Annotated in this window: 49 protein-coding genes and 1 pseudogene (2 of these 50 running past the window's edge); 22 read left to right on the forward strand and 28 right to left on the reverse strand. The window is 58.1% G+C overall.

The window, feature by feature from the left end; all coding sequences use genetic code 11:
* From KIK84_RS07450 to KIK84_RS07465, 4 genes are all read right to left on the reverse strand, one after another.
* Positions 1 to 226 carry the start of a methyl-accepting chemotaxis protein gene (locus tag KIK84_RS07450; protein ID WP_214122441.1) on the reverse strand. It extends 1,526 nt beyond the left edge of the window, so only the first 226 of its 1,752 coding nucleotides appear in the window; its start codon is at positions 224 to 226; its stop codon lies beyond the left edge, outside the window.
* Between the two features lie 110 nt (positions 227 to 336).
* Positions 337 to 2,289: a methyl-accepting chemotaxis protein gene (locus tag KIK84_RS16805; RefSeq protein ID WP_284150477.1), complete on the reverse strand. Its 1,953-nt coding sequence runs from the start codon at positions 2,287 to 2,289 to the stop codon at positions 337 to 339.
* 176 nt (positions 2,290 to 2,465) lie between these two features.
* The gene (locus tag KIK84_RS16575) at positions 2,466 to 5,273 is read right to left on the reverse strand and encodes a ribonucleoside-diphosphate reductase subunit alpha (RefSeq protein ID WP_250207846.1); all 2,808 of its coding nucleotides are present in this window, start codon (positions 5,271 to 5,273) and stop codon (positions 2,466 to 2,468) included.
* Between the two features lie 5 nt (positions 5,274 to 5,278).
* A complete protein-coding gene (locus KIK84_RS07465; protein WP_214122442.1) occupies positions 5,279 to 5,512 on the reverse strand; it encodes a hypothetical protein in 234 nt (77 codons plus the stop codon).
* Between the two features lie 157 nt (positions 5,513 to 5,669).
* Between KIK84_RS07465 and KIK84_RS07470 the strand changes: the two genes are divergently transcribed.
* Both KIK84_RS07470 and KIK84_RS07475 read left to right on the forward strand, forming a co-directional pair.
* Positions 5,670 to 7,688, forward strand: coding sequence for a putative bifunctional diguanylate cyclase/phosphodiesterase (locus tag KIK84_RS07470; RefSeq protein ID WP_214122443.1), 2,019 nt, complete (start codon positions 5,670 to 5,672; stop codon positions 7,686 to 7,688).
* A gap of 100 nt (positions 7,689 to 7,788) precedes the next feature.
* Positions 7,789 to 10,719, forward strand: coding sequence for a methyl-accepting chemotaxis protein (locus tag KIK84_RS07475; protein WP_214122444.1), 2,931 nt, complete (start codon positions 7,789 to 7,791; stop codon positions 10,717 to 10,719).
* Here the strand turns inward: KIK84_RS07475 and KIK84_RS07480 are convergent.
* The 8 genes from KIK84_RS07480 to KIK84_RS07515 all read right to left on the reverse strand — a co-directional run bounded on the left by KIK84_RS07480 (position 10,716) and on the right by KIK84_RS07515 (position 21,082).
* Positions 10,716 to 13,808: an efflux RND transporter permease subunit gene (locus KIK84_RS07480; protein WP_214122872.1), complete on the reverse strand. Its 3,093-nt coding sequence runs from the start codon at positions 13,806 to 13,808 to the stop codon at positions 10,716 to 10,718. The genes KIK84_RS07475 and KIK84_RS07480 overlap by 4 nt on opposite strands.
* Complete coding sequence (locus KIK84_RS07485) at positions 13,808 to 14,968, reverse strand: efflux RND transporter periplasmic adaptor subunit (RefSeq protein WP_214122445.1); 1,161 nt, start codon at positions 14,966 to 14,968, stop codon at positions 13,808 to 13,810. The genes KIK84_RS07480 and KIK84_RS07485 overlap by 1 nt, the downstream gene beginning before the upstream one ends.
* 167 nt (positions 14,969 to 15,135) lie before the next feature.
* Positions 15,136 to 15,471, reverse strand: coding sequence for a metal-sensing transcriptional repressor (locus KIK84_RS07490; protein WP_250207847.1), 336 nt, complete (start codon positions 15,469 to 15,471; stop codon positions 15,136 to 15,138).
* 40 nt (positions 15,472 to 15,511) lie between these two features.
* Positions 15,512 to 15,853 carry a rhodanese-like domain-containing protein gene (locus KIK84_RS07495; RefSeq protein WP_214122446.1) on the reverse strand — a complete coding sequence of 114 codons (342 nt, stop codon included), beginning with the start codon at positions 15,851 to 15,853 and terminating at the stop codon, positions 15,512 to 15,514.
* Between the two features lie 14 nt (positions 15,854 to 15,867).
* The gene (locus tag KIK84_RS07500) at positions 15,868 to 16,086 is read right to left on the reverse strand and encodes a YgaP family membrane protein (RefSeq protein WP_214122447.1); all 219 of its coding nucleotides are present in this window, start codon (positions 16,084 to 16,086) and stop codon (positions 15,868 to 15,870) included.
* Positions 16,087 to 16,089: 3 nt separating this feature from the next.
* The gene (locus KIK84_RS07505) at positions 16,090 to 19,374 is read right to left on the reverse strand and encodes an efflux RND transporter permease subunit (protein WP_349815913.1); all 3,285 of its coding nucleotides are present in this window, start codon (positions 19,372 to 19,374) and stop codon (positions 16,090 to 16,092) included.
* Between the two features lie 10 nt (positions 19,375 to 19,384).
* Positions 19,385 to 20,482, reverse strand: a complete 1,098-nt coding sequence (locus tag KIK84_RS07510) for an efflux RND transporter periplasmic adaptor subunit (protein ID WP_214122449.1) — start codon at positions 20,480 to 20,482, stop codon at positions 19,385 to 19,387.
* Between the two features lie 81 nt (positions 20,483 to 20,563).
* Positions 20,564 to 21,082: an RrF2 family transcriptional regulator gene (locus tag KIK84_RS07515; RefSeq protein ID WP_214122450.1), complete on the reverse strand. Its 519-nt coding sequence runs from the start codon at positions 21,080 to 21,082 to the stop codon at positions 20,564 to 20,566.
* Between the two features lie 115 nt (positions 21,083 to 21,197).
* Here KIK84_RS07515 and nhaR point away from each other — a divergent pair, with 115 nt between their 5' ends.
* Entirely contained in the window at positions 21,198 to 22,106 is a 909-nt protein-coding gene (gene nhaR, locus KIK84_RS07520; protein ID WP_214122451.1) for a transcriptional activator NhaR, read from the forward strand.
* Here the strand turns inward: nhaR and KIK84_RS07525 are convergent.
* Complete coding sequence (locus KIK84_RS07525) at positions 22,084 to 23,760, reverse strand: acetolactate synthase large subunit (protein WP_214122452.1); 1,677 nt, start codon at positions 23,758 to 23,760, stop codon at positions 22,084 to 22,086. The two genes, nhaR and KIK84_RS07525, sit on opposite strands and share 23 nt — an antisense overlap.
* A 33-nt stretch (positions 23,761 to 23,793) precedes the next feature.
* Positions 23,794 to 25,398 (reverse strand): FAD-dependent oxidoreductase, encoded by a 1,605-nt coding sequence (locus KIK84_RS07530; protein ID WP_214122453.1) that lies wholly within the window; start codon positions 25,396 to 25,398, stop codon positions 23,794 to 23,796.
* Positions 25,399 to 25,482: 84 nt separating this feature from the next.
* On the opposite strand from KIK84_RS07530, the gene KIK84_RS07535 reads away from it, so the two are divergent.
* On the forward strand, positions 25,483 to 26,562 hold the full coding sequence (locus KIK84_RS07535; protein WP_214122454.1) for an AraC family transcriptional regulator: 1,080 nt from the start codon (positions 25,483 to 25,485) through the stop codon (positions 26,560 to 26,562).
* Here the strand turns inward: KIK84_RS07535 and KIK84_RS07540 are convergent.
* Positions 26,559 to 27,284, reverse strand: a complete 726-nt coding sequence (locus KIK84_RS07540) for a FadR/GntR family transcriptional regulator (RefSeq protein WP_250207848.1) — start codon at positions 27,282 to 27,284, stop codon at positions 26,559 to 26,561. The two genes, KIK84_RS07535 and KIK84_RS07540, sit on opposite strands and share 4 nt — an antisense overlap.
* Positions 27,285 to 27,451: 167 nt before the next feature.
* Between KIK84_RS07540 and KIK84_RS07545 the strand changes: the two genes are divergently transcribed.
* From KIK84_RS07545 to KIK84_RS07610, 14 genes are all read left to right on the forward strand, one after another.
* On the forward strand, positions 27,452 to 28,606 hold the full coding sequence (locus tag KIK84_RS07545; RefSeq protein WP_214122456.1) for a mandelate racemase family protein: 1,155 nt from the start codon (positions 27,452 to 27,454) through the stop codon (positions 28,604 to 28,606).
* 35 nt (positions 28,607 to 28,641) lie between these two features.
* Entirely contained in the window at positions 28,642 to 29,526 is an 885-nt protein-coding gene (locus tag KIK84_RS07550) for a carbohydrate ABC transporter permease (protein ID WP_214122457.1), read from the forward strand.
* Positions 29,526 to 30,425, forward strand: a complete 900-nt coding sequence (locus KIK84_RS07555) for a carbohydrate ABC transporter permease (RefSeq protein ID WP_214122458.1) — start codon at positions 29,526 to 29,528, stop codon at positions 30,423 to 30,425. The genes KIK84_RS07550 and KIK84_RS07555 overlap by 1 nt, the downstream gene beginning before the upstream one ends.
* Positions 30,426 to 30,440: 15 nt before the next feature.
* On the forward strand, positions 30,441 to 31,559 hold the full coding sequence (locus KIK84_RS07560) for an ABC transporter ATP-binding protein (RefSeq protein ID WP_214122459.1): 1,119 nt from the start codon (positions 30,441 to 30,443) through the stop codon (positions 31,557 to 31,559).
* 35 nt (positions 31,560 to 31,594) lie between these two features.
* Complete coding sequence (locus KIK84_RS07565) at positions 31,595 to 32,890, forward strand: ABC transporter substrate-binding protein (RefSeq protein ID WP_214122460.1); 1,296 nt, start codon at positions 31,595 to 31,597, stop codon at positions 32,888 to 32,890.
* Positions 32,891 to 32,917: 27 nt separating this feature from the next.
* Entirely contained in the window at positions 32,918 to 34,036 is a 1,119-nt protein-coding gene (locus KIK84_RS07570; protein WP_214122461.1) for an oligogalacturonate lyase family protein, read from the forward strand.
* Positions 34,037 to 34,240: 204 nt separating this feature from the next.
* Positions 34,241 to 35,293 carry a sulfate ABC transporter substrate-binding protein gene (locus KIK84_RS07575; RefSeq protein WP_214122462.1) on the forward strand — a complete coding sequence of 351 codons (1,053 nt, stop codon included), beginning with the start codon at positions 34,241 to 34,243 and terminating at the stop codon, positions 35,291 to 35,293.
* 19 nt (positions 35,294 to 35,312) lie between these two features.
* On the forward strand, positions 35,313 to 35,900 hold the full coding sequence (gene ssuE / locus KIK84_RS07580; RefSeq protein WP_214122463.1) for an NADPH-dependent FMN reductase: 588 nt from the start codon (positions 35,313 to 35,315) through the stop codon (positions 35,898 to 35,900).
* Positions 35,901 to 35,993: 93 nt separating this feature from the next.
* The gene (locus KIK84_RS07585; RefSeq protein WP_214122464.1) at positions 35,994 to 36,929 is read left to right on the forward strand and encodes a sulfonate ABC transporter substrate-binding protein; all 936 of its coding nucleotides are present in this window, start codon (positions 35,994 to 35,996) and stop codon (positions 36,927 to 36,929) included.
* Positions 36,930 to 36,943: 14 nt separating this feature from the next.
* The gene (gene ssuD / locus KIK84_RS07590) at positions 36,944 to 38,134 is read left to right on the forward strand and encodes an FMNH2-dependent alkanesulfonate monooxygenase (RefSeq protein WP_214122465.1); all 1,191 of its coding nucleotides are present in this window, start codon (positions 36,944 to 36,946) and stop codon (positions 38,132 to 38,134) included.
* A 12-nt stretch (positions 38,135 to 38,146) separates the two neighbouring features.
* A complete protein-coding gene (gene ssuC, locus KIK84_RS07595) occupies positions 38,147 to 38,950 on the forward strand; it encodes an aliphatic sulfonate ABC transporter permease SsuC (RefSeq protein ID WP_214122466.1) in 804 nt (267 codons plus the stop codon).
* Positions 38,951 to 39,011: 61 nt separating this feature from the next.
* Positions 39,012 to 39,866: an ATP-binding cassette domain-containing protein gene (locus KIK84_RS07600; protein ID WP_214122467.1), complete on the forward strand. Its 855-nt coding sequence runs from the start codon at positions 39,012 to 39,014 to the stop codon at positions 39,864 to 39,866.
* An 11-nt stretch (positions 39,867 to 39,877) separates the two neighbouring features.
* Positions 39,878 to 40,093 carry a TOBE domain-containing protein gene (locus KIK84_RS07605; RefSeq protein WP_214122468.1) on the forward strand — a complete coding sequence of 72 codons (216 nt, stop codon included), beginning with the start codon at positions 39,878 to 39,880 and terminating at the stop codon, positions 40,091 to 40,093.
* 386 nt (positions 40,094 to 40,479) lie between these two features.
* Entirely contained in the window at positions 40,480 to 41,562 is a 1,083-nt protein-coding gene (locus KIK84_RS07610) for an acyltransferase family protein (RefSeq protein ID WP_214122469.1), read from the forward strand.
* A 195-nt stretch (positions 41,563 to 41,757) separates the two neighbouring features.
* Here the strand turns inward: KIK84_RS07610 and KIK84_RS16985 are convergent.
* Together KIK84_RS16985 and KIK84_RS07615 are read right to left on the reverse strand one after the other, a co-directional pair.
* Positions 41,758 to 41,916 (reverse strand): annotated as a pseudogene (locus KIK84_RS16985) (IS5/IS1182 family transposase); the annotation flags it as partial.
* A gap of 147 nt (positions 41,917 to 42,063) precedes the next feature.
* Positions 42,064 to 42,645: a TMEM175 family protein gene (locus tag KIK84_RS07615; RefSeq protein ID WP_214122470.1), complete on the reverse strand. Its 582-nt coding sequence runs from the start codon at positions 42,643 to 42,645 to the stop codon at positions 42,064 to 42,066.
* A 148-nt stretch (positions 42,646 to 42,793) separates the two neighbouring features.
* Here KIK84_RS07615 and KIK84_RS07620 point away from each other — a divergent pair, with 148 nt between their 5' ends.
* Positions 42,794 to 43,189, forward strand: coding sequence for a type II toxin-antitoxin system VapC family toxin (locus KIK84_RS07620; protein ID WP_214122471.1), 396 nt, complete (start codon positions 42,794 to 42,796; stop codon positions 43,187 to 43,189).
* Between the two features lie 20 nt (positions 43,190 to 43,209).
* Here KIK84_RS07620 and KIK84_RS07625 read toward each other — a convergent pair whose 3' ends face one another.
* The 8 genes from KIK84_RS07625 to KIK84_RS07660 are packed head-to-tail and all read right to left on the reverse strand — an operon-like array spanning position 43,210 to position 53,025.
* A complete protein-coding gene (locus tag KIK84_RS07625; RefSeq protein WP_214122472.1) occupies positions 43,210 to 44,574 on the reverse strand; it encodes an FGGY-family carbohydrate kinase in 1,365 nt (454 codons plus the stop codon).
* Between the two features lie 5 nt (positions 44,575 to 44,579).
* Positions 44,580 to 44,900, reverse strand: a complete 321-nt coding sequence (gene rhaM / locus KIK84_RS07630) for an L-rhamnose mutarotase (RefSeq protein WP_214122473.1) — start codon at positions 44,898 to 44,900, stop codon at positions 44,580 to 44,582.
* Positions 44,901 to 44,911: 11 nt separating this feature from the next.
* Positions 44,912 to 45,907 (reverse strand): ABC transporter permease, encoded by a 996-nt coding sequence (locus KIK84_RS07635; protein WP_214122474.1) that lies wholly within the window; start codon positions 45,905 to 45,907, stop codon positions 44,912 to 44,914.
* Positions 45,904 to 46,941 (reverse strand): ABC transporter permease, encoded by a 1,038-nt coding sequence (locus KIK84_RS07640; RefSeq protein WP_214122475.1) that lies wholly within the window; start codon positions 46,939 to 46,941, stop codon positions 45,904 to 45,906. The genes KIK84_RS07635 and KIK84_RS07640 overlap by 4 nt, the downstream gene beginning before the upstream one ends.
* Before the next feature lie 26 nt (positions 46,942 to 46,967).
* Positions 46,968 to 48,500, reverse strand: coding sequence for a sugar ABC transporter ATP-binding protein (locus KIK84_RS07645; protein WP_214122476.1), 1,533 nt, complete (start codon positions 48,498 to 48,500; stop codon positions 46,968 to 46,970).
* A 21-nt stretch (positions 48,501 to 48,521) separates the two neighbouring features.
* Positions 48,522 to 49,541 (reverse strand): rhamnose ABC transporter substrate-binding protein, encoded by a 1,020-nt coding sequence (gene rhaS / locus KIK84_RS07650; protein WP_214122477.1) that lies wholly within the window; start codon positions 49,539 to 49,541, stop codon positions 48,522 to 48,524.
* Positions 49,542 to 49,597: 56 nt separating this feature from the next.
* Entirely contained in the window at positions 49,598 to 50,887 is a 1,290-nt protein-coding gene (gene rhaI, locus KIK84_RS07655; RefSeq protein ID WP_214122478.1) for an L-rhamnose catabolism isomerase, read from the reverse strand.
* Positions 50,888 to 50,919: 32 nt separating this feature from the next.
* Positions 50,920 to 53,025 (reverse strand): bifunctional rhamnulose-1-phosphate aldolase/short-chain dehydrogenase, encoded by a 2,106-nt coding sequence (locus tag KIK84_RS07660; protein WP_214122479.1) that lies wholly within the window; start codon positions 53,023 to 53,025, stop codon positions 50,920 to 50,922.
* Positions 53,026 to 53,184: 159 nt separating this feature from the next.
* On the opposite strand from KIK84_RS07660, the gene KIK84_RS07665 reads away from it, so the two are divergent.
* Positions 53,185 to 54,162, forward strand: coding sequence for a LysR family transcriptional regulator (locus KIK84_RS07665; RefSeq protein ID WP_214122480.1), 978 nt, complete (start codon positions 53,185 to 53,187; stop codon positions 54,160 to 54,162).
* On the opposite strand, the gene KIK84_RS07670 is transcribed toward KIK84_RS07665, so the two are convergent.
* From KIK84_RS07670 to KIK84_RS07680, 3 genes are all read right to left on the reverse strand, one after another.
* Entirely contained in the window at positions 54,146 to 54,490 is a 345-nt protein-coding gene (locus KIK84_RS07670; protein WP_214122481.1) for a DUF7709 family protein, read from the reverse strand. The genes KIK84_RS07665 and KIK84_RS07670 overlap by 17 nt on opposite strands.
* 53 nt (positions 54,491 to 54,543) lie before the next feature.
* On the reverse strand, positions 54,544 to 54,780 hold the full coding sequence (locus tag KIK84_RS07675; RefSeq protein ID WP_214122482.1) for a type II toxin-antitoxin system TacA family antitoxin: 237 nt from the start codon (positions 54,778 to 54,780) through the stop codon (positions 54,544 to 54,546).
* 292 nt (positions 54,781 to 55,072) lie between these two features.
* A complete protein-coding gene (locus KIK84_RS07680) occupies positions 55,073 to 55,528 on the reverse strand; it encodes a hypothetical protein (protein ID WP_214122483.1) in 456 nt (151 codons plus the stop codon).
* Positions 55,529 to 55,695: 167 nt separating this feature from the next.
* On the opposite strand from KIK84_RS07680, the gene KIK84_RS07685 reads away from it, so the two are divergent.
* Both KIK84_RS07685 and KIK84_RS07690 read left to right on the forward strand, forming a co-directional pair.
* A complete protein-coding gene (locus tag KIK84_RS07685) occupies positions 55,696 to 56,997 on the forward strand; it encodes an O-acetylhomoserine aminocarboxypropyltransferase/cysteine synthase family protein (protein WP_214122484.1) in 1,302 nt (433 codons plus the stop codon).
* 15 nt (positions 56,998 to 57,012) lie between these two features.
* Positions 57,013 to 57,671, forward strand: the 5' portion of a protein-coding gene (locus KIK84_RS07690; protein WP_214122485.1) for a CysB family HTH-type transcriptional regulator. It continues 331 nt past the right edge of the window; the window shows 659 of its 990 coding nt (coding positions 1-659); it begins with the start codon at positions 57,013 to 57,015; its stop codon lies beyond the right edge, outside the window.

A 57,671-nucleotide genomic window follows, 5' to 3' on the forward strand; every position in this document is an offset into this window, starting at 1 on the left:
TGCGGGTAACGGCGATGGCACGGGTCACACTGGCTTGCACATGGCGATACCAGTCGCTGATGATGCGCTCCGTCCTGATGGGGTTTTGCATCATCTCCTGCGTGGCATCTGCCACCGCATTGAGGCGCGACATACTCAAGCCGATGATGAAAACCGATAACAGCAACAGTGCTGAAAAACCCAACGCCAATCTTTTCGATACGGATAAATTTGATAACTGGCGCATCGCCACACTCCTCGTACAAACTGATTGGCCATGCTAGTCAATATCAGCACCATGCGCATCGTTCAAGGTGCCCTGTTGGCTAACGCAAGCTATTTTTTGCGGTTTTTTACTCAGTGTTGCAAGCGGAACACCCCCACCGCCTGCACCAACTCATTGGCCTGACTCTTGAGGCTGGCCGCCGCCGCTGCCATCTCCTCGACCAAGGCCGCGTTTTGCTGCGTCGTCTGGTCTATGCTGCCTATGGCCTCTCCCACTTGGCTCACCCCTGCGCTTTGCTCTGCGCTGGCGGCGCTGATCTCGCCCACGATGTCGGTCACTCTGCGGATGCTGCTGACCACCTCTTGCATGATCTGGCCTGCTTGGTCTACTTGGGTGGAGCCTTGTTCTACCTTTTCTACGCTGGTGCTGATCAATGTTTTGATTTCTTTGGCCGCTTCGGCGCTGCGCCCTGCCAAGGCGCGCACTTCACTGGCTACCACGGCAAAGCCTCTGCCTTGTTCGCCTGCGCGGGCCGCTTCTACGGCAGCGTTCAGGGCCAGGATGTTGGTTTGGAAGGCGATGCCGTCGATGACGCCGATGATGTCGGCAATCTTTTGGCTGCTGGTGTGGATGTCGCGCATGGTCTGGACCACTTGGGAGACCACTTGCCCGCCTTGGGTGGCGACGTTGCTGGCGTTTTGGGCCAGTTGGTTGGCTTGGCTGGAGCTGTCGGCGTTTTGCCGTACGGTGGAGCCTAGCTCTTCCATGCTGGCTGCTGTCTCTTCTAGGGCGCTGGCTTGGCTTTCGGTGCGGGAAGAGAGGTCTTGGTTGCCGCCTGCGATCTCTGCACTGGCGGTGTGGACGGACTCCGCCCCTTGGCGTACTTGGCGAATCACCCCTTCAATGCGGCCCACAAATTGGTTAAAGCCTTGGGCTATGTGGGCCAATTCGTCGTCGCCATCTTCATCGAGTCGCACTCCCAGATCGGCCTCGCGGCCTGCCAAGTTGTCCATGGTTTTGGCCAACACACCCAGGCGATTCAGCAAGCGGCGCAGCACAGGCACCAGCACCATACCCGTAATGAACAAGAACACCGCACCGATGGTGACCGTGCCCACGAAGGCTTTCCATGCCTTGGCTTTGGCCGGCGCCATGGGGTAGCTGATGACGATGGCCCATGGGGCTATGTCGGGATGGATGCGTACTGGACGCACCAGCATGTAGTGCTGACTGTTGGTATCCAAGTACTGGTAACGCTGTCCGGCCTCAATGGCGACCAGCGCTTCGGGTGCTAGGCTTTCGGCCTTTTTGCCCAGTGCTTCTGCGCTGCTGTGGGTCACATACAAGCCGGTATGCGAGATAAGCTGCATGGCGGCCTGCTCTGGCAGGCTGATATCGCGCAGCAGTTGGCTCAGGCGCAGCAGGCCAAAGTCGGCGCTGGCTGTGCCCACAAACTGCTGGTTGACTTGGATGGGCACCACCAGCGAAGCCATTAAGACGTTCTTGCCTTCAATGGGGTATTGGTACGGTTCTGTGAAGTGGATCTTGCCGCTTTTCTTGGGGATGTCGTACCAGTCGTTGGCCCCCGGTGTGGGGTCGTTGAAGACAATGGGGTCTACATGAAATCCACCGTCAGGGGTGCGTGTCCAATAAGGAGCAAACCGACCCGTGTCGTCGTACAGGGGGGCCTGATTGGCAAAGGCACTGTCTTGCCCGTCCAGCGCATTAGGCTCCCATGTCACGGCTCCACCGATAAAGTCGGAATGCCGCAGCAGCATGCCCTTGGTCAATTCGTTGATCTGATCACGGGACAAAGGCTTGCCACTGCTTTTGGTGGCTGTCATAGCGGCCTCCAAACCGATCACACCCGTTAAGTTGGTCTGAATGCGGTTTTGCACGGAGGCTACGGCCTCTTGGGCTTTGCTTTCATAGAACAGCTCTTCTTGGGCTTGTACGGTCTGTCCCCCTTGGTAGCCCACCACCATGGCCAAACCGAGGAGGGAAAGCGCTGACATGAACAGCATGGAGGCCAGCAACTTGCGTTGCAATGATTGCCCTAAGAAATGCAGGAGTCTTTTGATCATGTGCCTTCGCCTGTCTGCGCATCTGGCGTTGTTGATGCGTGACAGATGGTAACAATATGTTCATTAAAGAACAGTGAAACCAGTATCAAAAATCGGCAAACATGTTTAATTAGTGTTAATTAACATAGAAGGCCATCCCCACTGCTATCGATTCACGTGCAACAGCACACAGTGATTTATGCTGCAGCGCACTCATCCTTGGCAGCAGCCCACACCCGTGCCCAGCTACCTGTCAGGGCGGCTTTGGCGTACTCGGTGGGACGGGTCTCGAAAAAGTTGGCGTGCTCTGGAGCGGCTGCCAAGTAGTCCACAAAGGGCAGTGGGTTGTGTGGCACGCCCCAGCGGGGTTGCAGCATGAGCCCCTCCAAGCGCCTATCGGCAATGAAGCGGATGTACTCCTTGGTTTGGGCGGGCGTGAGCCCGTCTATGCCACCTTGTTCAAAGCACAAGTCGATGAATGCGTCCTCTAGTTCCACCATCTTCTGGGCAATAGCCACTATCTCTTGCTGCAAATCGGGCGTCCACAGGTGAGGGCGCTCCAAAATAAAGGTGCGAAACAGCCGCAACATGTAGTGCACATGCAAGGACTCATCGCGGATGGACCAGCTAACGATCTGGGCCATGCCTTTCATGCGGGCACCACGCGGCAGCTCCGCACGCGCAAAGTTGAGCAAGATGGCAAAGCTGCTAAAGAGCTGCAGCCCCTCGGTAAAGGCAGAGTAGACCGCCAAGTTGCGCGCTATGTCGCGCTCGTTGTCCATGGCGAAATGCTCCAAAAAGTCGTGCTTGTCGACCATGGCTTGGTATTGGCGGAAGGCTTGGTACTCGGCCTCGGGCATGCCTACGGTGTCCAGCAGCAGCGCATAGGCATCGGCGTGCACAGCCTCCATGGCCATGAAAGAAGCCAGCATCATGCGTACTTCCTCATTTTGGAAGATGGGCAAAAACCGCGTGGCATAAGCAGCCCCTACATCGACGTCGCCGGTAGTGAAGAAACGAAATAGCTGCGTTAGCAGGTGGCGCTCGCTGTCGGTCATGCGGTAGCGCCAGTCGGCTATGTCTTCGTGCAGCGGGGCCTCTTCGGGGGACCAATGCATTTGCTGTTGCGCTTTGTAGGCTTGAAAGGCCCATGGATAGTGAAACGGTTTGTAGTAGCCCTTGGCCTGCAACACGTTGTGGGAGACATGCGTGGCATCGACTACTTGGTCAGCATCCTTGGACAGGGCTTCAGCAGGCCGAGCCGCCTCTGAGCGCATGTAGTAGCGCGACTTCACCCCTTCTCGCCATGCTTGCATGTGCACCAAGTGGAGTTGGGCGACGCTGGCGTTGGCATGGAAGAAGAGGTTGAGTGACTGGCTCTGGCAAATGTGTCGCTGGCGCTGCCCTGCCAAGCGCACCAATACGTGTTGGTCTATTTCGATAGCGGTACGGAAGACTTTTTTGTCTTGCACACTGAGCCAAGGCAAGTGCTGTACCGACCCTTTGTGGGCCGATATATTGAGCCACACATCCTCCTTGTCTTGCCCCAATGCCTGCAGACGCTGTTGCAGCAATGGATTGCGCACCACAAAAGAACCGGAAAGGGTTTTGTGGGTGAACACGTTGGCACGGTATGGCTCAATGCCGGGTGATACGCCACCTGCGATGATGGAGGAAGTGCCATTCGGTGCCACGGCCAGCAGGTGCATGTTGCGGCGCAAAAGGCCTGCGGCATCGGAGCATGCGCCTCGCTCGCGAGCCAGCTGGGCACTGGCGACAACGGCGGCGTCTTTGAGGTGCGAAAACACGGCTTCGTTGAGTGCTTCAGCAGCGGAATCATCCATGGACAAGCCGTATTGCTGCAGCAGCGTATGAAAGCCCATCGCCCCCAAGCCCAAGGCACGCTGCGCTTTGGCATCGGCTACGGCTTTGTGCAGGGCACTGGGTGCATTGTGGATAAAGAGCTCAATGCTGTTATCGAGCATGCGCACCAAGTCTTCAACAAAGCGTGGATCGCTTTGCCATTCATGCCATTTGGCCAAATTCACCGAGCACAAGGTGGCTATGGCCGTGCGGTCTTGGCTTGTGGGGAGCACAATTTCATTGCATAAATTGCTTTGCACTATGCGCATGCCAGCGGCTTTTTGCGCAGCTGGTAAAGCGCGATTGGCCGTATCGGTCCACAGCAAAAAAGGCTCGCCCGTTTGCATGGATACCTCCAGCAACCGCTCCCACAGCTCTTTGGCTGACACTACATCCACCACGTGTTGTGTGCCAGGCTCAATGAGTGGCCAACTGTCGTCCACCTGTGCATCGTGCTCACAGCGCTCTAGCAACTGCATAAAAGCATCTGGAATGCATACGCCGTGGTGCAAGTAGAGCGCCTTGCGATTGGCATCACCGCCCGTAGCCTTGCGCATTTCTAGAAATTCCAAAATGCTGGGATGGCCTATATCCAAATAGGCCGCGTAAGCACCTGCTCGTACTTCCCCTTGTGGCACAGCTTGGGTCAGTGCATCGAGCACGCGCAGGTGGGGGATTACTTCATCGCGATGCCCGCCATGTCGCCCTCCAGCCCCCGAGGAGGCTGCGCCCCAATACCCACCAATACCCCCTCCTACTGCACAAATTTGCGCCGATTCGGACTCATGCTGGGTGAGCTTGTCAAAGCCTGCTCCGGCATGGCCGAGATAACACGATATGGGCAGGGTGGGCACTGCCGCAAAGCAACGGGCTTGGTAGTTATCCGACCACCGTTTAGTAAAGTGCAAGCGCACAGGTGCATTGGCCAGCATGGGGGTGACCGGCACAAACCACTGGTGGCTCATGTAGTCATAGAGACGCTGGGCATGCGCTGGATTGTCTGCATACGCCAGTGCAGCTCTGGCAAATGCTTGCTGGGGGCTCGTTTCGTCCGGCAACAAATAACGATCTTGCAGCGTAATGCGTGCAAAGGCACTCAGTGCAGCATCGCGCTGCGACTCCGTTTGGACTTCGGGGTACATAGGGCTTAACGAGCTACACGAGCAAAGCGCCCGTCGAACATTTCATCAATACCACGCACCCACACCAACCCGGTTTCTTGGTGCTGGTAGACGCAGCAGATCGTCAAATCCGCCTCCAAACGGGCGAATGCGACTATGGTGTAAAGACCACCGCTTTTGAGATGCTGAACTTGGTCATTAACGGCAAACGGGAAATTGCTTGCGTCGATTGGCAATTCTGATAATGATTTACCTGTCATGCTGCGCTCCTCATGTCCACTGACGTGGTTCTTTATGCTGCCTAGCAATCACTCATTAACGAACTCTGTACCAGATTATCATCAGAATGTTTCACTTTGTTTATTTGTAATCGGCTAACTTATGCCAAGCAAGTCACCAGCCACCAAACCACGCACTATGGACGTTGACGATGAAGCCACCAGTGCAAATGGGTTGGCCATGCATACCACTGGATTGGGGCTGGTTGCTGCGCCTGTGTGGATTTTTGATATCGATGCGTCGCGCATTGAATGGGCCAATGCGGCCGCACTGCAGGTGTGGCGCGCAGACTCTCTGGCTGAACTGCGCAGTCGCGACATGGGTGCCAATATGTCCACCACAGTGGCCAAGCGGCTCAAGCAATACCAACTCGATTTTCAGCAACACAACGCTGTATTTCATGAGTTATGGACGGTCTATCCAGAAGAAGTGCCTGTCCACCTGAACGTGCGCTTTAGCGGCTACACCTTCCCAGATGGCAGGGTTGGCATGCTGTGTGAGGTGCAAGGGGGTAACGAGCATTCGCCAGAGTCCTTGCGCTCGGTAGAGGCTTTGCTGCATACCAGTGCCATGATCAGTTTGTACGGCATGGACTTGCGTCCGCTCTACCACAACCCTGCAGCGCGCAGCATGGTGACAGCACTGAAAGCATCGCTGGACTCGCAAATTGTCGACAAGCAACAGTTCACCCTTTTCATGGCCGATTTGAAGGACAACGGTTCTTGCACGCGCACGCTGGAGGTGCGTACAGCACTGGGTAACCGGTGGCATGAAATGAATGCTCGCCTATGCCGCGATGCAGTCACCGGCAACGATGCGATTTTGGTCAGCGAAGTGGACATCACACCGGTTAAGTTGGCCGAAGCCAAGGCCCAATTCATTGCGCTGCACGACACACTGACGGGCTTGCCCAATCGCAGCCACATGATGAGCCGCTTTGAGCAGTGGGAGAAGCAAGCCACGGCCACAGGCATGCAAGCGGCATTGCTGTTCATCGACCTTGATCGCTTCAAAGACATCAACGACACCCTAGGCCACGCTGCGGGTGATGAAGTGCTGGTCATCATGGCCGAGCGCTTGCGCCGTGCATCGGGTGCGGACACTATGGTGGCGCGCCTTGGTGGCGACGAGTTTTTGATTCTGCTCACCAGTGATGACATCCACAACGCGTTGAGCATGGTGGAAGACCGCATCCTGAGTGTCGCTGCCAAACCCATGCAAATAGGCAATCACAGCGTGATGTTGACCCCCAGCATGGGGGTAGCGCTGTACCCCATGGATGGCAACGATATATCCACCCTCATGCGCAATGCCGATTTGGCGCTCTATAACGCAAAGGAGCGCGGGCGAAATCGGGCCGTTCATTTCAATATGCAGATGGCGCAAGCGGTAATGGGGCGCACCACGCTGGAAAACGATCTGCGCAAAGCCTTGGAGTTAGAGCAATTTTTGCTTCACTACCAACCCAAAGTAGATGCCCACAGCGGAAAGATAGTGGGAGCAGAAGCACTGCTGCGTTGGCTGCACCCACGGCGTGGCTTGATCGCACCCGACCAATTCATCCCAGTGTGCGAAAGCATTGGGCTCATACGCACCTTGGGCAACTGGGTGCTGCAAGAAGCTTGTTTCCAGCAAGTTCGCTGGAGTCAGCAAGGACATGCACTGCAAGTGTCGGTCAACTTGTCTGCCCATCAGCTACAGCACTCCATGCTGTTGCATGACATCCAAACTGCACTGCAAACAACGGGTTGCGATCCACAAAAGCTGGAACTTGAACTGACTGAATCCATGCTGGTCAGCAAAGACAAGGCATTGGCTCCCCTGTTTGAGCAAATCCGCTCCATCGGTGTGCAACTGGCACTGGACGATTTTGGAACGGGTTACTCCAACTTGGGCTATTTGCAGCGCATCCCACTGCAGACCCTCAAGGTAGACAAGAGCTTTGTACAGTGTGCAATTAGCGACAGGCCACTCACCGGCATCATTGCCAACCTCTGCCAAGTAATGGGGTTTAGGGCCGTAGCCGAAGGGGTGGAAACAGAAGAGCAGCTCAACTGGCTGCGCAGTTTGGGTATTGAGCAATACCAAGGTTTTTTGTTTTCAAAACCGCTGCCCGTTTCACAATTTGACGCGCTTTTACAGAGCCATCATCGCTAAAACATACGCTCTGTCACCATTGCTTGCAGAGCTTTCATGAATCCCCTTCTATTCTGTCCCGATAAACGGTTATCCGGCTATCACACAGGGAGGATGGGCAATGAACGTTCTGCTAACGCGCATGCTGTTGTGGCAAAAGTTATTGGTGGTACTCGCATTGGGGGTGGTCATGGTGGCCGTTCCGCTGGGCATGCTGTCGCAAACTTTGCGCAACGATGCACAGCTTGCTATCAGGGAGCAAAGTGGCATTGTGCCCATCAACCAAGTCGGGGGTTTGCTCAAAGCCATACAGCTGCACAGAAGCCTCTCTAGGCAAATGCTCAACGGCGATAGCAGCGCTGAATCCAGACGACAAACACAAGCTACCGAAGTTGACAAACTGTTGGAACAGGCCAGTGCTGGCGTATTAGCCGTCGAACATATTCGCCCCCAGTGGGGAGACTTGCAGGCGGGATGGCGAAAACTCAAACAAGAAGTGGCCAGCAAGTCGATTGCAAGCAATGCATCGTATGCACAGCACAAAGTGCTAATGGCCATTTGCTTGGACACAATTGGGGATTTGGCCGATGCACACGGCATGTCGCTTGACCCTGAGGAGCACAGCTACTACCTGCAACAGGTGTGGACCTTCATCCTGCCCCATATTGTGGACAACGTCTCTGACATCCGTGCCAGCATCAACCTGTTCTTCACAGCCAGCACACCACTGGAAGCTGCGGTTCAGCGCGGTTACCTAGAAAGCATGGTGAACCAACTCGAAAAAAGCCGAGACTTGCTGGAAAAGAGCATGAGCAAAGTCACCGCACACCATCCAGAGTTGCAGGGTGAGGTGAACGCACCGAGCAATAAGGTCAATGATGGGCTGCTCAATATCATCCAGACACTCAACTCCAAGTTACTGGAGTCGACAAAACCGGAAATCACGAGCACCGAATTGGCCAGTTTGGTCAACAGCGCCATTGATGCCCAATATGCCTTGGGCGATCAGATAGAAAAAACGCTCAATGCGATCTTGGTTGAGCGTGTGCAATCAGCCCAGTCACATTTGCGCACTGTCGTGGTCGGCTGCGCTGCTTTGTTGCTGGCCATTGTGGCATTGGGCTGGATCATCAGCCGCTCTATTACCCAACCACTCAATGAAGCCGTGCAAGCCACGCAAATGGTTGCGCGTGGCGAATTGAACTTCTCAGTCCAAGTGCAGGGTAGTAACGAGACTGCGCAATTGCTCCAATCCGTCGCTCGCATGCAAAACACACTGCAAGGCTTTGTGACCGAACAACAAGCCATGGCCAAAGCCCACGAAGCGGGCGCACTGGACGCCATAATTTCCACAGCAGACCTCCCTGGCATATACAGCGAATTGGCACGCTCCATTAACGATTTGGTACGGGCGCATATCGATGTCAAGATGCGAGTTGTGGAACTGATTGGTGACTATGCACAAGGCAAACTGGATGCACAGATGCCTCGTCTTCCAGGCCAAAAAGCACGCATCAGCGCAGCCATGGATCAGGTTCAGGCTGCCATGCGCGATGCACAAGAGGCGGCTATTTCCAACGCCCGCATCGTGCAAGCGCTCAACAAAGCCACCACCAACATCATGCTGGCCGATACCAATGGCATCATCGTCTTTGTGAATGAAACGGCGCAACGCCTGATGGAACGCAGCGAAGCGGAAATTCGTAAAGTATTGCCGCACTTTGATGCCCGCAAAATCAGCGGCGCGAACATCGACATCTTCCATAAAAATCCGTCGCACCAGCGATCCATGTTGAGCCAATTACAAGGGGCACACCGAACCCAAATTCAAATGGGCAATATGTATTTCGGGCTGATAGCCAGTCCCATAGTTGATGCCCAAGGCACACGTTTGGGCACAGTGGTGGAGTGGATTGACCGCACCACCGAAGTAACCATAGAAAAAGAAGTGGAAACTGTGGTGCAAGCAGCCGCACAAGGCGAGTTCAGCATGCGCCTTGATCCAGAAGGCAAGACAGGGTTCTTTGCCGGCTTGTCCACCAACATGAACACCCTGCTGGACACCAGCGAGCAAGGTCTCAAAGACATTGCCACGCTGATGAAGGCTTTGGCTGATGGCAATCTGACCCAGCGCATTGAGCGCGACTACGCGGGACTCTTTGGTGAAGTGAAAGACGCTGCCAACGCCACGGTAGACAACCTAACCCGCGTACTGGGCGAAGTCAGCAGTGCAGCCGAATCACTCAATGGTGCAGCCGGACAAGTGAGTGCCACTGCACAAAGTCTGAGCCAAGCGGCCAGCGAGCAAGCCGCCAGCGTGGAGGAAACCACGGCGCAAATCGACACCATGAGCGCCTCCATCAGCCAAAACAGCGACAACGCCCGCGTGACCGATGGCATGGCGACCAAAACCAGCAAAGAAGCGGTGGAAGGCGGTCAAGCCGTGCTGCATACGGTAGATGCAATGAAGAAAATTGCCAGCAAGATCGCCATCGTGGACGACATTGCCTACCAAACCAATTTGCTAGCACTGAACGCAGCCATTGAGGCAGCACGCGCTGGCGAACATGGCAAGGGCTTTGCCGTGGTGGCTGCAGAAGTGCGCAAACTGGCCGAACGCAGCCAAGAAGCCGCCAAAGAGATTGGTGATTTGGCCAGTTCCTCTGTATCCACGGCAGAGCACGCGGGCAAGCTGCTGAGCGAAATCGTGCCCAGCATCCAAAAAACCAGCGAGTTGGTGCAAGAAATTGCCGCCGCCAGCAGTGAGCAAAGCGAAAGCGTGACACAAATTGGCGGGGCCATGGGACAACTCTCCCGCGCTACCCAGCAAAACGCCAGCGCCAGTGAGGAGTTGGCAGCCACCAGCGAAGAACTGTCAGGCCAAGCGTCCAACCTGCTATCGAGCGTGGCGTTTTTCAAGACTGGTACCACGACACTTACCGCTCAGCACTTGCCCCATGGCATAGAGCGCCGTCGCATCGGCACCATAGAAACAGCCACTGTGCAACGCCTTCCCAATAGTGGTGCCAGTGGCAATTTCAAACCGTACTAAGCAGCAGCGGTGTGGGGGTTCTCGGGCGTGGTAATGGGCCCCCTGCCGCTAAAACGCTCCAGCAAGAGGTAGAGCACAGGTGTGATGAACAGTGTGATGGCTTGTGAAAAAACCAAACCACCACACACCGCCAAGCCCAAGGGCTGGCGCAGTTCTGCGCCCGCACCAAGACCCAAAGCGATTGGCAAAGCCCCCATGAGCGCTGCCAATGTTGTCATCATGATGGGGCGGAAACGCAACACACAGGCTTCGCGTATGGCCTGCGCTGGTGTCATGCCTTGGTGACGCTGCGCATCAAGCGCAAAGTCAATCATCATGATGGCGTTCTTCTTCACGATACCGATGAGCAAAACCAAACCGATGGTGGCAATCAAGGTCAGGTCTTGCCCAAAGAGCATGAGCGTAGCCAGAGCACCCACCGCCGCCGACGGTAAACCCGCTAGGATGGTGATGGGGTGGATGTAACTCTCGTACAGCACACCCAGCAGCACGTAAATGACCAACAGCGCGGCCACGACCAAGACAGCTTGGCTGCCTTGCGAGCTTTTGAATACCGCAGCATCGCCACCATAGCTGGTAATGATGGAATCGGGCATCTTGATCTCTTCGCGCAAGGCATCTATCTTGGCCGTGGCTTCGCCTAAAGCGACACCGGGGGACAAGTTGAACGACACCGTCACTGCCTGCAACTGTCCTACGTGGTTGATGGCCGTTGGCCCCACCGTGCGCTCGACGGTTGTAAAGGCACTCAGCGGTACCAATGTGCCACCGCTGGAGCGGACATACAGGTTATTGAGCGCCTGCTCGTCTTGCTTGGCTTCCGGAGCCACTTCCATGATCACTTGGTAGGTGTCGGTCGGCAGGTAAATGGTGGAGACTTGGCGCTCCCCAAAAGCGCTGTACAGCGCACTGCGCACCGCATCCATGGAAACACCCAAGGTGTTGGCGCGGTCGCGGTCTATTTTGAGCTGGGCCTGCAACCCCCGGAATTGGGCATCGCTGGTCACGTCCTTAAAGGCCGAATCGGCGCGCATTTTTTCCTGCAGTTGGCGCGCCCAGTTGCCAATCTCATCAGGGCGCACACTTTGCAAAATGTATTGGTACTGGGCCTTGCTCTGGCGTCCACCCAGCTGCAAGTTTTGCACAGCACGCATGAAGACGTTGATGCCTGCCACACCACGCAGCTTCTTGCGCAAACCCTCTATGACCTCTTTGGCTGGAGGGCGTTGGTCGCGGGGTTTCAAGGTGACAAACATGCGGCCTTGGTTTTGCGAACCATTGCCGCCATTGAACGAACTCACGGCGGCAACGCTGTCATCTTTGCGGATGATGGCTGCCACACGCTCTTGCAGCTTCACCATGGCCTCAAACGAGACATCTTCCGATGCCTCAGTGGTGACCTGAATTTGCCCAATATCTTCTTCGGGGAAGAACCCTTTGGGGATGATGATCATGAGCCACACAGTGGCAACAAAAGTGGCAGCAGCCACCAGCAAAATCACCAAACGATGTGCTAAAGCCCAATCCAGCATGCGCGTGTACACACGCAGTACCGCATCAAAACCACGCTCAAACTGGCGCACCAACCAACCTGGTTGTTTTTTGTGCTCTTCATCGGTCAAAAACTTGGCGGCCAACATAGGCACCAAGGTCAGTGACACAAAGGCCGAAACGATGATGGACAAGCCCACGACCACCGCAAACTCGTGGAACAACAGACCAATCACCCCTGGCATAAAAAAAATGGGGATGAACACCGCAATGAGCGAGGTGGAAATGGAAATGATGGTGAAGCCCACCTCCCGTGCGCCACGCAACGCGGCCTGGAACGGCGGCATGCCATCCTCCACATGGCGAATGATGTTCTCCAGCACCACAATGGCATCGTCCACCACCAAACCCACCGCCAAGGTAAGGCCCAGCAAGGAAATATTGTCCAAGCTGTAATGCAAGCCCCACAGCAAAGCAATGGCCCCCATCAAGGACACAGGCAGAGACAACGATGGAATGACGGTGGCAACAAAGCGGCGCAAGAACAAAAAGATCACCAACACCACCAACACAATCGTGCCCAGCAAGGTCAAGCTGACATCATGCAAGGCTTCTCGTATCGACAGAGAACGGTCGTTCACCGGTGTCATGCTGACCGATTGCGGCATTTGAGCCTGCAAACCGGGCAAGGCTGCGCGAATCGCATCCACCACCTTCACCGTATTGGCGCTGGGTTGCCGCAGTACCGCCAAGGTAATGCTGTTGTCACCATTGAAGGTGGCCCAGCTCTTGAGCGTTTCCAGACTGTCCTCCACTTTGGCCACATCACGCAGGCGCACCGGGTTGCCGCCCTTGTTGCTGATGATGAGGTTGGCAAAGTCTTGCGCGTTCTTGAGCTGCTTGTTGGCTTGCACCACCAAGGTTTGCTGCGGCCCCTCTAGCGTGCCTACAGGCGTATTGGCGTTGGCGGCTTTCAGCGCTGTGCTGACCTCATCCAGACCAATGCCCGCCAAAGCCAACGCTTGCGGATTGACCCGCACTCGCACTGCATAGCGCTTGGACCCGAATGTGTTGACCTGCGCTACCCCATCGATGGTGGACAGCGTGGGCACTATCAGATGGTCAGCGTAGTCTTGCAAATCCGATAAGGACATAGACGGCGACTGCAAGGCGATCAGCAAAATCGGCGCATCCGCAGGATTGACCTTGCGGTACGAAGGCGGATTGGTCATATCGCTGGGCAAACTGCGCTGGGCACGCAGCAGCGCTGCCTGCACATCCACCGCCGCCGCATCGATATTGCGCGATTCGTCAAACTCCAGCGTCAAGGACGTACTGCCCAAAAGACTACTGGAACTGATGGTTTTAAGACCCGGCACCGTTTGGAATTGTTTTTCCAACGGCAATGCCACCGAAATAGCCATGGTCTCTGGACTGGCACCGGGCAAGGAGGCCGACACGTTAATCACTGGCGTGTCATAGCTGGGCAATGCAGCTACCGGGATGCTGCGGTAGCCAATCACACCTGCCGCCACAATGGCGACGTTCAGCAGCACCGTCATCACCGGACGACGGATAAACAACTCGGAAAAGTTCATCATGGCGTTTTCTCGGCGGCTGGTTTGGCGGCTTTCTCGGCACCGTCTTTGCTAGGCTCTTTCACATTCACCGTGGCGTTGGGACGCAGATTTTGTTTGCCATCTTGCACCACCTTATCGCCTGCCTTGAGGCCAGTCACAGCGACCATACCGGCTTCGGCATACAGCACTTGCACTGGGCGCTGAAGGGCCTTTCCGTCTTCCACCACATACACCATGGCACCACGGGCCGCTTGGATGATGCAGTTCTGTGGAATGACCACGGCATCCTTCAAATTGCCCACGGTTTGTGACACCTCGACAAAAGCCCCCGGCCACAAACGCAACTTGTTGTTGGCAAAAACCGCCTTGGCTTTAACAGTCCCCGAACTGGCATCCACCGTACTGTCCACAAACTGCAACTTGCCTTGGAAGGCTTCCCCAGAGTCGGTCAAGCGCGCCTGCACAGGTGCTCCGCCTTTTTGCAAAGCGCTCAAGGCATCCTGTAAGTTGCGTTGGGGCAAGTTAAAAGCCACGCCCATCGGATCCATCTGCGTGATGGTCACCAAGCTGGTTTGATTGGCTTGCACCAAGCTGCCCACATTCAGGTTGACCGCACCAGCGCGCCCTGAGCGTGGGGCTTTGATTTGTGCATACGTCAGATTCACCTTGACCGCATCAATAGCAGCTTGATCAGCCGCCACAGTGGCAGTTTGGGCCTCGACCTGTGCCAACGCCGTATCCACGGCCCCTTGGGAGACGAAATTTTGTGCTTGCAATTGGCGCGCACGCTCTAGCTGCCGCTTGGCATCTGCCAGCGAGGCTTGGTCTTTGGCCAATTGGGCTTGGGCTTTGGCCAAGTTCGCCTCATCCGCTCGGGAATCCAATGTGAACAGCAGCTGGCCTGCCTGAACAAATTGCCCCTCTTGAAAATGCACTTTCTGGATCGTGCTGCTCACCATAGAGCGCACATCGATAGTTGTGAGTGGCGTGACCACGCCACTGGCCTTGAGCGAGACAGCCATGTCTTTGGCTTGGGCCACTACGGTCATTACCGTAACTGCGCTGCTCGCCGATTTGCTAGCGGCGTTAGGGGCATCTGCTGCCCATGCAACTCCACCAGCAGGAAGAATGAACGCAGCCCAAACCAAGGCTGCCACGGACGTGTGGGCCAACTTCATGTGCAAGAACTTTCTGGACAATAGACCGCCAACGCGGTGGGACTAGATACGACAACAGCGCTTGGAAGAAGCGCTGTTGAAAAAGTTCCAATCAGTGTATGCCAGCGACGTGTCAGTTGTCGTACGTGTTAGTACCGAAACGCCATAGTTGCATAGGCGTTTTGCTATTAACGCAATCTAGCCAGCATGGTTTCCAAGTTGGCGATCATCTCGGCCATACCCTCACCCTCTGCCGCCTCAGGTGGCAAGCGACGCTCCAGCTCTTGCTCTAAGAAGCACAGCGTCATGCGCAAGTAGGTGCTGTCCAGCGCCTTGCGCACTGCCGCAAACTGCTGGCCGATCTGCAGGCAGTCTTCGCCCTCTTCCACCATGCGCTGGATGCCACGCAGCTGGCCTTCTGCGCGGCGCAAGCGGTTAAGCACATCGGTGCGTGCGGATTCATTGGTCAGAGAAGTCACTTGGCAGTTATCCAGAGAAAGTGGGTTGTCCAACGGAGTGGGCATATTGTCCTACCTTTCACATTGCAGCTATACCTTGCCATCCTTAGTAGCGGGGAATGCTGGGATCGCGGGTCAATGCCCACGCATCAATGCCGCCTGCGATATTGGCCACGTGGTCAAACCCTTGCTCTTTGAGGAACATAGCCACGCGCTGGCTGCGTCCACCGTGGTGGCACAGGCATGCCACGGGTCGGTCGCGCTCCAGTTCGTGCACGCGGGCCGGTATGGTGCCCATAGGAATAGCCAGCACCTCCAAGCCAGGCGCTTGCACGCTGGCAAACTGCACCTCATGCGGCTCGCGCACATCAATCACGAGCAAAGGAGCCGATTCGCCCAGCGACTTGTGCCAGCTCTCCAAGGTTTCAGGGGTGATTTGTACGACCATGGTGAAAAACTCCTTTATGACTTACACGCCGCCTCGGGAACGCCCAACTTTTTGAGCACGATGGCGGGCAAACAAAAATTGGTTATACCTGCTTGCAGCAGGTTCAACCCAGCAAAGGCCGTGATCGCCAAGAACCAATCGCTCACGTACAAGGGGCTAGCAGCAGCCCCTAAAGCCAATGACACCAGCACTATGGTGCCTGCCAGTATGCGGATGTAGCGCTCAACAGTCATAAATCACTCCTTGTCGTGGGGTTGATGGGTCAGGGCAAAGTACAGAACCGGGATCACCACCAGCGTGAGCACGGTGGACACCAAAATGCCAAAAATCAAGGACACCGCCAGCCCATTGAAGATGGGGTCATCCAGAATGAAAAATGCCCCAATCATGGCGGCCAAGCCCGTCAACACAATGGGCTGGGCACGCACTGCGGCAGACTGCAGCACCGCATCGTGCAGCGTGCTGCCTTGTGCTAACTGCAGTTCGATAAAGTCCACCAAGAGGATGGAGTTGCGCACGATGATGCCCGCCAAAGCGATCATGCCAATCATGCTGGTGGCTGTGAACTGCGCGCCCAGCAGCGCATGACCGGGCATCACCCCAATGATGGTCAGCGGTATGGGGGTCATGATGATGAGTGGGGTGCGATAGCTCTTGAATTGCGCCACCACCAACAGGTAAATCAGCACCAGCCCCACGGCATATGCTGCGCCCATGTCGCGGAAGGTTTCGTAGGTGATTTGCGATTCACCATCCCACTTGACGCTGTAACTGCGGTACTGGTCTTGGGGTGGCTGTATCCAGTGCTCCTGCAGTGCATCGGTATCCGCCTGGAGAGTGCCCAACAAGCGGCTGCGCGCATCAAACAAGCCATACAGGGGTGAATCGAGCTGCCCCGCCATATCGGCCATGACGTAGCTCACGCCGCGCAGGTCTTTGGTATAGAGCGGTTTGTCTATCACGCCCATGTGCACCTGCACCAACTCACTCAAGGGCACTAGCTGGCCATTGGCCGCGCGCAAAGGCATAGCCAGCAGGGCGTCCAAGCCGACCTGCTGTTCGGGGGGCAATTGCAAACGCACTGGCACGGGGTATTTGCTGTAGCCATCGTGCAGATAAGCAGCGTCGCTGCCACTCAGGGCAGCGGTCACCGTTTGCGCCACGTCCGAGACAGAAATACCCAAGCTCTCCGCACGCTGGCGACGCACCTGCACGAGTGCGCGCGGCGCATCTTCGCGCACCGTGGTATCCACACCCACAATGTCCGGTGTCGTGCGCAACACCTGTACAATGCGCCCGGCCCATTGCTGGCGGCCTGCTTCGTCGGGGCCGTACACCTCGGCCACCAAGGGGCTCATGACGGGTGGACCGGGTGGCACTTCCACCACTTTCACCTTCGCACCCCAATGCTTGGCTATTTGCTCCAGTTGGGGGCGCAGGCGCTGTGCGATCACGTGGCTTTTGTCTGCACGGTGGTGTTTGTCCACCAGATTGACCTGCAAATCGCCCTGCTCTGCTTCGCTGCGCAGGTAGTACTGGCGCACCAAACCATTGAAGGTAATGGGCGCTGCCGTACCGGCATACCCCTGCACATGGGTGACCTCTGCTTGCTGCGTCAAGAATGCGCCCATTTCGTGCAGCACTGCAGCGGTGTCCTCCAGCGCTGTGCCTGCAGGCATATCCACTACCACCTGAAATTCGCTCTTGTTGTCAAAGGGCAGCATCTTGAGCACCACACCCAACGCGCTGCTGGGCACCAAAGCCAAGCCGATTGACAGCATCAGTGCCAAGCCAATACCCGCCAACAAGGCCCAGCGCCTTTGGGCCTTGTCCAAGAAAGGACGCAGAATGCCCGCCAGCAGGCGGTGCACGCGCCCTGTACCAGCCACTTCTGCTGCACTGTGCCCGACATGGGTTTGCCGTCCAGCAGGATGGGGGCCATGCTCCTTCATGAGGCGCAACGCCAGCCAAGGAGTCACCGTAAAAGCAATCGCCAAAGACAAGGCCATACCCAAGCTGGAGTTGATGGGGATAGGCCCCATGTACGGCCCCATCAAGCCTGTGACAAAAGCCATGGGCAAGAGCGCTGCGATCACCGTCAACGTTGCCAATATGGTGGGGCCACCTACTTCGTCCACCGCTGCAGGGATGATTTGCCGCAGCGTTTTGTGCGGTTCGAGTTGCTGGTGCCGATGGATGTTTTCCACCACCACGATGGCATCGTCCACCAAAATCCCTATCGAAAAGATCAGCGCAAACAGGCTAACCCGGTTGAGGGTAAAGCCCCAAGCCCAGCTAGCAAACAAGGTCACCGTGAGCGTCAATATCACCGCAGCGCCCACGATGACAGCTTCACGCCGCCCCAGCGCAATGCCTACCAACACAATGACCGAGATGGTGGCAAATGCCAGTTTCTGAATCAACTTGTTGGCCTTCTCGGCTGCGGTCGCACCGTAGTCCCGGCTGACCGTGACCTCCACCCCTTCAGGTATGACCGTGTTGCGCAGCATGTCCAGCTGCGCTTGCACGCCTTGCGACACATCCACCGCATTGGCACCCGGCTTTTTACTCACCTGCAGTGTCACAGCGGGGTAGCTTTGGCCTGCATGCTGCGCGTCACCGGCTTGGCCCGGCATGTGCCATACATACTGGGTGGGCTGGCTGGCGGCGGCTTGCACCTCGGCCACATCCCGCAAGTAAACGGGTTTGTCCTTGTACACGCCGACCACCATGTCGGCCACATCATCGGCATTGCGCAAAAACTCTCCTGCCTGCACGGCCACGGTTCCGCTGTGTCCGGCACCTTGCAGCACCTGCCCTGCAGGCATACCCATATTGGCAGCAGCAATGGTCTGCTGCAGAGTGAGCACATCCACACCCCGCTCACGCATGCGATAGGGGTTGAGCACTATTTGTACTACTCGCTGGCTACCGCCTAGGGTTTGTACCTCACGTACGCCGGCTACAGTTTTGATTTCCGCCTCTAGGCTATGCGCCACCGCCAGCAACTCCACGCTGGGGCGTGCATCGGTACTCCACAAAGTTATGGCGGTTACGGGTACATCGTCAATGCCTTTGGGTTTAATGACGGGAGACAACGTGCCCAAGCCCTTGGGCAACCAGTCCTGGTGGGCATTGAGTACGTCATAAAGCCGCACCAAGGCTTCGGTGCGCGGCACGCCTACTTTGAACTGCACCGTCAGCACCGCCATACCTGGGCGCGATACCGATGAGGTGTGCTCTATGCCTGCAATTTGTCCCAACACTTGCTCGGCCGGACGCGCCACCATGGCCTGCACATCGGCACTGCTCGCACCGGGAAAGGCAATCAACACATTGGCCATGGTGACATTGATCTGCGGCTCTTCTTCACGCGGTGTAACCAGCACTGCAAACAGCCCTAGCAGCAAGGCCACCAACGCCAGCAGAGGGGTGATAGCGTTGTCTTGAAACAGTGCCGCCACTCGCCCAGAAAAACCCAATCTGGGCTGCGCATCGTGTGTTCGGTGGGGGGTATTCACAGCTTCCTCCTTATGGCCGCTGGGCATTGGCCGCCCGAACAGGATCCAAGGCAACTTTGTCACCCGCCCGCAAACCACTCAGTACCAGTGCCTGTCCTGAACTGCCGCTACCCACTCTGACAGGGCGCAAACTGAACGCCTGCCCTGTCCACACGTACACCGCCGTCAGTTCACCACGCTGCACCACGGCTTGCTGGGGCACTTGCAGTGCGTTGGTGCTAGTAGCTGCATCGTTGTGGTTTGCGGACACACTGGTGTTGTAGCGCACGCGCGCTTGCTGGCCGGGTACCAATCCGGTGCTGTCTGCTGGCGCTAAATGCAGGCGCAACTCGGTGGTCTGGGCTATGGGATCTGCACTGGGTACAGCCGTTTTGCTGGTTGGCTGTAGCCAAGGACTGTCAGACATGCCCACCTGCAGTTGAACGTTTTTGGCTTGCATCACTGCCGCTAGACGCGATGCAGGCACCTGCACCACCACGCGCAACGGCTGTGGTGCATACAGCGTGAACAGTGGTTTGCCCGTTGTCGCCAAGTCGCCCACTTCCACATTCACTGCGCGCACATACCCATCAAATGGCGCTGTGATACGGCTGTATCCCTGCGCCAAACCGGTTTGCGCGTTGGCACCTACTGCTTGTTTTTTTTGTGCCAATGCGCTGTCGTATTGCACTTGCGCTGCATCCAGCGCCGCTTGGCTGACAAAGCCTTGGTTGCGCAAATCTTGGCTTCGCCGCAACTGCTGCTGGGCACTGCGCAAAGCGGCATCGGCTTGCTCGTACTGCGCTGCGCTTTGCTGCGCTGCAGCCAACGCCTCACGGTCATCCAGCGTGGCCAGCAACTGGCCTGCGCGCACTGCATCGCCTACTTTGGCGTGCAGGTGGATCACGCGCCCATTGGTCTGGGCTGCCACGGTACTTTGGCGCACCGCCTCTACCAGCCCTTCCAACTCTGTGCTGCTAGGCGTACGCGCTGGCTGCGCAGTCGCTGTGGGTACGGACAATGCCTGTGCCTGTGCCTGTGCCTGTGCCTGTGCCTGTGCCGGCAGGCTCATACACAAAGGCCATGCCAATAAACAAATCCACGCGCTACTGCCTCGTTGTGTGTGCATAGGTCACCTCCATACCCTGTGGAGTATATACATACCCCATGGGGTATGCAAGAGGTAACCTAGCTAACCAACGGTCAGGTATCAGCGCAACAAAATGGACTGGGCGCTGGCCAAGGCGAACACCGAATTGGGCGCAGCAATGCGCAGACCGGTAAAGCGCGGTTTGCGGCTCACTGCAGCGCGTTTGGGCGCTGCCGCTTTGCGTTTGGGTTGCACCACAGCGCCAGTTTGCAAGCGATCGACCACCAAACTGTGCAGGGTGATGTCCTTCATGCGTGCCAGCATGTGGCCGCGCAGGTCATCCCACAAATTGGCTATCGCTTCGCTGCTATCGGTAGCGGGGTCTTCTTCAATGGCCAGCACGATGTCGGCTACCGAAATATCGGCGGCTTTATCGCCCAGCGAATAACCGCCACCGGGGCCTCGGGTGCTGACCACCAAGCCTGCTTGGCGCAGACGGGCAAACACCTGCTCCAAATAAGACAAAGAAATGTGATGGCGTTGGGCGATGTCTTGCAGCGGCAGGGGACGGCCCTGCTCGCACAAGGCCAGATCCATCATGGCCGTGATCGCAAATCGGCTGCGTGTACTCAGTCGCATAGCAAAACTCCTTTTCAAAATACCGTCCAAGTGACGATGGATGGGACTTTACGCAGGAGCATGCTTCGCGTAAATTCGTTTTTTTGAGTTTTTTATTTCGGTTTTTTCGAAGCATATGAATTTCAAACACCTGCATTACTTCTGGATGGCAGCGAAAGCGGGGGGGGTGGTGAAAGCAGGCGAGCAGCTACACACCACGCCGCAAACGCTGTCAGGGCAAATCAAGCTGCTGGAGGACTGGCTAGGACGCAAGCTGTTTCAGAAAAGCGGGCGCAATCTGGAGCTGACTGAGGACGGGCGCCTGGCCTTGGGCTATGCCGAGCAAATTTTTCAACTCGGCGCTGACTTGGAAAATGCCATCCGCCAACCACGCGGAACAGAGCGCACATTGGACTTTCGCGTTGGTGTGGCCGATTCGGTGGTCAAGTCTTTGGCCTACCGCTTGTTGGAGCCTGCTCTGCACACACAGCACCAGGTTCGATTGATTTGCCATGAAGGCAAATTTACCGACCTGCTCGCGCGCCTGGCACTCAACCAGTTGGACATGGTGTTAGCCGACGAACCTATGTCCAAGCGCCTGAGCGTGAAGGCATTCAACCACCCATTGGGACAAACGGCGATGAGCTTTTTTTGCACCCCCGCGCTCAAAAGCACGCTTCAGGGCGCATTTCCGGCTTGCTTGGACAATGCCCCCGTGTTACTGCAAGGCGCACAAGCCTCGGTACGCCAGCAATGGGAAGGATGGTTAAGCAAGTACCAAATTCAGCCACTGACCGTGGGCGAATTCGACGACAGCGCGCTGATGACGGCTTTTGCACGCCAAGGGCGCGGGGTGTTCATGGCTCCCCGGGTGATGGAACCCGACATCATGGAGCAATTTGGCGTGGAAGTCATTGGTCGCAGCGATGAATTAACCGAAGAGTTCTTCGCCATCACGGTAGAGCGCCGTATTACCCACCCGTGTGTGGCCGCCATCACGGCCAGCGCACGGGATGAATTGTTCAGGGCGCGATCACTTTCTTGAGTGCGCGTGCCACGGGCTGGGGCAGGCTGTGCAGCGACTGCAGCAAATGCGGCAACACACGCAACTTGAGCCCCGTCACCGATTGTGGAACGATGGCTTCGATGAGGTGCGGGCCCGGTGTACGCAACGCATATTCCAAGGCGTGCAAAAACTCCTCTGTCGTCGTTGCCCGGCGAGAAGGCACCCCCATGCTGTGCCCCAGTTGCACAAAGTCCAAAGGCGGGGTGGACAGATCGAGCTGGGCACGGGCTTTGTCCGTGCCTGCAGCCGTTGATTGCTCGGCACCTACGCGTTGCAACTCCAAATTCAAAATAGCGTAGGAGCGGTTGTTGAAGATGATGTTGATGACATTGAGCCGCTCACGCGCCATGGTCCACAAGGCTTGTATGGTGTACATGGCCGAGCCATCGCCACTCAGGCTTATGACCTGCCTATGCGGAGCAGCCATGGCCGCTCCGACTGCGCAAGGCAGACCTTGCCCAATGGCACCGCCCGTGAGCGTCAGCAGGTCATGGCGCGGGGCACCTGCCGTAAAGCGCGGCAACATAAGGCCCGAGGTCTGCGCTTCGTCTACGACGATGGCGTTCTCGGGCAGCAAATGCCCCAACGCTTTGCACACCTTGTCAGCCGTGAATTTGCCGCCAGGGCGCTCTGGTCGCTGGGCTTGCTGCAGCACTGGTTGGGCCTGATCAGCGCCAGCCGCCTGTACCAAACGCTGCAGACTGGCCAGCACATCGTGTTGTGGCGTACTCAGGGCATGGACGGCACACCCCTCGGGTACGAGGTAGCTTTTTTTACCCGGGTAAGCAAAAAACGATACGGGTGCCTTGGCATCGACCAGCACCAAGTGATCCAGCCCCGCCAACTGCACAGAGGCCAGCTCGGCCAAGTAAGCGATGCGTTCCACGTGCGGCAAACCAGCGCCCCGCTGCATGCGCGTAGGAAATACCTCCGCATAGAGTTTGGCACCCGTCTGCGCAGCAATCGCCGCAGCCGCCAACAAAGCAGGCTCGCGCAAGGCTTTGCCCCCCAGAAGCAACGCTTTGCGCCCGGGCCCCAGCAGCGCTTGGGCGATGGTTTGGATATGCCCCCCATCGGCTGCTGGCGCAGGCGCTGGGGCAGCGCGTTTGGCGGGCACACCTCCCTCACTCCAAGACACATCAGCAGGCAGTATCAGGGTTGCCACTTGGCCCGCACTCGGACTGGCCCCCATGCTGGCCTGCAAGGCATCGAGTGCGTCATGGGCCAATTGCGCCGTGCTGGTGGAGGTGCGCACAAAACCGGGGGACACATTGCGTGCCACGGTTTCGATGTCCGACTGCAGTTGCGCGTCATATTGCATGTGGTGCACTGCGTGGTCTCCCACGATATTGAGCACCGGCACACGGGCCTTGCGGGCGTTGTGCAAATTGGCCAGCCCATTGCCCAAACCACAGCCCAAATGCAACAAGGTGGCGGCCGGTTTATCGGCCATGCGTGCATAGCCATCGGCTGCACCCGTTGCGACCCCTTCAAACAGGGTCAGCACCGCGCGCATCTGTGGCGTGTGGTCTAGGGCTGCCACAAAATGCATTTCGGACGTACCGGGGTTGGTAAAGCAGGTATCTACCCCGGCATCCACCAAGGTTTGCAACAGGGCTTGGGCACCATTCATGGGAAATCTCCTCGTTGTCTGTAGGAATTGGATTTATGCAATGTCGCGGGCTGCTGCTTGCGCAGTGAGTATGCAACCGGGCAGGAAGGCTCCCTCCAGCGAACGCTTGCCACTGGCTCCACCGCCACCAAAGCCTGCTGCCTCACCCACGGCATACAAGCCCGGCAGGGCTTGGCCTTGGTCGTTGAGCACGCGGCTGCGCAAATCCGTCTGCAGACCACCCAGACTTTTGCGGGTGATGAGGCGCACTTGGATAGCAATGTAGGGGCCTGAGCCTTTCAAACTGAGCGGCGCGGGTGCACAGGTACGCAATCGGTCTGGGCCCCACTGCCTAGCATGCATGATGCGACGCACTTGGTCATCGTTGGTCAGTGCCACGCCTTGGCTGAACTGGCGGTCATAGTTGTCCACCGTGGCTTGCAATGTCGCAGGGTCTATATCGCGGTTGCCAGCCAGTGCATTCATGTGCTGGGCCAAGCCAACAATGCTGTCAGCCGCCACAAAATGGGGGCTTTCCTGCAACATTTGCCGTACCAAGCGGTGGTTTCCTAGCAGCAATTCTTTGAGAAAGGGTAGCCAGCGGCGATCTCGAATATGCGGGTTGTGCTCAGCCCCAGAGATGGCCAACTCTTTGGCGGCGATGCGCCAGTTGAGTAAGTGCCATGTGTAGCCACGCGGCGCTTGGGCAACCTGTTGGCACAGATCATGGGTATCAAACCCCGTAACCAGGGGCTGCGGCCCTAAGCGGCGTCCGGCATGGTCTAACCACAGAGCCGATTTGCAAGGAATAAGGGACAGACCATGCCCTTGGAAATGCGGTTGCGGGTGGGGCACACCGGCTGCGTAATTCCACATGTCCCCTGCATGGTGAATCCGCCCACCGTACGCCTGCACCGCTGCGTGCACGACTCCATCGGCATAGGGATGCGCGCCATTGAGCATCTGTGCTGGTTGGCTCTTGTCAGCAGGCCAATGGCGACGCACTTGCTCCAAGCTGCCGTTGAGTCCGCCCGTGGCGACCACCACCTGCCCCGCCTCAAAACTTTGCTGAGCGCCCGTCTCTTCATGCACCGCCACAGCACCACGCACACGTCCGTCATGCACGATCAGATCGGTCACGCGCTGGCGGTGTAGCAGCGCCAATCGGCCCGGATGCTGCTGGGCCACGCGCTGCACTGCGGCTATCACCGCCTGAGTGAGGTGCAGCGAAGTGCCCCAGACCACGTGGTAGCGTGGCACGCTATTGCCTTGGCCCTGCAGTCCACGCTCCACCCAATTGACAGCAGGCATAAAGCCCACGCCCAAGGCTTGCAGGTACTCGTAAACATCGGGTGTGCTGCGCTCCACATAGTGCTCAGCCCAACGCAGTGGCCATAAATCGTCAGGTGCCAACTCACCAAAACGCACCCAATCGCGCAACGCCAACTCGGGGCTATCGGGTATGCGTTTGCGGCGTTGTAGCGGGGTATCGACCAAGCACATCCCCCCAAATGCCCAGCGGGCCAAGCCCCCCAAGCGCTCGGGTGTATCGCGGTCTAGCAGGGTCACACTGCGGCCTGCCCGTAGGCACTCCAGCGTCGTGACCAAGCCGGCCAGTCCACCACCAATGACCAACACATCCGCTGCAGGGTGCGCCATATCTTGTCTCCTCGTTTGTAGGAATAGTGGGGCCGACATTAGCGCGCTAACATCCAGCCATCATTGACTTTATAGACCCTATTCATGGCTTTGCAGTCCCTACCAGCCACTTCCACCGCGCCGTTGACGGCATCACGCAGTTGGGGTTTGACTTTGCTGCAAGCGGCTGAACAACAAAGATGCAAGCGAGAAACGCTGCTACAGCACGCCGGTGTACCTGACAGCGTGTTGGACGTGGAGCGCTGGCCCATTGACGATGTCACACGCCTGTGGCGCAGTGCCGCACAACTAACTGGGGATACTGGTTTCGGCCTGCGTGCAGGCATGCTGGTAGGGCCCGCCAGTTTCAATGTGGTGGGTTTTTTGTTGCAATCTTCTGCCACGCTGCGCGATGCGCTGGGACAAGTGCAACGTTTTCAGCAGCTCATCAGCGATGGCGGGCGCTTTCAGCTACTGCCAACAGGCGATGCCGTTTGGCTCATCTACCACCCCCAACAAGGGGATTTGGTCTTCAGTCCGCACCAGATTGAGGCCGTGCTGGCCGCCGTTGTGCGTTTTGCCACATGGCTGCTGCAAAGCCAGTGGGCACCGCTGCAAGCCCAATTCAGCCACCCTGCTCAAACGTCTTCCGCCGACTACCGAATGGCGTTGGGATGCGGTGTTGAGTTTGAGCAAGGGTTCAATGGACTGCTAGTACCCAACGCACTGCTGGATGCGCCGCTACCGCAGGCTGATGCCCAACTGGCGCAGTTGCATGCAGGCTACGCACAAGCCAAGTTGCAAGCCATCGGTACCGAAACGCGCCAGGATACAGGCAGCAGACTGCGCGCATGGCTGGCATCGCAACTAGGAAATGGTGCCCCACCGCCCTCGCGGGCCGCTGCGGCGCATGCGCTAGGGATGACAGAACGCATGATGCGCCGCCGTTTGGCCCAGACAGGCCAGTCATACCGAGGTGTTGTGGACAGCGTCCTAAGCCAGAGCACACTCGCAGCATTGCGAACTACAAGGCTTTCGCTGTCCACGCTGGCTGGCCAATTCGGTTTTCACGATGCTAGTAGCCTACACCGCGCCGTGGTGCGATGGACAGGTCAAACACCCAGTGGATGGCGCCATAGCAAGTCATCAGACGACACACAAGCAAGCGTGCGCCTTGCCACTTAGGTCACCAGACTCAATTTACGACGCAAGCGCTCCCGGCTATTACTCAAGTGCATCAGCATGGCTGCTTTGGCCGATGCCGCGTCTTGGCGGGCAATGGCTTCATATATAGCTTCGTGCTCACGCATGGCTATTTGTTTGCTATCGGACAGTATGGGCAAGGGATCGCCGAAATGCCCACCGCCTGCAGCAGATGCCGCACCATCTTCATGGTGCTGCATGGTGGCTTTTCCCAAGGTTGCCAATACCTCCACGAAGTATTGGTTATCGGTGGCATTGGCAACTTCCATGTGGAATCGGTAGTCGTCTTCGGCTGTGCGTTGACCACTTTTCCAGTGGTAGTGGTAGTCGTCCAGTGATTGCCGCATGACCTCGACGTGGGCTTGTGAGCGGCGCTGGGCGGCCAAGTAAGCCGCTTCCGACTCCAAACTGATGCGCAACTCCAGCATCGCCAAACGCTGCTTGGCATGCAACACGGGTTGCACTGGCAGCAGGCTCACGGCGGGTCGCTCCTGCACAAAAGTGCCCACTCCATGCCGCGTTTTCACCATGCCACTGGCTTGTAAGCTCGAAATCGCTTCGCGCACCACCGTGCGACTGACGCCGAACTCGCGCATCAAATCCGGCTCAGGAGGTAGTTTGTCACCTGGTCTGAACAAACCATCCAAGATGCGGGTTTGCAAACTGTCTACCACGCGCTGGGGCTGGGTTCTACTGCGCGTCATAGTACTTACAGTGTTTGGGGTCATAGGAAGCAGATTCTAGAAGTGCGATCGCGGTTTTCATTCATGAATTTGTAATTCAGCACCATAGGGTTTATCCCATGCCAGACGTCTGACGTCTGTTTGTATAGTCCCGGCCAACTCCCCTTAGTTTCTAGGATCTGCAACCCATGAAAATCGAAAAACTCACCGGCACCGTATTCACATATCCCAGCAAACGCTCTGTGGATGCAGCTGGTCACTCGCACCCGGGCCCCGAGAAAGATGCCAAGATGGCCATGTTGACCGTCACTTGCGACGACGGCACTGAAGGTTATGCATTCGGCCCCACCGAAGTGGTGCGCAAGTACGTGGTGGATTCTTTTTTCCGCAAGGTGATGGTGGGTGCTGATCCCTTCATGCGCGAACAAATTTGGCAAGATTTGGCCCACTGGCAACGCGGCAGCGCAGGTCAGTTGACTGACCGCGCCATGGCCGTTGCCGACCAAGCCCTGTGGGACTTGGCTGGCCGCAAACTGGGTCAACCCGTTTACAAATTGATCGGCGGCTACCGCGACAAAGTGCCCGCCTACGGCAGCACCATGTGCGGTGACGAACTGCAAGGCGGCCTGTCCACCCCCGAGGAATATGCGGCTTTCGCTGAAAAACTGGTGGCACGCGGTTACAAAGCCATCAAGTTGCACACCTGGATGCCCCCTGTGTCCTTCGCTCCCAGCGTGGACATGGACATCAAGGCTTGCGCCGCCGTGCGCGAAGCTGTTGGCCCCAACATCGCCCTGATGCTGGACGGCTACCACTGGTACAGCCGCACCGATGCCCTGAAGATTGGCCGTGCTCTGGAACAACTGAACTTTGCTTGGTTCGAAGAAATGATGGACGAGCAAAGCATGTCCTCCTACGTCTGGCTGACACAGCAACTGTCCATCCCAATCTTGGGCCCAGAGTACATGGGTGGCAAACACCACACCCGTGCCGAGTGGATCAAGTCCGGCGCTGCCACCATCACCCGTGCAGGCGTGCCTGGCGTGGGCGGCATCACCCCCACCTTGAAGGTCGCTGGCATGGCTGACGCTTTTGGCATGAACTGCGAAGTGCACGGCAACGGTGCTGCCAACTTGGCCGTCTGCGCTGCCATCAAGAACTGCGCATGGTACGAACGCGGCCTGCTGCACCCCTTCCTCGATTACGACGAAGTGCCAGCCTATCTGAACAGCTTGCCCGACCCTATGGACAAAGACGGTTTCGTTCACGTGTCGCCAAAACCAGGCTTGGGTGAAGACATCAACTTCGACTACATTGCCGCGCACACAGTCGAAACCTATTAATAGGTTATGCCGAGCAATAAACGGAGATTCTTCCTATGTATGAAAACAAGAAGTTAGGTTTCTTGTTCGTGCTGCCGTTCGTGCTGGGGGTGTTGGGCTTCAAGCTCTTCCCCTTCTTCATGAGCTTTGCGCTCAGCTTTACGCAGTACGACTTTATCAATCCACCCGAGTACATCGGTCTGGATAACTACAAAGAGTTGTTCGCGCACGACCCGCTGTTCAAAAAGTCACTGGGCGTGACCCTGCTCTTTGCAGCCATGGCCGTACCGTTGCGGGTGGGTTTTGCGCTGTTCATGGCCCACGTGCTCAACTTCAAACTGCGTGGCATCAACTTCTTCCGCTCTGCGTACTACTTGCCATCCATTTTGGGCGGATCGATTGCAGCGGCCATCATGTGGCGCTTCATCTTCTCGACCAACGGGTTGGTCAACATCGTGTTGGGCAAGTTCGGCATTGCGCCTATCGCTTGGCTGGCAGATGAACATTACTCTTTGTTCACCGTAGTGTTGTTGTTCACATGGCAGTTTGGCTCGGCCATGGTGATCTTCTTGGCCGCTCTGCAAAACGTGCCCACTTCACTGTACGAAGCCGCTGAAATTGATGGAGCCAGCAAGTGGCAGCAATTCTTCAAGATCACGGTGCCGCTGATCACCCCTGTGATCTTCTTCAACCTGATCATGCAAATGGTGCACGCGTTCCAAGAGTTCAACGGCCCCTACATGATCACCGAAGGCGGTCCCTTGCATGCCACCTATGTGTTGTCGCTCTACATCTACGACATGAGCTTCAAGTACTTCAACTTGGGTTACGGCAGTGCTTTGTCATGGGTCTTGTTCGCCTTGGTTGCTAGCTTGAGTGCCATTTCCTTCTTCACCTCGAAATACTGGGTCTTTTACTCCGGCGAAAAGGAGCACAAGTAATGTCTCAATCCACTACGTTGGAGCAATCGGCTGCATCGGACAACTATGCAGCACGTGAAGTGCGCCGCGCCCGTATCAGTGCCGTGGTGCGCTACACCCTGTTGGTGTTTGTCGGCTTGATCATGCTCTACCCCATGATCTGGCTGATTGGTGCGTCGTTCAAAACCAATGCCGAGGTGTTCACTGAAATTGGCTTTTGGCCCAGCAAGTTTGACTTTGCCGCCTATGCCAAAGGCTGGAAAACCAGCACCGAATACACCTTTGCCACTTACTTCCTGAATTCGTTTGCGATCATCGTTCCCAAAGTGATCGTGACGGTCATCTCCTGCGTGCTCGTAGCCTACGCTTTTGCCCGCTTTGAGTTCTGGGGCAAGAAGTTTCTCTTCAGCGTGATGGTCGGCACCATGATGTTGCCCCTGATCATCTTGCGCTTGCCCCAGTACCTGATGTTCAAGGAATTTGGTTGGATCGACACCTACCTGCCCCTGATCGTGCCGTCTGCATTCGCAACTGACACCTTCTTTGTGTTCATGCTGGTGCAATTCCTGCGCGGCATTCCCCGCGACATGGAAGAGGCGGCGCAAATTGACGGCTGCAATGCACTGCAATTGCTCTGGTACATCTTGGTGCCCATCCTCAAGCCGGCCATCATTTCCGTGATCGTGTTCCAGTTCATCTGGACCATGAACGACTTCATGGGGCCGCTGATTTACCTCTCAACCGTAGAAAAATACCCCGTATCGCTGGCGCTCAAGATGAGCATCGGTGCCACTGAAGAAGTGGAATGGGCCAGCGTGATCGCTATTTCCGTCGTGGCCTTGATCCCCTCTGTGGTGATCTTCTTCTTGGCCCAACGTCATTTCATTGAAGGTGCCGCCAGCAGCGGTATCAAGGGATAAATTTAGGAGCGTGCTGTGGCGCAATTGCAATTAAAGAAACTCGAAAAAACCTACCCCAACGGCTTCAAAGCTGTGCACGGAGTGGACTTGGAAATTCGCGATGGCGAATTCATGGTGTTCGTTGGCCCATCCGGATGCGCCAAAAGTACCATCCTGCGCATGATCGCTGGCCTGGAAAGCATCACCGGTGGTGAACTGCTCATTGGCGGCAAAGTGGTGAACAACCTCCCCGCCAAACAACGCGGCATTGCCATGGTGTTCCAGAACTACGCGCTCTACCCCCACATGAAGGTGTACGAGAACTTGGCCTTCGGCCTCAAGCTGGCTGGCGTGAGCAAGAGCGAAATCGACACCCGTGTGCGCGAAGCGGCGCGCCTGCTCGAAATGGAACACCTGCTCGACCGCTATCCCAAGCAGCTTTCCGGTGGCCAAGCCCAACGTGTGGCGGTGGGCCGTGCCATCGTAAAGCACCCCGAAGTGTTCTTGTTCGACGAACCCTTGTCCAACTTGGACGCCAAGCTGCGCGCCTCCATGCGCGTGCGTTTGACCGAACTGCACCGCACTTTGCGCGAACGCGGCCAGCCTTCTACCGTGATCTACGTGACCCACGACCAAGTGGAAGCCATGACCATGGGCGAGCGCATTTGCGTACTCAAAGACGGTGAAATCCAGCAAGTGGATACCCCCACCGCTTTGTACGACCGCCCCGCCAACGTGTTTGTGGCCGGTTTCATCGGCTCGCCCGAAATGAATATCCGCCCCGCCACCATCGACGGCAACGGTACCCAATTCGTGCTCGGCAACACCGTACTGCCCGTGCCGGAGAAACACGTAGCCCGCATTCAAGGACACAAAACCGTCAAGTTCGGTCTGCGCCCCGAGCACATTACTGCGGGTGGCTACACCGAAACCCCAGTCCACAAAGTGGAAGGCACCCTGCGCTTCATGGAGCACATGGGCAGCGAGGTGTATGTGCACTTCTCCTTGGGTGATGTGCCCATGACCGCCCGCATCCCATCGGACCAACTCAAAGACTTGGCGAGCAAAACCCGTGGTGACACCCACACCTTTGGTCTGCAATTGGGCTCTTGCCACGCTTTTGACACCGACACTGGCATCAACCTCTTCCTGTAAACCCAAACAACCTTCGTTTTAACAAGGAGACAACCATGAAACGACGTTCCCTGCTGACCACAGCCGCTGCTGCTGCTGCCTTGTGCATGAGCTTTAGCGCAGCCGCTGAAGACGTGACATTGCGCTTTTCTTGGTGGGGCGGTGGTGCACGCCACGACGCCACTCTCAAAGCCATCGCGGCTTTTGAAGCCAAAAACCCTGGCATCAAAATCAAAGGCGAATACATGGGCTTTGCTGGTTACCAGGAACGTCTGTCCACCCAGTACGCAGGTGGCACAGAGCCTGACATCATGCAAATCAACTGGGCATGGCTCTCCACCTTCTCCAAAACTGGCGATGGCTTCTACGACCTGAACAAGAGCAAAGCTGTTCTGGCCCTGAACCAATTCGCCGAGTCTGACCTCAAGACCGGCATCGTCAACGGCAAGCTCAACGCATTGCCCGTGTCCTATACCGCGCGCGTCATGCTCTGGAACATGGCCGCTTACGGTCGTGCAGGCCTGAAGATGCCTGCCACTTGGGACGAGCTGTTTGCCGCTGGCCCCGTCATCAAGCAAAAGCTTGGTGACAAGGCCTTCGCCATTGACGGCGAGCTCTACGACATGATCTTGCTGTCGCAAACCTATATCCAGCAAAAACACGGCACACCCTACGTGAGCCCCAGCCAGCCCAAGGTGGCTATGAGCGAAGCCGCAGCACTGGAGTGGGTACAAACCTACAAAAAGCTGGTCGCCAACAACGTCGCCGTGCCACTGCCTGTGCGCGCCTCCTTGGGTGGTGCTGAGAAGCCCACCGAGCAGCAGCAAGACTGGGTGGTTGGCAACTGGGCGGGTAACTACACCTGGGACAGCACCATCGGCTTGCGCGCCAGCACTTTGGACAAGAGCCAAAAGCTGGATGTGGGTGACTTCCTGACCTTGCCTGGCGCCAAGAGCAGCGGCATGTTCGGCCGTCCATCCATGATGTTCGCCGTCAGCAAGCGCAGCAAAAACCCTGAAATCGCAGCCAAGTTCCTGAACTACCTGATGACCGACCCTGACGCTGCAGCCATCGTGGGCATGACCCGTGGTGTGCCCACTGCAGACAGCCAGTTCCGCAACATGGTGCGCACAGGTGCTTTGCAAGGCGCTGAGCTGAAGGCTTACCTGCAAATCAAGAAGCTCAAGGACGCAGGCAAGATTGAACTGCCTTCGCCTTTGTTCGAAAACGCCCGCTTCCAAAAGTTCGTGCGTGAAGTGTTCGAAACCGTCGCGTACGGCAAGGCAACAGAGCAAGAAGCCGCCAAGCGCTTGGTGGAAGAAGGCAACGCCCTGCTGAACAAGATCAAGTAAGCACAAAGCCACGCCAGGGGTTTGCACATGACGACAGGAACCAGCAAAGGCACGGTTCGCCAGTTCCAATTTGTATCGACTGCAGACCCCGACACAGGAGCACGGGTGACCCGCCTCACCCCGCTCGATGTAGCCTGCCACCGCAACTACTTCTACCAAAAGTGTTTCACCCAAGACGGCAGCAAAGTGATCTTTGGTGCGCATTTTGGGACCGACTGGAACTACCACCTGCTGGACTTGGCCTCGCAACAGGCCACCCAGTTGACCGATCAGGAAGGCGAAAACACCTTCGGTGGCTTCCTCTCCCCTGACGACCAATACCTGTACTTTGTGCGCGCCGAGCGCACGCTGGTGCGCCTAGAACTGGCGACCCTGCACGAAGAGGTGCTCTACACCACCCCCGATGAATGGGTGGCCTACGGCACATGGGTTGCCAACAGCGCGTGCACCAAGATCGTCGGCATCGAAATTTGGGGGCAGGACTGGTTCCCGTTGACCAGCTGGGAAAAGTTCGCCGAGATGTTCCATGCCAAACCACGCTGCCGCTTGTTCAGCGTCGATCTGGCCACTGGCCAACGCCATGTGATCCGCGAAGAAAAGCTCTGGCTCGGCCATCCCCAGTACCGTCCGTTTGACGACAATACCGTAGCCTTTTGCCACGAAGGCTCGCACAACCTCATCGATGCCCGCATGTGGTTCGTGGACCAAGACGGCAGCAACCTGCGTTGCGGCAAGGTGCACGAACCGGGCGAGAGCTGTACCCATGAATTTTGGGTGCCCAATGGTTCGGCCATGGTCTATGTGTCTTTCTTTGCAGGAAAAACCGAGCGCGCCATCTGGTCGCTCGACCCCGTCACCCTGCAATCGACCAAGTTGACCAACATGCCTCCCTGCTCGCACCTCATGAGCAACTACGACGGCAGCCTGATCGTGGGCGATGGATCGGGCCAAGACCCCTACCTGCACCTGTTTGACTTGACTGCTGGCACCACGCGCCGCATCGCGCGACACGACACCTCTTGGGACGTGTACTTGGGCAACCGCCAAGTCACCCATCCCCACCCCTCCTTCACCCCCGATCAGCGCCAAGTGCTGTTCACCACCGATGCGCAGGGCATGCCTGCCCTGTATTTGGCTGATCTGTAAACCACCGGTTCCAGGTGCTTCGGGCCGCAAGACATGCGTCGAGCGGCCCTTTTTTTGCATCCAACACCTTGGATCGGCATCATTATCTGTTTTTGTAATTTAGAAACTACAAAACATTCGTTCCTGTTTTAACGACAGGTTTTCAGAATCCACTCCATCGTCACAACAGCGCTTGCCCAGCAAGTGCATTCCATGGAGTTTGGTATGTCTGATTGTTCTTCCACCACCACTACACGCCGCCAGTTTGCCCAGCGCGTGGGCCAAGTTTTGGCACTGAGCAGCTTGGTTTTCGTGGGTGCCAGCAGCGTGGCACAAACCCCCAAGGCCGTGGAGCTGCTCAATGTCTCCTACGACCCCACCCGCGAGCTGTACGTGGAGTACAACCAAGCCTTTGCCAAATACTGGAAAGCCAAAACCGGCCAAGACGTCACCATCAAGCAAAGCCATGGCGGATCGGGCAAACAAGCCCGCTCCGTGATTGACGGGCTGGAGGCCGATGTGGTCACCTTGGCGCTGGCAGGCGATGTGGACGCCATCGTCAAGAACAACGGCTGGATCAACAAAGACTGGCAAAAACGCCTGCCCCACAACGCAGCGCCTTATGCCTCCACCATCGTGTTTGCCGTGCGCGCAGGCAACCCCAAAAAGATCAAGGATTGGGACGACCTGATCCGCCCAGACATCAAAGTCATCACCCCCAACCCCAAAACCAGCGGAGGTGCGCGCTGGAACTACCTGGCCGCGTGGGAGTTTGCCAAACGCAAATACGGCGGTGATGCCAAGGCCAAAGAGTTTGTGGCCAAGCTCTACAACAACGTGCCCGTGCTCGATACCGGCGCACGCGGCTCCACCATCACCTTTGCCCAACGCGCCCAAGGCGATGTGCTGATCGCTTGGGAAAACGAAGCCTATTTGCTGGAAAAAGAATTCGGCACCAAGTTCGACATCGTGACGCCAGCCCTGTCCATCTTGGCTGAGCCCACCGTAGCCGTAGTGGACAAAGTGGTGGACAAGAAGGGCACCCGTGCAGTTGCCGAAGCCTACTTGCAGTACTTGTACAGCGAAGAAGGGCAAGACATTGCTGGCAAGAACTTCTATCGCCCAGCAGCGTCCGCCAAGGCCAAAGCCAAGTACGAGAAACAGTTCGCTCCCCTCAAGCTCTTCACCATCGACGAAGCCTTTGGTGGCTGGGACAAGGCCGACAAAGAGCATTTTGCCGATGGCGGCAGCTTCGACCAGATCTACACCAAGAAATAAGCCACTGCGGGAGAAGACCATGTCCGTTCTGCTCATAGCGGGAAGCCCTTCGGAACGTTCGCGCACCGCCGCTTTGCTGGAGGCCGCAGGCCAAGCCCTGCAAACCCGCGGTGTGCAGGTCGATAGGCTGCGCATCCGCGACCTCTCACCCCAAGCGCTGCTGCTGGCCGACTTTGGTCACCCCAGCATCAGCCGTGCATTGGGCGAAGTGGCCCAAGCGGACGTGGTGGTGGTGGCCACCCCGGTCTACAAGGCAGCGTACAGCGGCGTGCTCAAGGCCTTTTTGGACTTGCTGCCGCAAGACGGACTGAAAAACAAAGTGGTGTTGCCCTTGGCCACGGGCGGCAGCCCCCACCACATGCTGGCGCTGGACTATGCGCTGCGCCCCGTGCTGCAGTCGCTGGCGGCGCGCCACATATTGCCCGGCATTTACGCCAGCGACTCGCAGGTAGCACTGGAAGAGAACGGCTACCACATCAGCGCCGATATCCGCCGCCGCTTGGACGAAGCCGTGGACACCCTGCTCACCGAAACCCTGCAACCCGGCCTGCGCGCCGCATCGCGCTTCAAGCCCGTGGCTTTTGCCGACGTGCACTACAGCGTTTAACCACTCCAAGGAATCCACATGCCTCGCTTCGCACCCAACAAAACCCCACGGCCACCAAACACCCTCCGCCTATGGCTTGGCCGCCTAAGCATTTTGGCTACCACCGCAGCCCTGTGGGGCCTGCACCCCCCCACCCACGCCCACAGCACGGGCAAGGATGCCAGCCCCACCGAGCTGCGCATTGGCTACCAAAAAGGCTCGCTGGCGCTGGTGGTGCTCAAAGACAGTGGCAAGCTGGCCCAGCGCCTCAAGGGCAGCAGCATCCGCTGGGTAGAGTTCAATGCAGGCCCACCCCTGCTAGAAGCCTTGGCGGTGGGCAGCATCGACATTGGTGCCACGGGTGACGCTCCGCCCGTATTTGCCCAAGCGGCCGACAAAGATTTGGTCTACGTGGCCTATGAGGCTCCCGCCCCCGAAGGCTCTGCCGTTGTAGTGCCCAGCGATTCCAGCATCCGCACACTGGCTGACCTCAAGGGCAAGCGCGTAGCCTTTACCAAGGGTAGCAGCGCGCACTTTCTCATCGCCCAAGGGCTGCGCAAAGGCGGGCTCACGCTGGCCGATATCCAGCCCGTGTACCTGTCGCCATCGGACGCCCGCGCTGCATTTGAAGGCGGCAATGTGGACGCCTGGGTCATTTGGGATCCCTACTACGCAGCGGTCGAACTGACGGGCAAAGCCCGCGTCTTGGCCACCAGCAAGGGCTTGTCCAGCGGCAATTCCTTCTTCTTGGCCAGCAACAAGCTGGTGCAACAGTACCCCGCCGCCGTGAGCGCCATCGTGGACGAGCTCAACAAGGCAGCCAAGCTCAAGCCCCAAGAAGTGACGCAACTCATCACGAAAAACCTAGGGCTAGAGCCTGCTGTGGTGGAGCGCTACGTGCAGCGCCGTCCCGGCTCTCCCATCCGCCTGCTCACACCCGAGGTGATTGCCGAGCAGCAAGGCGTGGCCGATGTGTTCTACCAAGCCAAGGTCATCCCCAAACCCGTGCGCGTGGCCGATGCCGTGTGGAATGGCCCAGCGAAAAAGTAAAGAAAGCACCCATCATGAAAGTACTCTGGTTCCTCCCTACCCACGGCGACAGCCGCTACCTGGGCACCAACGAAGGCGCCCGCCCCCTGACGCTGGATTACCTGCGCCAAATCGCCCAAGCAGCCGACCAACTGGGCTACTACGGCGTGCTCACGCCCACCGGGCGCTCGTGCGAAGACCCGTGGGTGGTCACCTCGGCGCTGATTGGTGCCACCCAGCGCCTGCGCTTTTTGGTGGCGGTGCGCCCCGGTCTGCACCAGCCCGCGCTGGCCGCGCGCATGGCGGCCACGTTTGATCGGTTGTCCAATGGCCGCTTGCTCATCAACCTCGTCACCGGCGGCGACGCTGCCGAACTGGCGGGCGACGGCGTGGTGACCACCCACGCCCAGCGCTACGAGGCATCGCGCGAGTTCATCCAAATCTGGCGCGACATCCTGACCCGCAGCCACACAGGCGAGAGCTACGACTTTGCCGGCCAGCACCTGCACGTGCAAGGGGCCAAGCTGCTCTTCCCGCCGCTGCAAAACCCGCACCCCCCCGTGTGGTTTGGCGGTTCCTCGGCCGAAGCGCACGACCTGGCCGCCGAGCAGGTGGAGACCTACCTGACTTGGGGCGAACCGCCCGAGGCCGTGAAGCAAAAGTTTGACGACGTGCGCCAGCGCGCAGTAAGCCGGGGCCGCCAGGTGAAATTTGGCGTGCGCCTGCACGTCATCGTGCGCGAAACCGAGGCTGAGGCCTGGGCTGCAGCCGACCAACTCATCAGCCGCGTGGACGACGCCACCGTGGCCCGCGCCCAGCAGACCTTTGCCAAGATGGATTCCGAAGGCCAGCGGCGCATGGCCGCGCTGCACCAAGGCAAGGGCCGCAGCCGTGCCGAGCTGGAAATCCACCCCCACCTGTGGGCAGGCGTGGGCTTGGTGCGCAGCGGTGCGGGCACCGCCGTGGTGGGCAACCCCCAGCAAGTGGCCGCCAAACTGCGCGAATACCAAGAGGCCGGGGCCGATGCCTTCATCCTCTCGGGCTACCCGCATCTGGAAGAGGCCTACCGTTTTGCCGAGTTGGTGTTCCCGCTGCTGCAGCTAGACCATGGCGATGACCAGCTACCGACCAAGACCGTGCAAGCCCGGGGCGAAGCGGTGGCCAACACCTTGCCAACCGACACAGCCAGCGCCACAGCAACCCCCGCCGTGCGCCAAGCCGCCTGAGTAGCCCCCACCATGAGCACCCATGCTGCCCCCTCCACCACCCCACTGCGCTGGCTGCAGCGGCTAGGCCGTGCTGCCCTGCCGTGGCTGGTGCCTATCGTCTTGCTGCTGCTGTGGCAACTGGCCAGCAGCGTGGGCTTTATTTCTACCCGCGTGCTGCCCGCCCCCGTGGATGTGGCGCTGGCGTTTGAGCGGCTGGCCTTGTCGGGCGAGTTGTGGACGCATGTGAAAGTGAGCACTTGGCGTGCCCTCACCGGCTTGGCCATTGGCGGCAGCCTGGGGCTGCTGGCGGGCTTGCTCACCGGCACCGCCCGCTGGGCCGAAACGCTGCTGGACTCCACCGTGCAAATGGTGCGCAACATCCCGGCGCTGGCCCTCATTCCGCTGGTCATTTTGTGGTTCGGCATCGACGAGGCGGCCAAGCTCTTCCTCATTGCCGTGGCGGTGTTCTTCCCCATTTACCTCAACACCTTCCATGGCATCCGGCAGGTAGACCCGGCCCTCATCGAGATGGGGCGCAGCTACGGCCTGTCGCGCTGGCAGCTGTACACCCAGATCGTGCTGCCCGGTGCGCTGGCGTCCATTCTGGTGGGCTTGCGGTTTTCGCTCGGGCTGATGTGGGTCATCCTCATCGTGGCCGAAACCATCTCGGCGCAGGCGGGCATTGGCTACCTGACCATGAACGCCCGCGAGTTTTTGCAAACCGATGTGGTGCTGGTGGGCATCTTGCTCTACGCCGCGCTGGGCAAGCTGGCTGACGCTGCCGCCCGCTGGCTAGAGCGTCTGTGGCTGCGCTGGCATCCGTCTTATGCCTAAAACACGCTTGCTATCAATTTAATAGCTACCCCAGCTTGCTGCATAAGCTCTAGAGGCCAATTTGACTACCAAAAACACCAACCCATCTGCCGCTGCAAACGCGCCCAACCTGCCCGCTGCGCGGGGGGTAGCGCTGCGCCTACGCCACCTGCACAAACGCTTTGGCCAGCGCAACGTACTGAACGACGTGACGCTGGACATCGCCCCCGGCGAGTTCGTCGCCATCGTGGGCCGCAGTGGCTGCGGCAAAAGTACGCTACTGCGCCTCATTGCCGGGCTGGATACGCCCAGCCAAGGCACGCTGCAAGTGGGCGAGCACATCGGCACAGGCCTGCATGGGCTGGCGCGCGTCATGTTCCAAGACGCCCGGCTGCTGCCTTGGAAGCGTGTGCTGGACAACGTGGCCCTGGGCCTGCCCGCTACGGAACGCGAGCGCGCCGCCCAGGTGCTGCAGCAAGTGGGCTTGGCCGACCGCGCCCACGACTGGCCTGCCAAGCTCTCGGGCGGTCAGCGCCAGCGCGTGGCACTGGCCCGCGCCTTGGTGCACCAGCCCCGCTTGCTGCTGCTGGACGAACCACTGGGTGCGCTCGATGCGCTCACCCGCATCGAGATGCACGCCCTCATCGAGCAACTGTGGCGCCAGCACGGCTTTACCGCCCTCTTGGTCACACACGACGTGCAAGAAGCCGTGGCGCTGGCCGACCGCGTGATCCTGATCGAAGACGGCCAGATCGCCCTCGATACCGCCGTGCCCCTGCCCCGCCCGCGCCAGCGCGATGCCGCCTTTGCCGCACTGGAGCGCAAGGTGCTCGATCGCGTGCTGCAACACCCCGCAGCCGACAGCACGGGGCCAGACAGCCATCTGCCAGACGACTGGTTACCCCGCCCCGCACATGGTGTGCGCTGGGCTATTTAAGGAGAAAAGCCATGAGCATCCAAGCCATCAACGTACGCAACCAATTTCGCGGCAAAGTGCGCGAAATCATCCGCGGCGACGTCGTGTCCGAAGTAGACGTCGAAACCCCTTGGGGCATCGTCACCTCGGTCATCACCACCCGCTCGGTGGACGACCTGCAACTGCAAGTCGGCTCCGAAGTGGTCGCGCTGGTCAAGTCCACCGAGGTGTCGTTGGCGAAGTTGTGAGCGGCTGAACACTTCTACACATTTACGCCGGCTGCTAAAGCACTCGGCGTAACTTTGGTAGCCTTGCTATTACGCTACTTACGCAACTGTGTTTAGCACCTCATCCAATCGGGGGCAGGTGCAAGCAGTTGCGATACAGGTCTTCTGCTTCCGACCACTATGCCGACTGTGCAGTGGTGCCCCCAAAAGACTTGGCAAGCTCTTTTACGTGCTCTCGTTGCTTCTTTCACTTGGTTCTGCGTATGCACTACATGCGATGAACAACGCCGAAAGAACGCATAATCTTATACCTAGGTGTCGCATTCCGGCCAATCATATGGCCGTCCGGGATGCGACAATTAATATTCACGCACGTGCGACAGCTTTCGTATTGAGTAAGGAATGAAATGGGCTTCTTACGCTTTTTATTGGCAATGACTGTTGTCTTTGCACACTTGCATTTCATTCACCCAATTTTTGGTGATTCTCGATTCGCTGTTCAGATGTTCTTCATCATTTCAGGCTTCTATATTTCCATGATTTGGAGCGAAAAATATTCAAGCCTCAAAAGTCCGATTTCTGCATTCTATCTTTCACGTGCATTACGCATCTACCCGCTTTATTACATAGTATTAATTATTTCCATCCTGATTGCCTGGTTTGGCTTAAGCTCAGGTCATATTTCCGCACTTATGGCCTTACTTGCATATCCAGTACACGGAGCACTAAGCTCGTCCGTTCATCTACCACAGCTAACAATTTTAGGCATGGATATATATCCATTTTTGGGTCGTTTGGATGATGGCTCACTAGAGTTTCTCAATCAACAATTCGCTTATCCAAGGCCATACATATTTGAGTATTTTTTCATACCGCAAGCTTGGAGCTTAAGCCTTGAGCTAATGTTTTATTTAATTGCTCCATTTATATTGAAAAGAACTCGCCTATTAATCGGGCTAGCGATTACATCCTTGACTTTGCGTCTGATACTTTGGAAATATGGATTCAACCAAGACCCTTGGACATTTCGCGCCTTACCACTAGAATTGAGTTTATTTATTGCTGGCGCACTATCCCAGAAGCTCTCAACACACTTCGGCATCACAATTAAGAAAACGGCGCATGCGAATTTTATTTTTTTGGCAATCGGAGCAATACCAATTGTATTGACACTAACCATTAAATTTGCATTATTAACCATAGGGGAGTCAGCTTATTGGCTATACTACGCAATAACATTGACAACACTACCGTTTTTATTTCACGCCACCAAACTATATAAATTTGACAGGGCTTTAGGCGAACTTTCATATCCTGTCTATATTTCTCACTGGCTTGTAATTTCCACCTTCTTTGTGCTTGACATTCCTTTAGAAAACAATTACCCCATCGTGATTTTCACAATTATCTTGGAAAGCTTTCTTCTCAATATTATTCAATTAAAAATTGACATTTTTAGAAATCGACTAGCGATGTCAAAATCTATATAACTAGCGCTCAAATCCACTTGCTTTAATCTAGCAAGGTCTGCATACCCCCACAACAGCGCGAGTTGATGCGCAATTGTTCACATTGCGAAACTAGCGCTGAATTAGCGACTGATTTCATGCTCACTTGACCTGTTTTCGGCACGCCATTCACAAGTTCGACTGCGCAAGCATCATCAGCTAATACTGGCGGCCCTTCTTGGTAGAGCTGCAAGCGGCAATCAAGGTGGGATACATCACCGTTCTGGTCTTTAGCATCAGGCCGCACTCACTATGTTTGGCGTTGACAGTGGCCAACATCTATTGGCCTAGGTCATCTTCTTCAAGGAGGTGGCGAAATCGCAGGATGGTGCGCTCGCAGCGTAAGACCGCACCCTAGTGGGCAAACTCTCGGTACAGCGGTGTATCGGTCAGGGCCTAGTGCATGGCCGAGTCGGAATGACGTAAATAGATGTGCAGCATCGCCTCGATGGGAAATAGTATGGGTTTCGGATAGTGATTCCACTAATCCGCATGGTGCACCACCCGCTCGATGCGCTTATCGGGCACCAGCCACAACAAGGCCACCAGCACATAGAGGGCTTGCGAGAGCCAGTTGACCTCGAACGCGCTGAGCATACCCACCAGATACAACACGGGCGAGAGCTTGCCTTTCCAGTCCGCACCCAGTGCGTGCTGCAGCGGCGAATGCTCCCCATCGGTAGCCACAATGGCGCGCTGCAGCAGGTAGTAAGCAATGGCCGCCATCAGCAGCACAAAGCCATAGGCGGCGCTAGGCAAAGCAGCGAAGTGGTTTTCCCCCATCCACCCAGTAGCCCATGGAAAGAGCGAGAGCCAGAACAGCAGGTGCAAATTGGCCCACAGCACCGAGGCCGACACATGCTTGGCCGCATGCAGCAAATGGTGGTGGTTGTTCCAGTAAATGCCCACGTACACAAAGCTGAGCACGTAGCTCAAAAATACCGGCACCAAGGGCTGCAGCGTGGCCCAGTCCGTGCCATGCGGCACCTTGAGCTCCAACACCATGATGGTGATGATGATGGCCAACACGCCATCGCTGAAAGCCTCTAAACGGTTCTTGCCCATGGTCACCTCCCGCAGTACATATGGGCAGTGACTGTACGCCCTATTGGCCGATTTTCTGTCGATTGCATAGCATGTTCGGCACACCCCCAAAGGTCGTATCCATTGAAGACATGAACCGTGCCATTGCCGCCAAGGGGGCCAGCGCACGATGATTGGATTGGATACCAATGTCTTGGTGCGCTACATCATGCAAGATGATGCTGCGCAGTCGAAAAAAGCCACGAAGTTACTGGAATCCCTGACCCCGACCGAACCGGGTTTCGTTCCCTTGGTGGTCGTTGTAGAGCTTTTCTGGGTACTGTCCAGCGCTTACGAACTCTCCAGAGAGCAGATCGCTGCAGCGTTAGATGCCTTGATCCACTCCAAACAACTAACCGTTGAGAAGAAGGATCAAGTGGTTCGTGCGCTGCGCGTGTACTCGGCAAGCACGGCAGATTTTCCTGATTGCCTGATTGAGCGCACGGCCAATGCAGCTGGGTGCGAGCGAGTCATGACGTTTGATGTGGGTGCAGCCAAGAAAGCAGGGATGGTGCTGATCGCATGACAAGTGTTATCGGCGCACCCCTACGCCCCCCCATGCAACCCCGCATACCAATTGGCTTGCGGGTGCTGTTGCTCCCAGTTGGCCAGCATCCAGGCACCACGGGCGGTGCCTTCTAGGGCGTCGGCGGACTTGACCAAGCGGCACTGGGGCAGCAGTTGCTGCAGGCTGCTGACGTAGGCCTCGTTGTCGGCAAACGGGCCTTCCACAATGACCATGCGGTCTGCCAAATCACCGTGGTTGACGGCCTGTATCAGGTCGCACGTGACCTGCGCGCAGTAGTACGAGGCCAAGGCCGGGCGCAGGTGCAGGGGCACGGCCAGCACGCCCTCGGGCACGGGCTGGCCTTGGCGCTGGATGCTGCCCTTTTGCCCCCGGTACGGCCCACCCGACTCCGCAAAGGCGGGCACGGCGGACCAGCCCTGTTGCAGCAGTTCGCGCAGAGCAGCAGGGGTGGCCAAGGACGGGTCAGCCCCTGCACACAGGTAGGCGAACTCGCGCCCCGCCATGAAGCGGCTGGTGGGCACGGGCTGGCCCGATACGGACACGTTGACCAACTGGTCACGCTCGGGGTGCAGGCCTTGGATGGCGGCAGCGGCCGAGGCTTGGTTGGCCATGACGATGCACCATGTGCCCGTGGACACCACGGTGGCGTTGGGCTGCACTTTCAGGTGGCGGGCCAGGCAGGCATTGCTGTCGTGCACGCCCACATAGACCTGGCAGTCGGCAGGCAGGCCGGTTTTGCGCGCCAGTGCGGGGCGCAGAGGCCCCAGCACCTCCCACGCTTTGCGCAGCGGGGGGAACAAGCTGTCCATGTGCTGCTGCGCCATCCAGCGCGCAAACTGCCCCTTGATCGGCTGCCACAGATGTGTGTGGCAGCCCAAGGACGACACTTCGGTGCTGGCTTGTTCGCAAAACCACCAAGCCCAGTACTGGGCATAGGGCAGCACGGCCTGCACCTGCTTCCACGCCTGCGGAAACTGTTGGCGCAACCAGTACAGCTGCAAACCCGCGTTCAGGCCCAAAGGCAGGTCGGGCGATCCCGTGTCGGCAAAAGCATCCGCCTGGGCGATGAACTGCTCGCGCACCGCACCGTAACCATCCCACTCGTAGTCCATGACGGGCAAGGCCAAACCCGTGCCATGGATGGCGGCAAAGGCCGCCCCGTGGGTGGTGACGATGATTTTGCGGATGTCGCTGCGCCCGGGCAGTTGGGGCAGCAGGTCCAGCAGCCAGTTTTCCACCCCCGCGGTATCGAGCGCCAGATAGTCGGGCGTGGGCACCGAGCCGTTCTTTTGCACTTGGCGGTACAGCACCTCGCCTTTGGTGTTGATGAGGATGACCTTGGCGTGCGTTTTGCCAACGTCCAGCACCAGCGTATGGCTCATGGGCATCAGTCCAAGTGGAAAACGCAATCCAAGGGCTCCACCACGGGTGAGCCATCGGGGTTGGTGCGCATGAGGGGCTGCATGTGCTGCCACCAGCGCTGCATCACCGGATGATTGGGCAAACTGTCCATGCGGTGCGTACGGCTGCGGCGCAGCACGGCAAACAGCACCAGCGAGGTTTTGTCCAAATAGATGCTGTAGTCGCTAATGCCCACGCTGTGCAGCAGGTCGCGCAGCTCGGGCCACAGCGCATCGTGGCGGCGTTGGTATTCGGCTTCATGGCCGGGCAACAAGAACATGCGAAAAGCGATTTTTTCAGTCTGCATGGCAACTCCCTTTAAGCACTGGCCTTATTGGCTTTGGCTGCCTTGCCCGCACGCTGCTGCCAGCGCTGTATCCAGCCGGGCAACACCATGGAGAGGATGAGCAGCACGCCCATGATCATGGTCATGACAATGCCGCTGACATTGAGCATGCCCAGCGCAAAGGTGAACACCCCCGTGAGCACAGCAGCCAGCATGGTGCCCAGCAAAGTGCCTTTGCCACCGCTGATGGACACGCCACCCAAAATGACCATGGTGATGACATCGAGCTCCCAGCCCATGGCCAAATTGGGCCGCGTGCTGCCAATGCGCCCGGTGAGCAAAATGGCCGCCACCGCTGCCATGAGCCCGGCAAACACAAACAAAGCCATGCGGTACTGGTCCACGGCAATGCCGCTGAAGCGCGCCGCCACTGCATTGCTGCCAATGGCGTAGATGCGCCGCCCATGCACGGTGCGGTGCAGCACCAAGCCCGTGGCCAGCGCCAACACCAAAAGCACCAACACCTCCAGCGGCACGATGAAGTCGGGCCAGCCCAGCACATCGCCCACGGTGCCATTGCCCCAGTTGACCAAGGTCTCGGGGTAGCCGGTAATGGCTTGGTCACCCAGCGTCACTTGGGCCAGACCACGGTACAGCGACAGCGTGCCAATGGTGACCACGATGGACGGCAGCTTCCAGCGCGTGACCAGCCAGCCGTTGAGCAAGCCGCACAGCAAGCCCGTGACCACAGCAGCCAGCAGCATGGGCCACAAGCCCGCCCCCGCCTGCATGGCCAAGCCCATGGCCAGCGAACACAGGGCCATGGTGGCGGCCACGGACAGGTCTATCTCCCCGGCGATGATGAGCAAGGTCATGGCCAGCGCGACCAAACCTTTCTCGGTGAAGTTGTAGGTACTGTCGGCGATGGCAAAGGGCGACACAAAGCCCGGTATTTGGAAACCAAACACGAGATAGACCAAGAGGATGAGGCACACCAGCACCCGCTCCCACGTATCGAACACTTTCATGCGGTGCGCTCCTTCATGGCATCCACCCGGGGCTCAGGGGCCGGGGTTGGGGGTTCCAAAATTTGGCGGCCTTGGGTGCGCTCGGCTTTGGCATTGAGCATGACGGACACCAAAATCACCGCCCCCGCAATGGCCTGCTGCCAAAACGGCGAGACCTGGATGACGGGCAGTGCCCCGTTGATGACACCAATGAACGCCACCCCCAACAAGGCCCCCAACACCGTGCCCACACCACCGCCGATGCTGACGCCCCCAATCACGCAGGCGGCGATCACGGTCAGCTCGTAACCCGAGGCCAAGTCCGTGAATGCGATGGAATAGCGCCCCACCCACAGCAAGCCCGCTATGCCGGCCAGCAAACCCGACAGGGTGTAGGCCATGACCAAGCGCTTGCGCACCGGAATACCCGCATACAGCGCTGCCGACGGGTTGCCGCCGTAGGCATACAGGTCGCGCCCTTCACGCCGCCAGCGCAGCAGGTAGGCGGTGAGCAGCACCAGCAGCACGGCCATCCACACCAAGGCCGAGATGTCCAACCAACTCTCGCGTGGCAAGCCTTTGATGAGGGGGTGTATCTCGTGGTCCGAAATCCACGCTCCGCCGCTGAGCACAAAAATAGCCCCCCGGTAGGCCGACATGGTGCCCAGCGTCACGACGATGGGTGGCAGCTTGAACTGCATGATGAGCCAGCCATTGAGCGCGCCCAAAGCAGCCCCCACCCCGCACGCCAGCACCAACAAGGCCAGCAAAGGCAGCCCCGGAAAGACCTTGCCCGCCACAGCGCAGACCATGCCCGTCAGGGCTAGGTTGGAGGCCACCGACAAGTCCACACCGCGGGTGAGCAGCACCAGCATTTGGCCCATGACCAAAATGGCCAAGATGGACGAGTCATTGGCCATGTCCAGCAGGTTGCGCCAGCTAAAGAACACGGGCGAGCGCCAGCTCACCAGCGCCACGATGACGGCTATGGTCAATGCCAGCAGGTACTCGCGCTGCCTGCTGTGCCATGCCGTGATAGATAAGGTTTTGATCACAATGTCTCCTGCATCGTGGGGTGCTGCTAATGCAGGCCAGATGCGCAGGCCACAATGGCCTCGGCATCGAAATCGGCTTGGGCGTATTCCCGCACCATGCGGCCACGGTGCATCACGATGATGCGGTTCGATAGGTGCATGACTTCGGGCAACTCGCTGGACACCAAAATGACCGCCAGCCCCTGCGCTGCCATCTGGGCAATCAGCTCGTACACCGCTTGCTTGGCCCCTACGTCAATGCCCTTGGTGGGCTCATCCAAAATGACGATGTGCGGGTTCAAGCCCAGCCACTTGGCGATCACCACCTTTTGCTGGTTGCCACCGGACAAGCCCGACAGCGCAATGTCTTGGCTGGCGGTTTTGATGCGCAAGCGATCGATGAGCTTTTGCGCAAACGCCTGCTCTTTGGCGGGTGACAGCCACACCCCGTGCGACAAGTCTGCGGTATCGGTCACCGGCCCTGCCAGGCCCGCCAAACTCAGGTTGTGGCGCACCGAAAAATCCAAAATGCCGCCTTGGCGCTGGCGCTCTTCGGGCACATAGGCCAAGCCTGCGGCCACGGCGTCGGCGGGTTTGCGTATGTCCACCACCTGCCCGGCTACGCGCACAGTGCCATGGGCTTGGGGGTTGAGCCCCATCAGCGCCAGCATGGCCTCGCTGCGCCCAGCACCGACCAAGCCATAAAAGCCCAGTATTTCGCCCTTGTGCAGTTCAAAGCCAATGTCGTTGAACTCGGTTGGGTGGCTCAGGCCCTGTACCTGCAGCAGCACCTCGCCGGGCTGGTGGGTGATGCTGGGGTAAATCTGGTCGATCTCGCGCCCGGCCATCAGCTTGACCAAGTGCGCTTCGTCGGTCTGGCCAATCTGGCCTTGGCCCACCGAGGAGCCATCGCGCAGCACCACGTAGCGGTCGCAGACGGAAAAGATCTCGTCGAACTTGTGCGTGATGAACAGCACCGCCACGCCCTCTTCTTTGAGGTCGCGCACCAGCCCGTAAAAGTCGCGTATCTCTTGCTGCGACAAGGCGGCGGTGGGTTCATCCAGAATGACCACCTTGGCCTCTTGCGACAAGGCGCGGGCAATCTCGATCAGGTGGCGCTGGGCCAGGCTGAGCTTTTTCACTGGCGTCGTGGCCGTGAAATTGGCCCCCACGCGGTTGAGCACGGCTTGCGCCAGCTCGTTCATGCGATCCCAGTCCACCCACTGCAGGGGGCCCAGGGTTTTGTGCGGTTGGCGGCCAATGAAGATGTTCTCGGCCGCGGTGAGTTCTTCAAACATCACCGTCTCTTGGTGCACAGCCACAATGCCGGCCTGCTGCGCGTCTTGCGCGCGGCCAAACTGTTGGGCGGCACCGCCTAGCAATATCTGCCCCTCGTCGGGCTGGTACACGCCCGTCAAGGTTTTGACCAAGGTGGACTTGCCCGCCCCGTTCTCCCCTATCAGGGCCAGTACCTCACCGGGCACCAAGTCCAGATCCACGCCCCGCAGGGCATGGGTCGGGCCAAAGCGCTTGTGTATGCCCCGCAGCTGCAGCCAGGCAGAAGGTTGTTCAAGCGTCATGTCTGCAAGGCCCACCCGCGTTTAGAAGAACTTGGCGAACTGGTCGATGTTCTTGGCATCGAAGGTGAAGGGTTCGGCCATGGCGGCTTCGTTGTTGGCGTCCAGCGTGGCGGTGCCGACTTTGCCCATGGACAACTTGGCACCGGGTTCGGCCTTGGCCCCTTTGATCAGATCAGCCGCGATGCGGATAGAGGCATAGCCCAGATCGATAGGATTCCAAATGGCGAAGGACTTGGCCGCACCGCTCTTGACGTAGCCTTGCATTTCAGAGGGCAAGCCCAGCCCCGTCACGAAGATGGCGCCGACCTTCTTCTCGTCTTGCACGGCCTTGGCAGCAGCCGCTACCCCCACGGTGGTGGGCGCGACGATGGCTTTGAGGTTGGGGTAGCTCTTGAACAAGCCTTGGGCTTCGCGGTAGCTCTTGTCGGTTTGGTCATCGCCATAGACCACACTCACCAGCTTGAGGCCGGAGTGCTCGGGCTGGCCCAACACCTTCTTCATTTCGCTGATCCAGATGTTCTGGTTGGTGGCTTGAGCGGTGGCCGACAGCACGGCGATTTCGCCGTTCTTGCCAATGGCTTCCTCGGCCAGCTTGACCAGTTTTTCGCCAATCAAGGCGTTGTTGGAGGGGGCCAAGTGCATCAAGCGGCCATCTTTGCGGATGCCCGAATCAAACGAGATGACCTTGATACCGCGTGCCATGGCCTTTTTGGTCACGGGCACCAGCGCATCGGGGTCGTTGGCCGAGATGACGATGGCTTTCACGTTCTGGGCGATCAGGCTGTTGATGACCTCAATCTGCCCTTCGGCCGTGGCTTTGGCCGGGCCGGTGTAGATGATTTCCACGTCTTTGAGCTCTTTGGCCGCCTCTTGGGCCCCCAAATGCACGGCGTCAAAGAAACCATTGCCCAGGCTTTTCACCACCAGAGCGATCTTGTCACCAGCCATAGCTGGTTGTGCCAATGCTGCAGTCAGCGCTGCAACGGCAACGAGTGCAAATGTCTTTTTCAAGGCTGTCTCCTCAATGTAGTAATAGTCCATGGGCTGTGTAAGGGTCGGATGGCGCCACCCATGACGAGCGCCACCCGAGGGAACCATCAGACGATGCCGCCCCCTCCACCGCGCACGGCGGGGCGTTGGCTGGCAACGGTGCTGCGGTACTGGCTGGCGCGGTACACCCCCACGGGGTCGATGGCACCGCCCTGCAGCAGCCGCACTTTTTGCAAGATAGGCGTCACATCGGTTCGGAAGGCTTGCTGGAGCAACTGAGTGGCCGCCAGTGCGTCGTTGTTCTGCTGGGCGGCATCCAGCGCGGCGCGATCCACCAACAGGGCTTGGGCATAGGTGCGCTGGCACTGCACGGCGCTGCTCATCAGGCTCTCGATGGGGTCGGTCACGTTGTGGCTTTGGTCCAGCATGTAGGCGGGGTCGAAACCTTGGACGCCTTCGTGTGCAGCCGCAACCAGTTCGTTAAAGACCAAGAACAAGCGGTAGGGCGAGACGCTGCCGGCGTCCAAGTCGTCGTCACCGTACTTGCTGTCATTGAAGTGAAAGCCCGCCAGCTTGCCTGCGGCAATGAGGCGTGCCACGATCAATTCAATGTTCACATTGGGCGCGTGGTGGCCCAAATCCACCAAACACTGCGCTTGGGGGCCCAGCGCCGTGGCAGCCAAGTAACTGCTGCCCCAGTCCTGAATGACGGTGCTGTAAAAAGCTGGCTCACAAATCTTGTGTTCCAGAAACATGCGCCAGTCACTGGGCAATGCCGCATAAATCTGCTGCGTGCTCTCCAGATAGCGGTCAAACGCGCGGCGGAAATGCTGCTGGCCGGGAAAGTTGCTGCCATCGCCAATCCACACCGTCAGTGCTTTGCTGCCCAGCGCTTTGCCAATCTCGATGCACTCGATGTTGTGTTCCACCGCTTGGGCGCGGGTGGCTGCATCCGTGTGCGTGAGGCTGCCAAACTTGTAGCTGTGCGCTTGATTCAACTGGTCGCTGAAGGTGTTGGAGTTCATGGCGTCAAACGCCAAGCCATAGTCCAAGGCGGTTTGGCGCAGTTCACTCCAGTCGCTGCACTTGTCCCACGGAATGTGCAGCGACACGGTGGGCGTGCAGCGTGTCAACTGGTGGATGACGGCGCAGTCTTGCAGCTTGTCAAACACATGGCGGGGCTCACCCAGCCCGGGAAAACGGGCAAAGCGGGTTCCCCCCGTGCCCACGCCCCAGCTAGGGATAGCCACGCCAAAGCCTGCCACTTGCGCTGTGATGCGGTCTATGTTCATCCCACGGCGCGCCAACTGCTCGCCCAAGTGGGCGTAGTCCGTGTTCATATAGGCCAACTGCTCGTCGTTGTGCTGGTGCAGGAGCGCTGGATTAATGCTTGTCATGCGCTTGTCTCCTCGTTGTGTGCGGTGTGTGCTTAGCGCGTGAAGGCGGCCAAGTTGCCCGCATCCACATTCAAGATGTTGCCGGTGCTCTTGGCCGAGAGGTGCTCTGCGGCAAAGAAGTACGCTGCCTCGGCAATGTCTTCGGGGTAGACGCTGCGTTTGAGCATGCTGCGGTCGCGGTAGAACTTTTCCAAATCGGCTTCGTCGATCTTGTTGGCCGCCGCACGCTCTTGGCTCCACTGGCCTGTCCAGATCTTGGAACCCCGGATCACCGCGTCGGGGTTGACCACGTTGGAGCGAATGCCCAGCGGCGCACCTTCGAGCGCAAAGCTGCGGCTGAGCTGAATTTCGGCCGCCTTGGCAGCGCAGTAGGCGGTGGCTTGGTTGCTGGCCACCATGCCGTTTTTGCTGGCAATGACGACGATGGAGCCCCCCACGCCCTGCGCCTTCATCATGCGGAAGGCCTCGCGCCCCACCAAAAAATAACCCGTGGCCAAAATGCTCTGGTTCTTCTCCCACAGCGCCAACGTCGTGTCCTCCAGCGGAGCAGCGGAGGCAATGCCGGCGTTGCTCACCAAAATGTCCACCCCGCCAAATTCTTGCGCTGCGGCAGCGAATGCGGCTTGCACAGACGCTTCTTGCGTCACGTCGCACACCACGGAGCGCACCACGTCTTTGCCAAACTGCTTGCCCATGCCGGCTTGCGCTTGCTGGGCAGCAGCGGGGTCAATGTCGGCCAACACCACGCAGCAGCCCTCGGCCAAGTAGCGGCGGGCAATGGCCTGCCCAATGCCACCCGCTCCCCCGGTGATGAGGGCAATCTTGCCCACCAGTGGTTTGGGCTTGGGCATGCGCTGCAGCTTGGCTTCTTCGAGCAGCCAGTATTCGATGTCAAAGGCCTCCTGCTCGGGCAGGCCCACGTAGCGGTCTACCGCATTGGCTTCGCGCATCACGTTGATGGCGTTGACGTAAAACTCCCCGGCAATGCGGGCAGTGGCTTTGTCCAAGGCAATGGTCACCATGCCGATGCGCGGCAACAAGATAACCACCGGGTTGGGGTCGCGCAGGGCTGGGCTGGTGGGGCGTTTGCAGCGCTCGTAGTAGGCGGCGTAGTCGGCACGGTACTGGCGCAGCAAGTCGTCCAGACCTTGCTGCAACGCAGCGCCTTGGGCGGTGTAGACGCTCTCGGGCACCACCAAGGGGCGAATTTTGGTGCGCAGGAAGTGGTCTGGGCACGAGGTACCCAGTGCGGCCAGCGGCTCCAGCTCTTGCGAATTGACGAACTCCACCACCTCGGGCGAGGTGTTCACGTGCAGCAGCTTGGGGCGGTCTTGCGAGGCCAGGCCGCGCAGCACGGGCAGGAAGCGCGCCAGCACGGCTGAGCGCTCTGCCGCATCCAGCGAGGTGCTGCGGGCACCGCCAAACACCTGCACCTTCTTGGCCACGCGCTGCTGGGCCAGCCAAGTTTGGGCTTGGGCGATCAAGTCCACCGTGTTGTCGTAGCAGGACTTGGAGGTATCACCCCAACTGAACAAGCCGTGGCCACCGAGCACGATGCCGCGCAAGCCGGGATGTTTGGCGTTGTGTTCGGCCAAGCGCTGGCCCAGCTCGTAACCGGGGCGCAGCCATGGCAGCCAACCCACGGTGCCGCCAAACACCTCGCGGGTGATGGCTTCGGAGTGCTCCATGGCCGCGATGGCGATCACCGCGTCGGGGTGCATGTGGTCCACATGGGCATAGGGCAAGGACGAGTGCAGTGGCGTGTCGATAGACGCAGCGCGGCTGTTCAGGTTGAAGGTGCAGTGCGGCAGGTAGCCCACCATTTCGTCTTCGTGCTCGATGCCGCGGTACAGGCCTTTGAGGGCGCGCAGCTTGTCCATGTAGAGGGTGGCAAAGCCGTCGAGCTTCATGGAGCCGACATCGCCGCCCGAGCCTTTGACCCAGAGCACTTCGGTGTTCTGGCCTGTGAGCGGGTCTTTTTGCCAAATCTTGGCCGAGGTGTTGCCACCGCCGTAGTTGGTAATGCGCAGGTCCGAGCCGAGCAGGTTGGAGCGGTACAGCAGCAGGTGTGCTTCGTCCATGCCCGCTGTGGCGGCATCGTCCCACGATGGAAAAGGTTGGGTGCTGTGTGTGTTCATGGAGGCGCATGCTAGGCAGGCGCTTCCATTCGTTCAATTTATGATTACTTATGCATTTCATCAGCAACTTGTGATGAAATGCCTTTCATTGCCCCTTTTGCCCCCCTAAGCCCGTATTTGCGGGCTGTGGCTAAGGGAAAGTCATAGGCGTTAGAACCGATGAACTTCACATTCAACCTCCGGCATTTGCAGGTTTTCGAGGCCATCGGCTCGCTGGGCGGTTTTTCCAAAGCGGCCGAACATCTGCGCATGACACAGCCTGCGGTGTCCATGACCATCAAGCAACTGGAATCGGACCTGAATGTGGCCCTGTTCGATGGGCCTGGGCGTCGTCGCCTATCACCCGCCGGGCAAGAGCTGCTGCTGCACGCCCGCGCTATTTTGAGCCAAGTGCGCGCTGCCGAGTCGGCCATGGCCTTTCACGAACCCAGCGACCCCAGCCAGCAAGGCGGGCCGCGTGGCCTGCTGCACTTGGGGGTGGTGTCGCCCGCGCATTACTTTGCGCCCCAGTTGCTGGGCGAGTTCCACCAGCGCTACCCCGATGTGCGGCTCAAGCTCACCGTGGCCAACCGGGCCGAGCTGCTCACCATGCTGACCGAACACCAGCTGGATGTGGCCATCATGGGCCACCCGCCTTCGGACGCGGACTTGGATGCCAGCACCTTTGCCCGCCACCCGCACTGCGTGGTGGCACCGGCCCAGCACCCGCTGGCGCAGGAGTCCTTCATCGCCTGGGAAGACCTGGCGCACGAAACCTTCATCCTGCGCGAACAAGGCTCGGCCACACGGGCGTTTTTCGAGGTGCTGGCGCAAGGCAAGTCGCTGCAGATCGCCAATAAGATGGAGTTCTCGGGCAACGAGGCGGTCAAGCACGCGGTGCTGTGCGGCTTGGGCATCAGCTTTTTGTCGGCCCATGTGTTCCAGCTAGAGCTCCAAGCCGGCTTGCTGGCCGTGCTCAACCTGCTGGACATGCCCAAGCACATCGACTGGTGCTTCATCCACCGCCGCGACACCATGCTCACCGGGGTCAACCAAGCCTTCAAACAGTTTGTGCTCGATGAGGGCATGCGCATCAGCGCCTGCCAGATTGCCAGCCTGACGCCGTCCAAGGACTGGCCGATCAATATTCCGGTGTAGTAGTTGGGCTGTTATGGACCAAATAGGCTTGGGCCATTTCCCCTACCCTGCGTCGGCCCGGGTTGCCGCCATGCATCCATTCCTCGGGCGGAAACAGATCGAACAAACCGACCTTGATGAGTGTGGGGATCGCCAACTCCAGCTCCGCCTCGACGGGCCCGCGCTCGCCGGCGTTGTACAGATTGATGTTGTGGAGCATGGTGGCGACCGTGCCGGTTTGCACCCTGCTGCCATCTTTGAGTTGCACAGACGGCAAGACCTCGCCTTCGGACACGATTTTGTGATTGACCGCTGCGAGTTGGTCGGTGTTTGGAACGTTATGGGTCATGGTGTTGTGTGTTGTCTTTGAAAGAACTTAACCCGGCGCTCCATCGCACGGGACTACGCTGGACTTGGTTTGGGTGGATTGATTAGTGCTTGGGCAAAGGCTTGCTGGTCTTCGATAAACAAGCGGATGACCTCGGCCTGCTCTATCGCCTGCTGCGCAGCGCTTTGCACCGCAGCCACCACAAAGTCTGTCATGGTGCGACCTTGCAGCTCCGCTGCACGCTTGAGCATGGCATGCAGATCCGCACTTATTCGGGCTTCCAAGCGGGCGGTGGTTACGGCAGTTCCCATGGGGTTCTCCTGTTTAGCTGAGTTTGATTACCCGGCAGTTTGCCGTACATAGCAACCATACTTAGCTTGAAACGGTTCTGACACAGTGCGTGCGCTGGACACTTTAGCGCATAACTAAAATAAATATATTGTTTCAACTCTCAGCACAATCGTCATAGCTTTCAGCACTGGCGCGTTCATGCCAAGTATTTTACCGATGAGCGTTAATATAAATATCCTTTATTATTTTCAATCACCTACAAAATAATATAGCATTACTTGCCGGAGTATTGAAAATTATTTAAACACAGAACTAATACTTACCCCTTCTTTTCTGAATATCATGCCATGCCCAAGAAGCATTTTCTAAATTTATTCTGACGTAAAAAACACATATGACAAATATCAACAACATGATTAACAACAACCAGAGTGGTGCTTCATTGCATGCAATCAAAAACATTACCGCATAAAGTATCGACCCATACAATCCCACCAACGTCAAAATTAATGCATTCCCTAAATTTGCATATGGCTCCATTTTTTTTAGAACCTGATTGACTTCTGGCGCATATCCTTTCCTATTTTTAAAACCATCATAAACATGTAAAGTTAATCTCACAACAACAGCTCGACCACTTTTTCCAAAAGCCAACCAACATAACCTACTAATACATATAATAAAGCAGACAAACAAAAGGAAGTTAATCTGCGGAACATATGGTGTACCTTGCAGGTACTCAACTAAAAATTCAATCATTTCTAACATGCGATCTCCGATTGCTAACATGTTAGCAACAAAGAAATCTCATTTTCGCTGACATGGACTTAGACGTTTTTCGTCTAAGAAAACAACTTTTTATTCGTTTGAGTTTCTTAGAAGCCTCTCTACAGTCGCAACCCTGTCTTATTTATCGATAACAGGAGCGACTTTTCATGGCCGACCAGACCCATCCTTCTTGGCGTTTTGAAACCCTGTCCGTGCATGCGGGCTATTCGCCAGACCCCACAACCAAAGCCGTGGCGGTGCCGATTTACCAGACGGCGGCCTATGCGTTTGACAGCGCCCAGCATGGCGCAGACCTGTTTGACCTGAAGGTGCCGGGCAACATCTACACCCGCATCATGAACCCCACCCAAGACGTGCTGGAAAAGCGCGTGGCGGCGCTGGAAGGCGGCATTGCGGCCCTCGCCCTGGCCTCGGGCCAAGCGGCGGTGACCTATGCCATCCAGACCATTGCCGAGGCGGGTGACAACATCATCAGCAGCACCGCGCTGTACGGCGGCACCTACAACCTGTTTGCCCACACGCTGCCCCAGTTCGGCATCACCACCCGCTTTGCCGACCACCGCGACCCCGACAGCTTTGCCCCGCTGATCGACGATAAAACCAAGGCCATTTATGTGGAGTCGCTGGGCAACCCGCAGGGCAATGTGACGGACATCCGCCGCATCGCCGACATCGCCCACGCGCACGGCATTCCGCTCATCGTGGACAACACCGTGGCCAGCCCCTACCTGCTGCGCCCCATCGAGCACGGCGCGGACATCGTGGTGCATTCGCTCACCAAATACCTGGGTGGCCACGGCACCAGCATTGGTGGCGCGATTGTGGACAGCGGCAAGTTCCCGTGGGCGGAGCACAAGGCCAAGTTCAAGCGCCTGAACGAGCCTGACCCCAGCTACCACGGTGTGGTGTACACCGAAGCGCTGGGCCCTGCCGCCTACATTGGCCGTGCCCGCGTGGTGCCGCTGCGCAATACGGGTGCTGCCATTTCGCCCTTCAACGCCTTCTTGATTTTGCAAGGCATCGAGACCCTGTCGCTGCGCTTGGAGCGCATCAACGCCAACACGCAAGCAGTGGCCGAGTTCCTGCAAAAGCATCCCAAAGTGGGCTGGGTCAATTACGCGGGCCTGCCCAACCACCCCGACCACGCGCTGGCGCAAAAGTACCTGGGTGGCAAGGCATCGGGCCTGCTCACCTTTGGCGTGAAGGGCGACGATGGCCGCGCTTCCGGGGCCCGCTTCCTGGATGCGCTGCAGCTCTTCACCCGACTGGTCAACATTGGTGATGCCAAGTCACTGGCCACGCACCCAGCGTCCACCACGCACCGCCAGCTCAGCCCCGAAGAGTTGGCCAAGGCCGGTGTGCCCGTCGATGCGGTGCGTTTGTCGGTGGGCATTGAGCACATTGCCGACCTGCTGGCCGACTTGGACCAAGCACTGGCAGCGGTCTAACCCCTTGGAGTTGGCATGAACTTTCAGCAGTTGCGCTCTATCCGCGAAACCGTGCGCCGGGGCTACAACCTGACGGATGTAGCCCAAGTCCTGCACACCTCGCAACCCGGCGTGAGCCGCCAAATACGCGAGCTGGAGCAGGAGTTGGGGGTGGATTTTTTCATCCGCAACGGCAAGCGCCTGACAGGACTCACGCCCCCAGGGGCGGAGTTGCTGCCCATCGTGGAACGGCTGCTGCAAGAGTCTGACAACCTGCGCCAAGCGGTGCTGGACTTTAGCCAGCGCCAAGAGGGGCAGCTGTCCATTGCCGCCACCCACTCCCAAGCGCGCTATGCGCTGCCGCACGTGGTGCGCGACTTTCGGGCCTTGTTCCCCAAGGTCACGCTGCACCTGCACCAAGGCTCACCCAAACAAGTGGCGGCCATGCTGATATCGGGGGAAGCCGACATTGGCGTGGCCACCGAAGCGCTGGCCGACTACCAGCAACTGGTGACCCTGCCCTGCTACCGCTGGACGCACAGCATCGTGGTGCCCAAAGGCCACGCGCTGCTGCAAGAGCTCCGCGACAGTGGCCAGCCCCTGTCGCTGGCGCAGTTGGCACGCTACCCCATCATCACCTACGAGCTGGGCTATACGGGCCGCTCGCACATCGACCAAGCCTTCCGCTCCGCCGG

The sequence above is a fragment of the Curvibacter sp. CHRR-16 genome, from assembly GCF_018474005.1.
Classification (GTDB): domain Bacteria; phylum Pseudomonadota; class Gammaproteobacteria; order Burkholderiales; family Burkholderiaceae_C; genus Allorhodoferax.

Bases quoted from the DNA above. Each gene is read 5' to 3' on its own strand.
- KIK84_RS16805 (WP_284150477.1), bottom strand. From the start codon at position 2,289: ATGATCAAAAGACTCCTGCATTTCTTAGGGCAATCATTGCAACGCAAG.
- KIK84_RS16575 (WP_250207846.1), bottom strand. From the start codon at position 5,273: ATGTACCCCGAAGTCCAAACGGAGTCGCAGCGCGATGCTGCACTGAGT.
- KIK84_RS07465 (WP_214122442.1), bottom strand. From the start codon at position 5,512: ATGACAGGTAAATCATTATCAGAATTGCCAATCGACGCAAGCAATTTC.
- KIK84_RS07470 (WP_214122443.1), top strand. From the start codon at position 5,670: ATGGACGTTGACGATGAAGCCACCAGTGCAAATGGGTTGGCCATGCAT.
- KIK84_RS07475 (WP_214122444.1), top strand. From the start codon at position 7,789: ATGAACGTTCTGCTAACGCGCATGCTGTTGTGGCAAAAGTTATTGGTG.
- KIK84_RS07480 (WP_214122872.1), bottom strand. From the start codon at position 13,808: ATGAACTTTTCCGAGTTGTTTATCCGTCGTCCGGTGATGACGGTGCTG.
- KIK84_RS07485 (WP_214122445.1), bottom strand. From the start codon at position 14,968: ATGAAGTTGGCCCACACGTCCGTGGCAGCCTTGGTTTGGGCTGCGTTC.
- KIK84_RS07490 (WP_250207847.1), bottom strand. From the start codon at position 15,471: ATGCCCACTCCGTTGGACAACCCACTTTCTCTGGATAACTGCCAAGTG.
- KIK84_RS07495 (WP_214122446.1), bottom strand. From the start codon at position 15,853: ATGGTCGTACAAATCACCCCTGAAACCTTGGAGAGCTGGCACAAGTCG.
- KIK84_RS07500 (WP_214122447.1), bottom strand. From the start codon at position 16,086: ATGACTGTTGAGCGCTACATCCGCATACTGGCAGGCACCATAGTGCTG.
- KIK84_RS07510 (WP_214122449.1), bottom strand. From the start codon at position 20,482: ATGCACACACAACGAGGCAGTAGCGCGTGGATTTGTTTATTGGCATGG.
- KIK84_RS07515 (WP_214122450.1), bottom strand. From the start codon at position 21,082: ATGCGACTGAGTACACGCAGCCGATTTGCGATCACGGCCATGATGGAT.
- nhaR (WP_214122451.1), top strand. From the start codon at position 21,198: ATGAATTTCAAACACCTGCATTACTTCTGGATGGCAGCGAAAGCGGGG.
- KIK84_RS07525 (WP_214122452.1), bottom strand. From the start codon at position 23,760: ATGAATGGTGCCCAAGCCCTGTTGCAAACCTTGGTGGATGCCGGGGTA.
- KIK84_RS07530 (WP_214122453.1), bottom strand. From the start codon at position 25,398: ATGGCGCACCCTGCAGCGGATGTGTTGGTCATTGGTGGTGGACTGGCC.
- KIK84_RS07535 (WP_214122454.1), top strand. From the start codon at position 25,483: ATGGCTTTGCAGTCCCTACCAGCCACTTCCACCGCGCCGTTGACGGCA.
- KIK84_RS07540 (WP_250207848.1), bottom strand. From the start codon at position 27,284: ATGACGCGCAGTAGAACCCAGCCCCAGCGCGTGGTAGACAGTTTGCAA.
- KIK84_RS07545 (WP_214122456.1), top strand. From the start codon at position 27,452: ATGAAAATCGAAAAACTCACCGGCACCGTATTCACATATCCCAGCAAA.
- KIK84_RS07550 (WP_214122457.1), top strand. From the start codon at position 28,642: ATGTATGAAAACAAGAAGTTAGGTTTCTTGTTCGTGCTGCCGTTCGTG.
- KIK84_RS07555 (WP_214122458.1), top strand. From the start codon at position 29,526: ATGTCTCAATCCACTACGTTGGAGCAATCGGCTGCATCGGACAACTAT.
- KIK84_RS07565 (WP_214122460.1), top strand. From the start codon at position 31,595: ATGAAACGACGTTCCCTGCTGACCACAGCCGCTGCTGCTGCTGCCTTG.
- KIK84_RS07570 (WP_214122461.1), top strand. From the start codon at position 32,918: ATGACGACAGGAACCAGCAAAGGCACGGTTCGCCAGTTCCAATTTGTA.
- KIK84_RS07575 (WP_214122462.1), top strand. From the start codon at position 34,241: ATGTCTGATTGTTCTTCCACCACCACTACACGCCGCCAGTTTGCCCAG.
- ssuE (WP_214122463.1), top strand. From the start codon at position 35,313: ATGTCCGTTCTGCTCATAGCGGGAAGCCCTTCGGAACGTTCGCGCACC.
- ssuD (WP_214122465.1), top strand. From the start codon at position 36,944: ATGAAAGTACTCTGGTTCCTCCCTACCCACGGCGACAGCCGCTACCTG.
- ssuC (WP_214122466.1), top strand. From the start codon at position 38,147: ATGAGCACCCATGCTGCCCCCTCCACCACCCCACTGCGCTGGCTGCAG.
- KIK84_RS07605 (WP_214122468.1), top strand. From the start codon at position 39,878: ATGAGCATCCAAGCCATCAACGTACGCAACCAATTTCGCGGCAAAGTG.
- KIK84_RS07610 (WP_214122469.1), top strand. From the start codon at position 40,480: ATGGGCTTCTTACGCTTTTTATTGGCAATGACTGTTGTCTTTGCACAC.
- KIK84_RS07615 (WP_214122470.1), bottom strand. From the start codon at position 42,645: ATGGGCAAGAACCGTTTAGAGGCTTTCAGCGATGGCGTGTTGGCCATC.
- KIK84_RS07620 (WP_214122471.1), top strand. From the start codon at position 42,794: ATGATTGGATTGGATACCAATGTCTTGGTGCGCTACATCATGCAAGAT.
- KIK84_RS07625 (WP_214122472.1), bottom strand. From the start codon at position 44,574: ATGAGCCATACGCTGGTGCTGGACGTTGGCAAAACGCACGCCAAGGTC.
- rhaM (WP_214122473.1), bottom strand. From the start codon at position 44,900: ATGCAGACTGAAAAAATCGCTTTTCGCATGTTCTTGTTGCCCGGCCAT.
- KIK84_RS07635 (WP_214122474.1), bottom strand. From the start codon at position 45,907: ATGAAAGTGTTCGATACGTGGGAGCGGGTGCTGGTGTGCCTCATCCTC.
- KIK84_RS07645 (WP_214122476.1), bottom strand. From the start codon at position 48,500: ATGACGCTTGAACAACCTTCTGCCTGGCTGCAGCTGCGGGGCATACAC.
- rhaS (WP_214122477.1), bottom strand. From the start codon at position 49,541: ATGGACTATTACTACATTGAGGAGACAGCCTTGAAAAAGACATTTGCA.
- rhaI (WP_214122478.1), bottom strand. From the start codon at position 50,887: ATGACAAGCATTAATCCAGCGCTCCTGCACCAGCACAACGACGAGCAG.
- KIK84_RS07660 (WP_214122479.1), bottom strand. From the start codon at position 53,025: ATGAACACACACAGCACCCAACCTTTTCCATCGTGGGACGATGCCGCC.
- KIK84_RS07665 (WP_214122480.1), top strand. From the start codon at position 53,185: ATGAACTTCACATTCAACCTCCGGCATTTGCAGGTTTTCGAGGCCATC.
- KIK84_RS07670 (WP_214122481.1), bottom strand. From the start codon at position 54,490: ATGACCCATAACGTTCCAAACACCGACCAACTCGCAGCGGTCAATCAC.
- KIK84_RS07675 (WP_214122482.1), bottom strand. From the start codon at position 54,780: ATGGGAACTGCCGTAACCACCGCCCGCTTGGAAGCCCGAATAAGTGCG.
- KIK84_RS07680 (WP_214122483.1), bottom strand. From the start codon at position 55,528: ATGTTAGAAATGATTGAATTTTTAGTTGAGTACCTGCAAGGTACACCA.
- KIK84_RS07685 (WP_214122484.1), top strand. From the start codon at position 55,696: ATGGCCGACCAGACCCATCCTTCTTGGCGTTTTGAAACCCTGTCCGTG.